At 47.1% G+C, this 57671-nt stretch carries 57 protein-coding genes and 1 other annotated feature (1 of these 58 cut by a window edge); of the genes, 49 read left to right on the forward strand and 8 right to left on the reverse strand.

Features of this window, described 5'->3' with window-relative positions; genetic code table 11:
* Positions 1 to 70 precede the first annotated feature (70 nt).
* From ACUN27_RS12980 to ACUN27_RS12990, 3 genes are all read left to right on the forward strand, one after another.
* Positions 71 to 544, forward strand: a complete 474-nt coding sequence (locus ACUN27_RS12980; RefSeq protein WP_315952338.1) for a DinB family protein — start codon at positions 71 to 73, stop codon at positions 542 to 544.
* Between the two features lie 165 nt (positions 545 to 709).
* Positions 710 to 1894, forward strand: coding sequence for an MFS transporter (locus tag ACUN27_RS12985; RefSeq protein WP_445559019.1), 1185 nt, complete (start codon positions 710 to 712; stop codon positions 1892 to 1894).
* A 139-nt stretch (positions 1895 to 2033) separates the two neighbouring features.
* Positions 2034 to 2360 (forward strand): L-rhamnose mutarotase, encoded by a 327-nt coding sequence (locus tag ACUN27_RS12990; RefSeq protein WP_315952335.1) that lies wholly within the window; start codon positions 2034 to 2036, stop codon positions 2358 to 2360.
* A gap of 308 nt (positions 2361 to 2668) precedes the next feature.
* Here the strand turns inward: ACUN27_RS12990 and ACUN27_RS12995 are convergent, their stop codons facing one another.
* Positions 2669 to 3571: a LysR family transcriptional regulator gene (locus ACUN27_RS12995; protein ID WP_315952333.1), complete on the reverse strand. Its 903-nt coding sequence runs from the start codon at positions 3569 to 3571 to the stop codon at positions 2669 to 2671.
* 202 nt (positions 3572 to 3773) lie between these two features.
* On the opposite strand from ACUN27_RS12995, the gene ACUN27_RS13000 reads away from it, so the two are divergent.
* From ACUN27_RS13000 to ACUN27_RS13050, 11 genes are all read left to right on the forward strand, one after another.
* Complete coding sequence (locus ACUN27_RS13000; protein ID WP_315952332.1) at positions 3774 to 4256, forward strand: DinB family protein; 483 nt, start codon at positions 3774 to 3776, stop codon at positions 4254 to 4256.
* A 188-nt stretch (positions 4257 to 4444) separates the two neighbouring features.
* The gene (locus ACUN27_RS13005; protein WP_315952767.1) at positions 4445 to 6484 is read left to right on the forward strand and encodes a beta-galactosidase; all 2040 of its coding nucleotides are present in this window, start codon (positions 4445 to 4447) and stop codon (positions 6482 to 6484) included.
* A 128-nt stretch (positions 6485 to 6612) separates the two neighbouring features.
* Positions 6613 to 8382: a cache domain-containing sensor histidine kinase gene (locus ACUN27_RS13010; protein ID WP_445559020.1), complete on the forward strand. Its 1770-nt coding sequence runs from the start codon at positions 6613 to 6615 to the stop codon at positions 8380 to 8382.
* A gap of 5 nt (positions 8383 to 8387) precedes the next feature.
* Complete coding sequence (locus ACUN27_RS13015; RefSeq protein ID WP_315952329.1) at positions 8388 to 9941, forward strand: response regulator transcription factor; 1554 nt, start codon at positions 8388 to 8390, stop codon at positions 9939 to 9941.
* Between the two features lie 111 nt (positions 9942 to 10052).
* Complete coding sequence (locus ACUN27_RS13020) at positions 10053 to 11372, forward strand: ABC transporter substrate-binding protein (RefSeq protein WP_315952328.1); 1320 nt, start codon at positions 10053 to 10055, stop codon at positions 11370 to 11372.
* 101 nt (positions 11373 to 11473) lie between these two features.
* On the forward strand, positions 11474 to 12361 hold the full coding sequence (locus ACUN27_RS13025; RefSeq protein WP_127449952.1) for a carbohydrate ABC transporter permease: 888 nt from the start codon (positions 11474 to 11476) through the stop codon (positions 12359 to 12361).
* A 33-nt stretch (positions 12362 to 12394) separates the two neighbouring features.
* Positions 12395 to 13219 (forward strand): carbohydrate ABC transporter permease, encoded by an 825-nt coding sequence (locus ACUN27_RS13030; RefSeq protein WP_379173285.1) that lies wholly within the window; start codon positions 12395 to 12397, stop codon positions 13217 to 13219.
* Positions 13220 to 13272: 53 nt separating this feature from the next.
* Positions 13273 to 14298 carry a glycoside hydrolase family 88/105 protein gene (locus ACUN27_RS13035; RefSeq protein ID WP_157321814.1) on the forward strand — a complete coding sequence of 342 codons (1026 nt, stop codon included), beginning with the start codon at positions 13273 to 13275 and terminating at the stop codon, positions 14296 to 14298.
* A 12-nt stretch (positions 14299 to 14310) separates the two neighbouring features.
* Entirely contained in the window at positions 14311 to 15426 is a 1116-nt protein-coding gene (locus ACUN27_RS13040; RefSeq protein ID WP_445559021.1) for a rhamnogalacturonan acetylesterase, read from the forward strand.
* A gap of 853 nt (positions 15427 to 16279) precedes the next feature.
* Positions 16280 to 17041 carry a C1 family peptidase gene (locus ACUN27_RS13045; RefSeq protein ID WP_315952324.1) on the forward strand — a complete coding sequence of 254 codons (762 nt, stop codon included), beginning with the start codon at positions 16280 to 16282 and terminating at the stop codon, positions 17039 to 17041.
* 27 nt (positions 17042 to 17068) lie between these two features.
* Complete coding sequence (locus ACUN27_RS13050; RefSeq protein ID WP_127449942.1) at positions 17069 to 17209, forward strand: N-acetylmuramoyl-L-alanine amidase; 141 nt, start codon at positions 17069 to 17071, stop codon at positions 17207 to 17209.
* Between the two features lie 186 nt (positions 17210 to 17395).
* Here the strand turns inward: ACUN27_RS13050 and ACUN27_RS13055 are convergent, their stop codons facing one another.
* Positions 17396 to 17602, reverse strand: a complete 207-nt coding sequence (locus ACUN27_RS13055; RefSeq protein WP_127449940.1) for a DUF1657 domain-containing protein — start codon at positions 17600 to 17602, stop codon at positions 17396 to 17398.
* A 198-nt stretch (positions 17603 to 17800) separates the two neighbouring features.
* On the opposite strand from ACUN27_RS13055, the gene ACUN27_RS13060 reads away from it, so the two are divergent.
* The 18 genes from ACUN27_RS13060 (at position 17801) to leuS (ending at position 35389) form a co-directional block, all read left to right on the forward strand.
* Positions 17801 to 18661 carry a DUF421 domain-containing protein gene (locus ACUN27_RS13060; protein ID WP_315952321.1) on the forward strand — a complete coding sequence of 287 codons (861 nt, stop codon included), beginning with the start codon at positions 17801 to 17803 and terminating at the stop codon, positions 18659 to 18661.
* An 18-nt stretch (positions 18662 to 18679) separates the two neighbouring features.
* Positions 18680 to 19153, forward strand: coding sequence for a stage V sporulation protein AC (gene spoVAC, locus ACUN27_RS13065; RefSeq protein ID WP_315952319.1), 474 nt, complete (start codon positions 18680 to 18682; stop codon positions 19151 to 19153).
* 4 nt (positions 19154 to 19157) lie between these two features.
* On the forward strand, positions 19158 to 20177 hold the full coding sequence (gene spoVAD, locus ACUN27_RS13070) for a stage V sporulation protein AD (protein WP_315952317.1): 1020 nt from the start codon (positions 19158 to 19160) through the stop codon (positions 20175 to 20177).
* A complete protein-coding gene (gene spoVAE, locus ACUN27_RS13075) occupies positions 20174 to 20524 on the forward strand; it encodes a stage V sporulation protein AE (protein ID WP_127449933.1) in 351 nt (116 codons plus the stop codon). Before spoVAD ends, spoVAE begins: the two co-directional genes overlap by 4 nt.
* Before the next feature lie 644 nt (positions 20525 to 21168).
* A complete protein-coding gene (locus ACUN27_RS13080; protein ID WP_127449931.1) occupies positions 21169 to 22128 on the forward strand; it encodes an AAA family ATPase in 960 nt (319 codons plus the stop codon).
* 130 nt (positions 22129 to 22258) lie between these two features.
* On the forward strand, positions 22259 to 23419 hold the full coding sequence (locus ACUN27_RS13085; RefSeq protein ID WP_445559022.1) for a DUF58 domain-containing protein: 1161 nt from the start codon (positions 22259 to 22261) through the stop codon (positions 23417 to 23419).
* The gene (locus tag ACUN27_RS13090) at positions 23412 to 25643 is read left to right on the forward strand and encodes a transglutaminase TgpA family protein (RefSeq protein ID WP_315952310.1); all 2232 of its coding nucleotides are present in this window, start codon (positions 23412 to 23414) and stop codon (positions 25641 to 25643) included. The genes ACUN27_RS13085 and ACUN27_RS13090 overlap by 8 nt, the downstream gene beginning before the upstream one ends.
* A 61-nt stretch (positions 25644 to 25704) precedes the next feature.
* Complete coding sequence (locus ACUN27_RS13095) at positions 25705 to 26484, forward strand: alpha/beta hydrolase (RefSeq protein WP_315952308.1); 780 nt, start codon at positions 25705 to 25707, stop codon at positions 26482 to 26484.
* Positions 26485 to 26574: 90 nt separating this feature from the next.
* Entirely contained in the window at positions 26575 to 27069 is a 495-nt protein-coding gene (locus ACUN27_RS13100; RefSeq protein WP_174806720.1) for a YqeG family HAD IIIA-type phosphatase, read from the forward strand.
* An 8-nt stretch (positions 27070 to 27077) separates the two neighbouring features.
* On the forward strand, positions 27078 to 28193 hold the full coding sequence (gene yqeH, locus ACUN27_RS13105) for a ribosome biogenesis GTPase YqeH (RefSeq protein WP_315952305.1): 1116 nt from the start codon (positions 27078 to 27080) through the stop codon (positions 28191 to 28193).
* Positions 28194 to 28210: 17 nt separating this feature from the next.
* Complete coding sequence (aroE, locus tag ACUN27_RS13110; RefSeq protein WP_326060763.1) at positions 28211 to 29071, forward strand: shikimate dehydrogenase; 861 nt, start codon at positions 28211 to 28213, stop codon at positions 29069 to 29071.
* Between the two features lie 20 nt (positions 29072 to 29091).
* The gene (yhbY, locus tag ACUN27_RS13115) at positions 29092 to 29385 is read left to right on the forward strand and encodes a ribosome assembly RNA-binding protein YhbY (RefSeq protein WP_326060762.1); all 294 of its coding nucleotides are present in this window, start codon (positions 29092 to 29094) and stop codon (positions 29383 to 29385) included.
* A gap of 12 nt (positions 29386 to 29397) precedes the next feature.
* On the forward strand, positions 29398 to 29985 hold the full coding sequence (locus ACUN27_RS13120; protein WP_326060761.1) for a nicotinate-nucleotide adenylyltransferase: 588 nt from the start codon (positions 29398 to 29400) through the stop codon (positions 29983 to 29985).
* Complete coding sequence (gene yqeK / locus ACUN27_RS13125) at positions 29975 to 30541, forward strand: bis(5'-nucleosyl)-tetraphosphatase (symmetrical) YqeK (protein WP_326060760.1); 567 nt, start codon at positions 29975 to 29977, stop codon at positions 30539 to 30541. The genes ACUN27_RS13120 and yqeK overlap by 11 nt, the downstream gene beginning before the upstream one ends.
* An 18-nt stretch (positions 30542 to 30559) precedes the next feature.
* Positions 30560 to 30907 carry a ribosome silencing factor gene (rsfS, locus tag ACUN27_RS13130; protein WP_127449916.1) on the forward strand — a complete coding sequence of 116 codons (348 nt, stop codon included), beginning with the start codon at positions 30560 to 30562 and terminating at the stop codon, positions 30905 to 30907.
* Positions 30904 to 31797: a CvfB family protein gene (locus tag ACUN27_RS13135; RefSeq protein ID WP_315952298.1), complete on the forward strand. Its 894-nt coding sequence runs from the start codon at positions 30904 to 30906 to the stop codon at positions 31795 to 31797. The genes rsfS and ACUN27_RS13135 overlap by 4 nt, the downstream gene beginning before the upstream one ends.
* Before the next feature lies 1 nt (position 31798).
* Entirely contained in the window at positions 31799 to 32560 is a 762-nt protein-coding gene (locus ACUN27_RS13140) for a class I SAM-dependent DNA methyltransferase (protein WP_326060758.1), read from the forward strand.
* Positions 32561 to 32628: 68 nt separating this feature from the next.
* Positions 32629 to 32866, forward strand: a binding site (T-box leader).
* 63 nt (positions 32867 to 32929) lie between these two features.
* Complete coding sequence (leuS, locus tag ACUN27_RS13145) at positions 32930 to 35389, forward strand: leucine--tRNA ligase (protein WP_326060757.1); 2460 nt, start codon at positions 32930 to 32932, stop codon at positions 35387 to 35389.
* Between the two features lie 12 nt (positions 35390 to 35401).
* Here the strand turns inward: leuS and comER are convergent, their stop codons facing one another.
* Complete coding sequence (comER, locus tag ACUN27_RS13150) at positions 35402 to 36241, reverse strand: late competence protein ComER (protein ID WP_315952292.1); 840 nt, start codon at positions 36239 to 36241, stop codon at positions 35402 to 35404.
* A gap of 159 nt (positions 36242 to 36400) precedes the next feature.
* Here comER and ACUN27_RS13155 point away from each other — a divergent pair, with 159 nt between their 5' ends.
* From ACUN27_RS13155 to ACUN27_RS13165, 3 genes are all read left to right on the forward strand, one after another.
* A complete protein-coding gene (locus ACUN27_RS13155; protein ID WP_326060756.1) occupies positions 36401 to 36928 on the forward strand; it encodes a ComEA family DNA-binding protein in 528 nt (175 codons plus the stop codon).
* Positions 36929 to 37010: 82 nt separating this feature from the next.
* A complete protein-coding gene (locus tag ACUN27_RS13160) occupies positions 37011 to 37523 on the forward strand; it encodes a deoxycytidylate deaminase (RefSeq protein ID WP_315952288.1) in 513 nt (170 codons plus the stop codon).
* A 108-nt stretch (positions 37524 to 37631) separates the two neighbouring features.
* Positions 37632 to 40160, forward strand: coding sequence for a ComEC/Rec2 family competence protein (locus ACUN27_RS13165; RefSeq protein WP_445559023.1), 2529 nt, complete (start codon positions 37632 to 37634; stop codon positions 40158 to 40160).
* A gap of 25 nt (positions 40161 to 40185) precedes the next feature.
* Here the strand turns inward: ACUN27_RS13165 and ACUN27_RS13170 are convergent, their stop codons facing one another.
* From ACUN27_RS13170 to ACUN27_RS13185, 4 genes are read right to left on the reverse strand one after another with little or no spacing between them, the layout of a single operon-like run.
* Positions 40186 to 40371 carry a hypothetical protein gene (locus ACUN27_RS13170; protein ID WP_315952284.1) on the reverse strand — a complete coding sequence of 62 codons (186 nt, stop codon included), beginning with the start codon at positions 40369 to 40371 and terminating at the stop codon, positions 40186 to 40188.
* 6 nt (positions 40372 to 40377) lie between these two features.
* A complete protein-coding gene (locus tag ACUN27_RS13175; protein ID WP_326063800.1) occupies positions 40378 to 41577 on the reverse strand; it encodes a Ger(x)C family spore germination protein in 1200 nt (399 codons plus the stop codon).
* Positions 41567 to 42676, reverse strand: coding sequence for a GerAB/ArcD/ProY family transporter (locus ACUN27_RS13180; protein ID WP_315952280.1), 1110 nt, complete (start codon positions 42674 to 42676; stop codon positions 41567 to 41569). The genes ACUN27_RS13175 and ACUN27_RS13180 overlap by 11 nt, the downstream gene beginning before the upstream one ends.
* 3 nt (positions 42677 to 42679) lie before the next feature.
* Positions 42680 to 44245 (reverse strand): spore germination protein, encoded by a 1566-nt coding sequence (locus tag ACUN27_RS13185; protein ID WP_315952278.1) that lies wholly within the window; start codon positions 44243 to 44245, stop codon positions 42680 to 42682.
* 337 nt (positions 44246 to 44582) lie between these two features.
* Here ACUN27_RS13185 and ACUN27_RS13190 point away from each other — a divergent pair, with 337 nt between their 5' ends.
* The 3 genes from ACUN27_RS13190 to holA all read left to right on the forward strand — a co-directional run bounded on the left by ACUN27_RS13190 (position 44583) and on the right by holA (position 47582).
* Positions 44583 to 45131: an RNA polymerase sigma factor gene (locus tag ACUN27_RS13190; RefSeq protein ID WP_127449845.1), complete on the forward strand. Its 549-nt coding sequence runs from the start codon at positions 44583 to 44585 to the stop codon at positions 45129 to 45131.
* Complete coding sequence (locus ACUN27_RS13195; RefSeq protein ID WP_326063799.1) at positions 45128 to 46345, forward strand: anti-sigma factor family protein; 1218 nt, start codon at positions 45128 to 45130, stop codon at positions 46343 to 46345. The genes ACUN27_RS13190 and ACUN27_RS13195 overlap by 4 nt, the downstream gene beginning before the upstream one ends.
* Positions 46346 to 46562: 217 nt before the next feature.
* Positions 46563 to 47582: a DNA polymerase III subunit delta gene (gene holA, locus ACUN27_RS13200; protein ID WP_326063798.1), complete on the forward strand. Its 1020-nt coding sequence runs from the start codon at positions 46563 to 46565 to the stop codon at positions 47580 to 47582.
* 71 nt (positions 47583 to 47653) lie between these two features.
* Here holA and rpsT read toward each other — a convergent pair whose 3' ends face one another.
* Positions 47654 to 47905 (reverse strand): 30S ribosomal protein S20, encoded by a 252-nt coding sequence (gene rpsT / locus ACUN27_RS13205; protein ID WP_028557986.1) that lies wholly within the window; start codon positions 47903 to 47905, stop codon positions 47654 to 47656.
* A gap of 196 nt (positions 47906 to 48101) precedes the next feature.
* On the opposite strand from rpsT, the gene gpr reads away from it, so the two are divergent.
* The 11 genes from gpr to ACUN27_RS13260 form a co-directional block, all read left to right on the forward strand.
* Positions 48102 to 49100 (forward strand): GPR endopeptidase, encoded by a 999-nt coding sequence (gpr, locus tag ACUN27_RS13210; protein ID WP_315952270.1) that lies wholly within the window; start codon positions 48102 to 48104, stop codon positions 49098 to 49100.
* 135 nt (positions 49101 to 49235) lie between these two features.
* Complete coding sequence (locus ACUN27_RS13215) at positions 49236 to 49709, forward strand: nucleotide-binding protein (protein ID WP_315952269.1); 474 nt, start codon at positions 49236 to 49238, stop codon at positions 49707 to 49709.
* A complete protein-coding gene (locus ACUN27_RS13220) occupies positions 49706 to 50683 on the forward strand; it encodes a TIR domain-containing protein (RefSeq protein ID WP_326063797.1) in 978 nt (325 codons plus the stop codon). The genes ACUN27_RS13215 and ACUN27_RS13220 overlap by 4 nt, the downstream gene beginning before the upstream one ends.
* Positions 50667 to 50816: a hypothetical protein gene (locus tag ACUN27_RS13225; protein ID WP_315952267.1), complete on the forward strand. Its 150-nt coding sequence runs from the start codon at positions 50667 to 50669 to the stop codon at positions 50814 to 50816. The genes ACUN27_RS13220 and ACUN27_RS13225 overlap by 17 nt, the downstream gene beginning before the upstream one ends.
* Before the next feature lie 202 nt (positions 50817 to 51018).
* Complete coding sequence (spoIIP, locus tag ACUN27_RS13230; protein WP_326063795.1) at positions 51019 to 52245, forward strand: stage II sporulation protein P; 1227 nt, start codon at positions 51019 to 51021, stop codon at positions 52243 to 52245.
* Positions 52246 to 52306: 61 nt separating this feature from the next.
* Positions 52307 to 52720, forward strand: a complete 414-nt coding sequence (locus ACUN27_RS13235; RefSeq protein WP_326063794.1) for a DUF3679 domain-containing protein — start codon at positions 52307 to 52309, stop codon at positions 52718 to 52720.
* 76 nt (positions 52721 to 52796) lie between these two features.
* Positions 52797 to 54611, forward strand: a complete 1815-nt coding sequence (gene lepA, locus ACUN27_RS13240) for a translation elongation factor 4 (RefSeq protein WP_315952263.1) — start codon at positions 52797 to 52799, stop codon at positions 54609 to 54611.
* Between the two features lie 132 nt (positions 54612 to 54743).
* Positions 54744 to 55895, forward strand: a complete 1152-nt coding sequence (gene hemW / locus ACUN27_RS13245; RefSeq protein WP_315952262.1) for a radical SAM family heme chaperone HemW — start codon at positions 54744 to 54746, stop codon at positions 55893 to 55895.
* Positions 55896 to 56054: 159 nt separating this feature from the next.
* Entirely contained in the window at positions 56055 to 56528 is a 474-nt protein-coding gene (locus ACUN27_RS13250) for an N-acetyltransferase (RefSeq protein ID WP_326063793.1), read from the forward strand.
* A 111-nt stretch (positions 56529 to 56639) separates the two neighbouring features.
* On the forward strand, positions 56640 to 57668 hold the full coding sequence (hrcA, locus tag ACUN27_RS13255) for a heat-inducible transcriptional repressor HrcA (RefSeq protein ID WP_127449825.1): 1029 nt from the start codon (positions 56640 to 56642) through the stop codon (positions 57666 to 57668).
* On the forward strand, positions 57665 to 57671 hold the start of the coding sequence (locus ACUN27_RS13260) for a TCP-1/cpn60 chaperonin family protein (RefSeq protein ID WP_326063792.1). 1535 nt of this gene lie beyond the right edge of the window; the window shows 7 of its 1542 coding nt (coding positions 1-7); the start codon lies at positions 57665 to 57667; the stop codon falls past the right edge of the window. The genes hrcA and ACUN27_RS13260 overlap by 4 nt, the downstream gene beginning before the upstream one ends.

Genomic DNA, 57671 nt, shown 5'->3' on the forward strand with positions numbered 1-57671 from the left:
TTTCCATATACTCCCTAATGGGGATGTGTGCTACAATAGGCCAAAAGAGTCGCTAAAGGAGTGAGGATTTTTGGAACATTTCTTATTCAGGCAGTTGGCATTCGTTAGAAATCAAGTCCTTCAAGCAGTTGAAGGGATTTCGGAAGAAACGGCGGACCAGATTCCGAATGGATTCCGCAATTCAATCCGGTGGCAGTTGGGACACATTTATGTCGTCATGGAAAGGTACGCTTTTCAATACATGGGGCTTCCTCAACAACTACCGGAGGGGTTCAAGGAGCAATTTGAATACAAAACTTCCCCATTAACTACGCCGGCAGACATTGTCGTTCCGACCCTCTCAGAGCTGAAAATGCTGCTAAAAAGACAGATTGAGAGAATACAGAGTGAACTGGGAGACCGACTGCAAGACAACGTGACGCCTTATACAACTTCCGCAGGGATGAAGCTCGAATCCTTAGAGCAGTTCCTCAGCTTTAATTTATATCATGAAGGCATGCATTTTAGTGTCATAAAAATTTACAAGGTATTATTATCCCAATAAATGAACCATTGAAATGAGATTTTGACGAATGGAGGAGATCCTCAAGTGATGAGGTTCAACAAGTTCGCAAGGCCTCCCTGCTAAGACGTAACGTTTCGTTGTTCACGAGCACCCCCGATCCGGTTGAGTCTATGTACCCAATCAGATTTCGGAGAGGAGCTCCATATGAGCAACATAAGGAACATACGCATACTGTTTGCGCTTCGCTTTTTTTCAAGTCTCATCCCGGCTTATGTCATCGAGAGATTGTACTGGGAGGAGCGGGGCATGTCCATTCAGATGGTCGTATATACGGAAATTATTTTTGCACTGACCATCGTGCTGCTAGAAGTTCCGACAGGTGTAATAGCGGACAAATGGGGCAGGAAAAAAATGCTCGTTCTAAGCGCCCTGCTGGGCTGTTGCGAGTTTCTGATTCTGGTCGTTGCGACAGAGTTCTGGCATTTCGCGCTCGTCGTTTTCTTGGCAGGCATCTCTCGTTCGGCAAGCAGCGGATCGGAGAATGCTTTGTTGTATGACACGTTAATGCAGCAGGGGAAAGTATCCCATTTCGAAAAGCTGCTAGGACAATTGAACGCCTGTGATTTGCTCTCGGCTATCCTTGCGGCACTCTGCGGTAGCTTGCTCGCTGGTAAATTCGGTCTTGAACTGAACTACTGGTTATCGCTTGTCAGTTCAGGTATTGCCCTGATGCTAGCGTTCCTGTTGATCGAGCCGCTGAGGTGTGCAGACGGCATGGATGCTGAGGAAGCTATTCCTTTTAAAACGTATGTCACGGCATCGTTGCGATTTTTCAGAAAAAATTCCAATGTCTCGCTGGTTATGCTTTCCGGTATGGTCACTGGTGCTTCGATGAGCTATGTTGAGGAATTTTGGCAGTTGTATGCGAGCCGGTTAGGGACGCTTGTCTATTTTTTCGGGGTACTGTCTTCGGTTATCATGCTTTTGCAGCTGCCTGGCAATCTGCTGGCCTATGCGCTTTTGCGGCGAATCAGTTACAAGAGGCTGATTGTCTTTATTACGGCGATCATCACGATCGGATTCCTCTGTGTTTCTATTCGCCATGATGACATCGGATTGGCAGCCATGCTCCTCATCTGCCTGTTCTCTGGCGTCATGCAGCCGCTTGCCTCCGGTTATTTGCATTACCGCATAGATTCGAACATGAGGGCAACCATCGATTCCTTTCAGTCGTTGGGGGAGAATGTGCTGAGCACGTTCGCAGGTCTTGGTTTTGGCTATTTCGCAGCGCGCTATGATGTATTTGGCGGATATGGGTTTATTGCTCTGCTTTGTTTTGCTTCTTTTGTTTGGTTTGTTTGTGCGTCTCGTCGCATAAAACAAATGTAAAAGCGAAAAAACGGAAGTCCTTGTGACTTCTTTTTTTTGTTTATTTTTATTTTGAGGGGGATGAGCATTGACGGGACAGACTTAGCGCTGTAAAGTAAAAGTAATCGGTTATCCAATAAATGGGGAGAGGGTGTAACGCATGACCACTAGCGGGAAGTTCGCATGGACATGGACGATTCGGGAGGAAGATCTGGAGGAATACGTCCGAATGCATTTGGCGCCTTGGCCAGAAATTATGGAAGAACACAGCAAAGCAGGAATCAGGGATTACTCGATCTTCCAAAATGGCAATCAATTCTTCTATTGCTTTTTATGTGATGACTTGGAAGCCGCTTTTGCCTACTTGGCTGAGAGTGAGGCTTGCAATCGATGGAACGCGATTACGAGCAAAATGGTCGTAGGCTCCTTCGACTTCCGTGAAGCCGTACCGATTCAACCGATGCGCGAAGTTTTCTATTTAGAATAGTACATAAATTGCGAAAAGGCTGTCCCAGAAGTCATGAAAATGGCGGAGGGATAGCCTTTTTTACGGACCCAGCAGCCGTTATTTTGCCAAATCCAGCGGATTTGAAGTGCTAACGGACTGAGGCAGCGTTATTGTTTTAGGCAAGTTCACGGCAAATAGCGGCTCTGGAGTCCGTTAGACACTAAAATTCTCTTAAAAGCAGCGAATAGAGTCATCTCAGTCCGTTAGCTGTCAGATACTTCTCGCAAGAGGTAAGCCGGTGGAGGACCGCGCACTCACCTATGCAGCAGGCGTCTTCCCTTATCACACTAAGAAGTTTTCGCTTGTTGAATGGCGGCTTCGACGTAGGCTCTAAGTGTTTTTATAAAAGTACGCATCGCATATCCGACATACCTATCGCTGCGGTAGATGAGACAAATGTCCTGGGAAGGAGTGGGCTGCCGCAGGCTAACAACCTTTATCTCTTTGTTTGGAAGGGTATCGAGCAGCAGGCGTGGCAGCACGCAGGCGCCAATTCCGCTCTGCACCATTTGGAGGAGGGAGGATAACGTTGTAGTCACCATATGCGGCTGCAGAGTAAACCCTTTCTCCATGCAGAAGAGGTCAATTAGCTTACGGCATTGATGGTCGGGAGGAAACATGACCATTTTTAAGTCATTCAGCTTGCTCAGTGGGATGAAATTCTCATCGGCAAGGGGATCATTCCTACTTACAGCCAGCGAAAATTCTTCGTGAAATAGAGGGATGGCGGTGAGCCTCTCATCGCTGACAGGTCCGATTGTGACGCCAACATCGATGCTTCGATCCAGCACTTGTTCCGTAACTCTCGTGGTTTCCAAAAGTGAGAGCGTAATAGTGGGATAGGACTGATGGAAGCTCAGCAACAAGGCATTAAACATGAGGTCCGCATCACCGGGCAAGACACCGATGGATAACGATCCTCCCTGCATTTGCTTCAGATCGGCAATGGCATCGCTCGCTTGCTTCAGATGCCCGAACACGGCTGCACCATGTTCTTGCAGAATGGCTCCTGCTTCTGTGAGGACGATTGTTTTGCCTACTCGATCGAAAAGGAGAACGCCTAGTTCTTCTTCTAATCTTCTAATCTGTTGGCTGATATTGGGAGCGCTCACTCCCATTTTATCGGCGGCTCTCGTGAAATGAAGTTCTTCACAAATCGCCATAAAATACTGCAGCTGCTTTAATTCCATAGCTCACACTCGCTTTCAAATGCATGGCTGATAATTGAAGGCATTTTCAATCTTTATTGTTGCTTCATCTTGTTTTTATGTCAATGCATGATCATTAACTTATACTTAACGTTCCGGTAATTTGCACTGCATTGATGGTACCTTCCATGGAACCTATACTAAAAGCATACCAAATGCTTCTCATCCAAAGGAGGAAATTCAAATGTCAGAAACCATTATCGGCACGGCAAAAACAGTACGTCAGGTGGTACTTCACAAGGTGCAGAGCATCCCGGAGGAACTATTTGATGTTCAAGCAGATTCCTACAATAACACGATACGTTGGAACGTTGGCCACATGATTTATTGGATGGATGCTTATATGAAGATTGGGTTCGCGAAGGATTCGATGATTCCCGAAAGCTATGCCACATACTTCAACTCCGGAACATCGCCGGCAAGCTGGACCCACATTCCACCATCAAAAGAAGAACTCATCGTGCAGTTATCCGCCCAATTAAACCAAATTAGCGAGTTATCCCCAGAGAGTCTGGAGGCAACATTCGAAAGTCCATTGCCATTTGGGCCGCTCACATTTTATAAAGTAGGAGAGCTGCTCAATTTCGGAGTTGTCCATGAAGGGATGCATCTTGCAACCTGCGATTGCTTACTTAAAGTGATTCAAAGTAAAAGCGTGCAAGCATGAACAACATAAGCCGGGGCATGGTTAAGCCATGCTTCGGCTTTTCTAAATGAAAATGAGGTTGCACTAGTAAGCGATGTCATGGATACTTATGGTATGAAATCGACACTTCGATCAACGCCAAAAATATCCAAGAGGTGAACAACTTGCCATACAAATTTCCGCCTGTTAGTCCTAAGCTTCCTGTTTTCATGCATGGCGCCGATTATAATCCCGATCAATGGCAGCATGATCCACAGGTGCTTGAAGAAGATATTCGTCTGATGAAGCTTGCTAAATGCAATGTAATGGCTGTCGGCATTTTTGGTTGGTCTGCACTTGAACCGGAAGAAGGGGTGTTTACCTTCGAATGGTTGGACCGCGTGCTGGATACCTTTGCCGAAAACGGCATCTACGCCTGGTTGGCTACTCCGAGCGGGGCAAGACCGGCATGGATGGCGGAGAAGTATCCGGAAGTGCTGCGCGTCGGCGCTAATCGTGTGCGTAATCTCTTCGGGGCACGCCATAACCATTGCTACACATCCCCCGTCTATCGTGAGAAAGTAACGGAGATGAATCGAAGATTGGCTGAACGCTATTCTCAGCATCCAGCCGTTGTAGGTTGGCATATCTCCAATGAATATAGCGATGACTGTCATTGCCATTATTGCCAAGAGGCATTTCGTGGATGGCTGCAAAGCAAATATGGAACACTTGATGCGCTGAACCAGGCATGGTGGACAAGCTTCTGGAGCCACACGTATACAAGCTGGTCGCAAATCGAATCCCCGGCTCCACACGGCGAGAAACTTGTGCATGCCATGAATCTGGATTGGAAGCGCTTCGTGACAGACCAGACCGTTGACTTCTGCCGTCATGAGATCGCTCCACTGAAAGCCATCAACGCAGAACTTCCGGTGACAGCCAATCTCATGGACGCATACGAAGGATTAAACTACTGGAAGTTCACGGATGTGCTGGACGTGATCTCATGGGATGCCTATCCAACTTGGCATCATGCCAAGGATCAAAGCAGCTTAGCTGCGTGGTTTTCACTCAATCATGACATGTTCCGCTCCCTGCGAGGCGGACAACCGTTTCTGCTGATGGAGAGCACACCGAGCACTACGAATTGGCAGCCCGTTTCCAAGCTGAAGAGGCCGGGCATGCATCTGCTATCCTCTTTGCAGGCTGTCGCACACGGTTCGGATTCAGTTCAATATTTCCAGTGGCGCAAAAGCCGGGGCGCGAGCGAGAAGCTTCATGGCGCCGTTGTCGATCATGTCGGTCATGAACATACGCGAGTATTCCGTGATGTTGCAGAGCTAGGAGGCCATCTTGAGCAGCTGACGGACATTTTGGGTACGACAGTGCCGGCGGAAACAGCCGTCATTTTCGACTGGGAGAACCGTTGGGCGGTGAAAGATTCGCAAGGTCCACGCAACATGGGAATCAACTATGAGCAGACGGTTCTAAGTCATTATCAAGCTTTCTGGGATCAAGGCATCCCGGTTGATGTCATTGATATGACAGGGGATTTTAGCAAATATAAGCTCGTTGTCGCTCCAATGCTTTATATGGTTCGTCCAGGGGTCGGAGAGCGGATTGAGCAATTCGTTGCTGGTGGAGGCACTTTCGTAGCCACCTACTGGTCGGGCATCGTCGATGAGAACGATTTGTGCTTCCTTGGTGGATTCCCGGGGCCGCTTCGTCAAACGCTTGGCATCTGGTCGGAAGAGATCGACGGGCTTTACGATCAGGATGAAAATCAAATCATCTGCACAGAGGGGAACTCGCTTGAACTAACAGGGGCTTTTAAGGTTCGTGAGCTGTGCGAGTTGATCCACTTGGAAGGGGCTCAGGCCCTTGCTGTTTATGGTGAAGATTTCTATGCAGGCAGGCCAGCCCTGACGGTTAATCGGTTTGGACAAGGGAAAGCTTACTACATAGCAGCTCGTGCGGAGCAATCGTTCCAGAATAGTTTCTATAAGCAGATTATAAAAGAGGCCCATATCAAGCCAGCTTTACAAACGGAACTGCCTCACCAGGTGACAGCACAAATCCGTACAGATGGGAAGCATGATTTCATTTTCCTGATGAATTTCAGCGACCAAGATCAGACGGTTTTGCTCGATGAACAAACTTATTCCGATATGTTTAATTCCGATGAGACAACGGGTTCAGGCCCAGTCAATTCAAGCTTAGTGCTTCAACCATACGGGGTGCGAGTTCTGAAGCGAAGCAGGTCGTAGGACGGTAAAAGGGGTGTTGGGAGTTAATTCCAGCATCCTTTTTTTATGAAGTTAAAGGGAATGGCGCTCTCCACCGCGAAGAATCAGTGCTACAAGACCTTACACAGAAAGAAAAGTGGTGACTTTACATGAAAACGGGCTTCCGCCTCTGGTTCGATGAAATTCGGAATATGCGGATTAAAGCGAAGCTGTTTCTGCTTATTACCATTACAATGGCTGTCAGCTCCAGCATTTCACTGGTAGGCTTACAGATCGCTTTTTCGATGTATGATCAGCAAATTTACGAGAAATCGTCGCAAGTTCTGAATCTTTCTTCCACATTGATTGAGAATGAGTTGAACAAAGTGGAGCGGCTGACGTTCAGCATCATGTCGGATGAGCAAATTCAGCAGCACTTGATTGTGATGAATTCGAATGAATCGGATTATATCCGCATCCAATCCCGCGCCAAGCTTGTAGACAGGCTGGTCCAGTACATTAACTCGGAGACGTATATTTCAGCCGCGGATATTACCGACGTGATGGGAAACAGCTACTCCAGCGGAAATTTGACAACGCTTTCTCCCGAGCGGAAAGCTCTGATCCAAGAAACATCGGATCGCGGAGCGGGCAGCTTGGGCTGGGTAAATCCGGATGAGCAGGATTACAGCCTTATTGCAACGAGGCAAATCCGATCCTCCGACAATTTGGAGCTGAAGAAGCTTGGCAGCCTGGTGCTGCATGTCAATTTGGACAAGATGGTGAATCAATATGCGAGAGAAGCTGTGACCCGCGACGGCGAGCTCATTATTGTCTCCAAAGGGACTTTAGTATATCCGAGGTCTGTGAGCATGAAGTCATTGATTAGCGAAAACAGCCCGGTAGGAGCTTCCGCGAGGGGATTTCGCATTATTGAACAGGATGGCGAGAAATATTTTGTGTCGCACATCCATTCCGATTATTTGGGCTGGACCTATTACAATACACTGCCGTTCCAAACCATTTTTTATAATCTGACTCTGATGAAAAATTGGATGATCGCCGCATTCCTTATTTCTTTTTTTCTGCTGGTTGGATTCGGGATGGCGGTTGCGCGAAGCGTCACTCGTCCTATTGAAGGCTTAATAAGCAATATGCGGGGGCTGCAAATCGGCGATCTGGAAAATTCGGAGCTTCCGCCGATTGCCCCGATTTCGCAGCAGATGGATGAAGTGGGACTGCTTCAGCGGACGTACCGCATGATGATTGTGCGGATACAGGAATTGATCAAAGAGAATTACACGAAGCAGCTCATTATCAAAGAGACGGAGTTTCGCTCGTTACAAGCGCAGATCAATCCGCATTTTCTGTATAACACGTTGGAGTCGATCAACTGGATTTCCAAGATGAATGGGCAGCAGCAAGTTTCACGAATGGTGGAATCGCTGGGTTATCTGCTTCGTTCGTCGATTAGTTTAAAGCAGGATATGATTCCGATTGAAGACGAACTGAAGCTTGTGCAGCATTATATTACGATTCAAAAGGTCCGTTTCGAGGAGCGTTTGGATTTCCGGCTCGACGTTCCGGAAGCTTTGCGAGGTCATTGCATTCCGAAATTGACATTGCAGCCTTTGCTCGAAAATGCGATTAAGTATGCAGTCGAGGTCATGCTGGAACCTTGTATCATCCACATTTGGGGGCGGGAGGAAGGCGATTCTGTTTTTCTAATCGTTGAAGATAATGGCCCGGGTATTGATGAGGCTTATTTAGAAAAAATCCTGACAGGGGAGCGCCAATCCAAAGGCACAGGTATCGGCCTGAAAAATATTGACGAACGGATCAAGCTGTCGTTTGGCGAAGAATTCGGTATTCAAGTAGAGAATCGCACGGATGGCGGCGCACGTATTACCATTCGAATTCCGATGACGAAAAGAGGGTAACGACGATGTACAAAGTGTTATTGGTTGATGATGAACGGATGATTCTGGAAGGGATTTCATCCATTGTGGATTGGCAATCGGTCGATACCGAGCTCATAGGAACCGCCCGTAACGGGATTGAAGCTTACGCCTTTGTCTGTGAACACGAGCCGGATATTGTCATCAGTGATATTCGGATGCCTGGCATGGACGGCTTGCAGTTAGTCGCTAAAGTCAAAGAAACACATCCCCATACGCGCTTCATTATGCTTTCGGGTTTTGATGAATTCGAATATGCGCAAATTGCGATGCAGCATGGCGTCAAACACTACTTGTTGAAACCATGCAACGAAAACAGCATTTTGAAAGCGCTTAGTGAAATAGCTGCCGAGTACAAACAGGAGGAGAGCAAAGAAGGCTTCATTCAGTCGATGAAAGCCAATTTGCAGAAAGTACTTCCGCATGTCAAAGAGCAATTCCTGAAGGAATTCGTGACGAATAAATCGTATGGCAGCCGCGACTGGGAATATTATCAGGATTTATTCGGACTGCATGTCAGCGGAAGGAAAGTTCGATTATTGTTATTCCGGCTCGAAGACAAGTTCGAATACGAGCATTTATTTGCCGTGAAAAATATTGCCGAAGATATTCTCGATGAACCGCTTCTAAGCTCTACCATTGCGGAGCAAATTTTGGTCATGATCGAGGATCAGGACGATATGGCGCGGCTGCAGGAGCAAATTGAAGAAATCCGGCGCATTTTCATGCTGTATTACAAAATCGATACTACCGCCGCTTTAAGCGAGTCTGGGGAAATCGGGGAAGCCAGAAAACTTTATCTGCAAGCGATAGATTGCTTGAGCCATCGTTTTTATCTAGCTGAAGGCGGCCTTATCACGATGCGCGACATTTTGGGTTCTGCGCAGCCGAGTAAAGCCCAGTTCGTTTTTGATGAAGATCGCATTCTATTTCCGATCCGCGCAGGAAATTGGGAAGAAGCTGAAGCTAGTATTGAAGCGTTTCAAGAGCTTCTTGTGAACTCCCGATTGGACATTCAGACGACAAAATCGTATGTCATTCAAAGCTTTATTTCCATGACAAGGTTATGTGCAGAACCGCAAATGCACCAGTATATGGGGCTTATTGGCCATATCTCGCAGTTGGAAACACTGCAGGCAAGCATCCAGCTGCTAAAGCAAACCGCTTCAGAAATTACTCACGCCATTTTTGAACAGAACAGAAATAAGCATTCCCAGGTCATTCAGAAAGTGATCGATATTGTGAATGCCGAGCTCTCGAACGCCGAGCTGTCACTCAACTGGGTAGCGCACAAAATGCTGTATATGAACCCCGATTATTTGGGCAAATTGTTCAAAAAAGAGACGGGTGAGCGCTTCTCTAACTACGTTGTCACGGTGAGAATCCGGAAAGCGATGGAAATGATCAAAATGAATGATGATGTCAAAATGTTCGAGTTAGCGGAACAATTGGGCTTCGGCGATAATCCGCAGTATTTTTCACAGGTGTTCAAGAAGATTGCCGGCTGCGCGCCTTCCGAATATAAAAAGCTGACGACGTAGGCCCGTATTCACTGTTTTTTGAACATTTAACGCGGTAAATTAGATTCAACTTTCGCTCCTGCGAGCCCATAATAAGAGATGTGGCGCAGGGTACACAGGAGGACGCTAACAATGATACGCAGACGATTACCGGCCATGCTTCTCATACCATTGATGTTCGCCATCATCGGATGCAGCGCGAAACAGCCATCTGCGGATGGAAATCCGAAGACCATGGAGTCTGACAGAAGCAGTTCCAAACAAGAAGTTAAGCTGCGAATTGCCTGGTGGGGCGGTCAATCCAGACATGACTACACGTTGAAACTGATTGCCATGTACCAGGAGCTGAACCCGAACGTGAAAATTGATACGGAATATGCCGGCTTTGATGATTTTTGGAAAAAGCTGGCACCGCAAGCTGCGGCCAATCAATTGCCCGATATTATCCAGATGGATATCTCGTATCTAACCCAATATGCAACGAAGGAACAATTGGAAGATTTGACTGAACTGACGAGTAACGGAACGATCGATGTGCGATCAGCATCACCCGAGACGATTGATTCCGGACGAGTGGACGGGAAGCTGTACGGCATCCCGTTAGGTGTTAATGCGATGGGCACCACCTATGATGCCGCCATGTTGAAGGAGGCGGGGATCTCTGCCATCCCGAAGAACTGGACATGGTCCGATTTGGAGCAAATCGCCAAGCGAATGAAGGCAAAAGGGAAAGTGCTCGACCATATGCGCTTTGATCAGTTTTTCCCATACTATCTGCGCACGCAAGATCAGCACTATTTTAGCCCGGATGGTACGAGTCTTGGATTTAGCGATCCACGCTATTTTATAGATTACTTCACCATGTACCTAGAGTGGTATGAAGCGGGCTATATGCGCGATTGGGACAAAGAGTCATTGTCCAAACTGACGCCTGAGGAGAATCCGATTGCGCTGGGGGATGGCTTCATGACGATGGCCTGGTCGAATCAATTCACGTCGCTGCAGGAAGCCGCCAAGAAACCTCTCAGCTTAACCGGATTGCCAGGACCGAACGGGAAACAAGGGCTTTACTTAAAGCCAACGATGTTGTTCTCCATCGCCAAAAGCTCCAAACAAAAGACGGAAGCAGCCAAATTCATCTCATGGTTTTTAAATGATTTGGAGGCTAATAAATTGATCAAAGGCGACCGAGGGATTCCCATTTCCTCGAAGGTCAAGGACGGTTTAAAGCCAACGCTCTCTGAAGAAGAATTGAAAGTGTACGATTATGTGACTTGGGTGGAGAAGAACAGCAGCCCCATGGATCCTCCTGATCCGATCGGGTCCGCAGAAGTAAGCAAGCTGCTCCGCGATATGCAAGAGCAAATTTTGTTTCGCAAGCTCACGGTGGTGCAGGCCGCTGCCAAATTCATGAGTGAAGCCAATGCCATTTTAGCGAAAAATAAGAAGTAAGCATGGATGGATACAACGCAGTTTACAGGTATAAAAGGGTGGCTCTAGTCCGGCTGCCCTTCCAAATACACAGAAAATGACAAGCATAAAGGAGTGGAATTATGAAACTACGTGAAAATGATCACATAGTCGGCTATGTGTTTGTCTCACCTTTCATTCTTGGTTTTTTGATCTTCACGCTGTTTCCCATGTTTTCTTCGCTCTATTTCTCATTTACGGAGTATGATTTATTGTCTCCACCGAGATGGGTAGGATTTGCGAATTACGAGAAGATGTTTACTAGTGATGACAAAATCATAGATTCAATTCGCGTGACGCTAATCTACGTTCTTACGTCCGTTCCAATGCGCCTAATCATTGCCTTATTAGTAGCTATGCTGCTTAATCGTGCGGCAAGAGGAATTGGCTTATACCGGGCTACTTATTACTTGCCTTCCTTGATTGGCGGAAGCGTAGCGGTATCTATCATGTGGCGTCAAATTTTCGGTGACAAAGGGTTAATTAATGCGTTCCTCGGCAGCATTGGCATTCACACCACTACTTCTTGGATTGGTTTGCCGGCTACGGCACTTGGCACGTTGGTGCTCTTGTCAGTTTGGCAGTTCGGTTCTTCGATGCTTATCTTTCTAGCTGGACTCAAAAACATCCCAGGCACTTACTACGAGGCGGCAAGCGTGGACGGAGCAGGACCTGTTCGCAAATTTTTTCACATCACACTGCCTTTGTTAAGTCCAATTATTTTGTTTAATCTCATTTTGCAAACGATTTCGGGCTTCTTAACCTTCACGCCGGCCTATATTATTTCGAACGGTGAAGGCGGTCCGCTTAACAATACGCTGCTGTATTCGCTGTATTTATTCCATCGCGCATTTGTCTTCTTTGAAATGGGTTATGCCTCAGCAATGGCTTGGTTCATGCTCATCTTAATCGGGCTCATCACCTTGGTTATTTTCAAAACATCAAAATATTGGGTTCATTACGAGAGCTAGGAGGGATCTGACATGGTTTTTCGAGCAAAACATATGAAAACGGTGCTGTATCATCTGTTCGTCTGCCTCATCGCGCTTACTGCGATTTATCCGATTCTCTGGCTGGTCGCCAGCTCCTTCAAACCAAATGAGGAGATTTACACAACCGCTACCTCTCTGATTCCCAGCCGGCTGGAGTGGAGCAACTATGTATCCGGTTGGAAGGGATTTGCAGGCATTACGTTTGCAACATTCATGAAAAATAGCTTCATTATCGTTATTCTTTCAACGATCGGCGCTGTGGCTTCTTCCGCTGTTGTCGGATATGGCTTCGCTCGCATCAAGTTTGCGGGAAGCAAGTTCTGGTTCGCCATGGTGATGTTGACGTTGCTGCTGCCTCAAGATGTAACCATTATCTCGCAGTATATTTTGTTTGCCAAAATTGGCTGGTTATCGAGCTTTAAACCGATTATTGTGCCGCAGTTTTTCGGAATTCCGTTCTTTATCTTTCTTATTATGCAGTTTATCCGTACGATTCCGCCTGAGCTTGATGAAGCCGCGAAAATGGACGGCTGCAGCAAATACAGCATCTTCTACAAAATTATCATCCCGCTTATCGTCCCGGCTCTCGTGACATCGGCAATTTTCTCCTTCTACTGGAGATGGGACGATTTCTACACGCCGTTGCTCTACTTAAATAATGCCGAGCTGTACCCGGTATCCCTAGCGCTTAAGTTATTCTTGGACAGCGAGTCTTTAAATAACTGGGGCGGTATGTTCGCTATGTCGACGCTGTCGCTGGTTCCGATCTTCGTTGTATTTATGATTTTTCAAAAATATATTGTTGACGGAATTTCGACGAGCGGTTTGAAAGGATAATGAGAATGAATGCTCAGTTCATCAATAACCAGCTACAGGGAGGAAATGAAGAGATGCCAGCTTTACAATTTGATCCGGATGAGATTCGCGAAGTCATTGACCGCGTTGTTCATAGAACGTTCCGCATGGACTTTAATTGGGATTGGCCGGGAGGCGTAGCTTTTTATGGTGTGACGGAAGCCTATGAAGCAACCGGAAATAAAGAGTATCTTCAATTGTTAAAAGAATGGGTCGATGAGAAATTGGAAGACGGGCTGCCCAAGCTGTCCGTCAACGGCATCTCGATCGGTCACTCGTTGTTAACCTTGTATAAGGAAACCGGGGAAGAGCGGTATATGGAAATCGCTACGCAAATGGCGGACTTCCTGAAGCATGAGGCGGAGCGTTTTGGAGACGGCATTTTCCAGCATACTGTGAACTCGGAAACGTATAATTTCCCTGAGCAGGCATGGGTGGACACGATGTTCATGGCGGGTTATTTCCTGGTGCGGATCGGTTCGATGCTGAATCGTGAGGATTATTTCGAGGACGGCTTGAAGCAGTATCATGGCCATGAAAATGTACTGCAGGATGCTGCGACGAACTTGTATTACCACGGCTGGGACAATCTGGCGCAAAATCACATGTCAGGCATTTATTGGGCGCGCGGCAACTCATGGGCTGCCATTACGATGGCACGCGCACTGAGGCTCGTGCATGTGACGCATCCCTCTTTTATGATTATTGAAGGCTCTCTGCGTGATCAATTAAGCGCACTCGTTCGGTTGCAGGATGAAAGTGGGCTATGGCATACCGTTCTGACGGATAAGGATGCGTATTTGGAAACATCCGGTTCCGCAGGTATCGCGGCCGCGCTCATCGGTGCAGGTCCGTTATACAATAAATATACAAACAAGTCGATCAAGGGGATTCTTTCACGTATAACAGATGATGGTACAATCACGGGCGTGTCTGCCGGAACAGCGGTGATGCGGGATATTGACGGCTACAAAGGAGTTCCCTACAAACGGATTCAAGGCTGGGGCCAAGGATTGGGACTGATTTTCTTATCCTCGTTACTAAACCGCAGGGACTGGTAGAGGTACAAAATGATGAGTATCCATTTGAAATTTGATTTTGGCCCGGCACAAAACGCAGCGAAAGAAGGCTTCACGAAAATTAGCCATGATTCTTTCTATGATGAGAGTAATGTGGGCTATGGTTTTAGGGTTGGCTCAGAGGTGTATGTAAGGGATCGCGGGAGACCGGAAGCGCTCCGTCAAGACTTTTGCATTCCCGTGGGCGCTGTGTTTATTGTCGATTTGCCGAATGGCAATTATACGATTCACACACTAATGGGGGATCTGATTACCGCAACAGTTACGGGCTTAAAGGTAGGGCAGGGAAGGCTGCTTCTATCGGAATGCCGCACGGCGGCGGGGGAGTTCGTGGCTAGCAGCTTTAGCGTCCATGTAGCAGATGGACAATTGAGGCTCGCCTTCTCAGGCGCTGCACCGCGCATTAATGCACTCGAGATCATTTCGGCGCCTCAAGCATCTACCTTATATTTGGTTGGCGACTCTACGGTAACCGATCAGCCGCAGGATGGGTATCCATACACCGGCTGGGGGCAAATGTTGCCGCTTTTCATCAAAGCAGATGCCGCTGTAGCAAATCATGCGATGTCTGGCCGCAGCTCCAAGAGCTTCCTGAATGAAGGTCGGTTTACACCGATTCTTGATACGATGAATGCAAATGATTATTTATTGATTCAATTTGGGCATAACGATCAAAAGTTGGATGAGGAGCGGGCGACTTCCCCTTTTACCACTTATAAAGAGCATCTACTGATTTATATTCAGGAGGCTCGGACGCGGGGCGCTGTTCCAATTCTAGTGACGCCAGTGCAGCGGAGATTTTTTGATGAAGCTGGCAAAATCGTCGACACCCACGGCGAGTATATCACAGCTATGAAGCAGCTGGCCGAAGAGGCGGATGTTCCTCTCATTGATTTGGCGGAAGCTAGCAAGCAATTGTTCGAAACGCTCGGTCCTGAGGAAACCAAATCCTTGTTCATGTGGGCCTGGCCCGGGGAGTTTCCTAACTTCCCAAAAGGAGCAGAGGATAATACGCATTTTCAAGAAAAAGGCGGAATCGCTATCGCCGAGCTAGTCGTTGCGTGTATTCGAGAGCAGCAAATACTGCCGCTTTGCCGCTATCTTCGATAAGCGTTGAGGAAGATTCTAATAGAACCAGGTGAACCCGTCTGAAATAGACGTGGTTTGCCTGGTTTTTTCGTTTGGGCGGGACACGTTATTTTCTGGGAAATAACGCATTGTTATTCGTGCTAAGTCATGCGGTGGCTTTTGCACAACAAAAAGCCTGCGTAATCAAGCTACTTTACCTACCTTCCACGATCCAACCGTTCTACTCTCCATTCTGCAACCTTCCACCTCACCAGACACAGAATGACTAGCGGAGAATTCCGCTAGGGCAGTTCATAAGGGAACTGGAGTCCTCTATTTCGAGGATATCGTACAGACTTGCTCGATGAGCGGAACTACAGGGTCTTATCTGACCCAGGTGATAGCTATTTCGGTTGAAATTGGCGGAATAGAGGACCACAGTTCCCATTAAACCGGGAAACATGCCTTTTCCGAGAAATAGCGCCCTGCAGTTCCCCTAACCTATGCAGAGGAGGCTCTTGCGCAATAACAGATGAGCAAATCAAGCTACTTTACCTACCTTCCACGATCTAACTTTTCTACTCAACATTCTGCAACCTTCCAATTCACCAGACACAGAAAGGCTAGCGGAGAATTCCGCAAGGGAAGATCATTAGGGAACTGGCGTCCTCTATTTCGAGGATATCGTACAGATTTCCTCGATGAGCGGAACTACAGGGTCTTATCTGACCGCCGTGACAGCTATTTCGAGCCATCTATCAGAAAGCGATGAAAAAATAATCGAATTTTTGCCGCGCGCATGCCTAGGGGAGGGGGGTGCTTTTTTGCACGCTCCTGCCCATGGGTGAATACACTGGAGTACAATTCCACAAACGGGCAATGGGGAGGAAAACAGATGAGAAGAAAGTTAACGGTAAAAAGGGACCAACGTGACTTTCGTGACTATTTTTACCGAAGTGTCAACTATGTCCGTGAATCTCAGCTGCCCGGCAAAGTCGACCTGCGGAGCAAGCTTTCTCCAATTGTCAATCAAGGGAATTTAGGATCTTGCACGTCGAATGCCATTGTAAGCGGATTACGTGAATATTGGCTGCGTCAAGAAAGCGATTCAGCGCCTCGATTATCCCGGCTTTTTCATTATTGGCATGAGAGGCAAATAGAAGGCACGGTAAATAGGGACTCTGGTGCAACGGTACGCGACGGGATGAAAGTGCTTCAGAAAATCGGTGTTTGCCCAGAAAGCGAATGGCCGTATCAAATTGCCAAATATAAAGAGAAACCGGATAAAGAGGCTGAACAAACGGCAGGCAATTATCGAATTGGCAGCTATCATCGCATTCACGATCTGGCGGGAATCAAAGCGGCTTTGGCTGACGGTCAGCCTGTTGTCTTCGGCATATGGCTATATAGCTCTTTTGAAAGCCTGGCGGTTATCCGAACAGGACGTGTCCCCTATCCAGACCGAAAAAAAGAAATGCTGCTAGGCGGGCACGCCATGCTGGCTGTTGGGTATAGGGACGGCAAGAAGAAAGGCCAAGGTGTAGTGATCGTACGAAACTCTTGGGGCAAAGGTTGGGGGGACCAAGGCTACTGTTATTTGCCTTATTCCTTTTTCAAAAACAATGTGCTGACCTTCGATTATTGGACCGGAAAATAAAGTGGTGCTTCTAGGAGGGAATAAGCTGTGATAAGTGTTGAAGATGCCAATAAAATCATTGCCTTTTTATCTGCGGCATACATGGCAACGGAGGACCCGCAAGCAAGAGATGAGTTTCACCGTTTAGCGAATGAATTGAGGAAAGCTTCCGGCCAACCGACACAATAATAAGGATTTAACGGAAACGATCTGAAACAAGGGGCGGCTCACATGCCAAAAGAAGATCATCTCAAACTGCTTATTTTAGTGCTTTTTGTATTGCTTACGCTAATTCTCCTCATGATGTATTAAAAAGCAAAAACAGCCGGTACACGAGAGCGTTTCTCGTAAATACCGGCTTTTTTTGTGTTCAGACTAGAAACCTTTGTATTGCGGCTCTTCGTTTTCCAATTGCTGCACCCTGGAGGAAACTTGATTCACAATGTCTTGTGCAGCCATCGCGGCAGTTTCATACAGTTGTTTAGCTTCCTGATTCTGCGTTGACAACGCAAAGGTCTCTAGGCTGGCTTGCGCGCTTTTGAGGGAGGCTAGTGTTGTTTTTACTTGAGCAGCTACAGTCATGGTAGACACCTCTTCATTAGAATTTGGGTTGCAACCAAAGAGAGCATAAGGATTTCACTTGTTTGCGCTCATTAATATTCCCTTTCTCTTCGTTCTCATAATTGACAATTAAATACAAAACAATTCAATGATAGCACTCGCTTATTTTGCACATAATGACTTTGTTTGGAGCACTATGAAAGAGAGGGGAACGGGCCCGTGGCAGATTGGGTACATATCGTTATTAGAGCGTTCAGCGCGCTAGTTATTCTGTTTGTACTGACACGAATCCTTGGGAAGAAACAAATATCTCAGTTAACGTTCTTCGAATATGTGATAGGTATTACACTAGGTGACTTGGCCGGTGTCATTTCAACGGATGTAGAAAGCAACTTTATGCATGGGGTTATTGCCATATTGGTATGGTGTCTTGTGCCTTTTATCTTGGAGCTGCTAACACTCAAGAGCAAGACGCTGCGTACGTGGTTTGAAGGGAAAGGCACAGTGCTCATCAAAGATGGGAAAGTGCTTGAGGAAAATTTGAAAAAAGAGCGGTACACAGGGGACGAGCTTCTTGAGCAGTTGCGTACGAAAAGTGTTTTCCGAGTGGCGGATGTGGAGTTTGCGATGCTCGAATCCAGCGGTGATCTGAGTGTTTTGCTCAAAAGCGAGTCGCAGCCTCTGACACCCAAACATCTGGGGATGAAGCTGGGAACAGAAAAGCCTACCCAGACGGTCATTATGGATGGTGTGATCCAAAAAGAGCCGCTGGCTGCAGCAGGGAAAGGAATGGGATGGCTGCAAACGGAACTGGATAAGCTAGGAGTAACGAAAGAAAATGTGTTTCTTGGCCATGTAGATACCAACGGCGAATTAACCGTTGATCTCTATGATGACAAGCTGAAAGTGCCTCAGCCGAGCGAAAGACCTGCGCTTCTTGCAACACTGAAGAAATGTGAAGCGGATCTTGAGCTGTATTCCTTAACAACAAAGCATCCTGATGCGAAAAAAATGTATCAAGATAGTTCCGTGGTGATGACGAAAGTCATTCAGGATCTTCATACCCTGTTAAGATCCTAATCAAGCAGGAGGGAAAGTATGGCCAACAATAAGAAGAAAAATCTAACAATGACCCAACAGGAGTATCAGGAATTAGCGAAAAGGATTGAACCCAAGAGGCCTGTTTTGAAAAATTGCCTTAGAGCTTTTTTAGTTGGCGGCACGATTTGCTTAATTGGCGAGTGCTTTATGCAAATGTTTATCAATTGGTTCGGGTTTACAGAGAAAACAGCGGGCAACCCGACCGTGGCTGTTCTGATTATCATTTCGGTCATTTTAACAAGCTTCGGCATCTACGATAAAATTGCTCAGTGGGCTGGCGCCGGAAGCGCAGTTCCTGTTACAGGGTTCGCAAACTCCCTTTGCTCTGCTGCGATTGAACACCGGGCTGAGGGATTAGTCCTTGGTGTAGGCGGGAACATGTTCAAATTAGCGGGCTCTGTCATCGTTTTTGGCACCGTGGCTGCTTTCGTTGTGGGACTCTTGCATCTAATCATAATGGGTGGGGGCTGATGCTATGCTGAAAGGGCATCAAAGCTGGGTTTTCGAGAATCGTCCGGTCATTCTGTCCACAGGGACTGTAGTTGGACCTGATGAAGGCGAGGGTCCACTGGCGGAAGACTTTGACATCGTGCATGGCGATCTGACGGTAGGTCAGAAGACGTGGGAGAAAGCGGAGAAAGCGCTGCTTGAGGAAGCGGCGCAGCATGCCCTTGATAATGCCGGGCTTACGGGCGGCCAAATTCAGTTCTATATTGGAGGCGATCTTATGAATCAGATCATCTCCAATACGTTCGCGGCACGCACGCTGGGCATGCCGTATCTTGGCATCTTCGGCGCTTGCTCGACCTCGATGGAAGGGCTGGCGCTTGCCGCGCAGTTAATGGATTCAGGCGCCGCCAATTATATAATGGCAGGCACCTGCAGCCACAACTGCACGGTGGAGAAGCAGTTCCGTTATCCGACGGAATACGGATCCCAGAAGCCGCCGACCGCGCAATACACCGTGACCGGCGCTGGAGTGGCCGTGCTCGGGAAGACGGGGGATGGCCCCGTCATCACATCGGCAACCATCGGCAGGGTTGTGGATATGGGGATCACAGACCCTTTCAATATGGGCGCAGCGATGGCTCCGGCTGCCGTGGATACGATCCAGGCTCACTTCCGCGATTTGGGCCGCGAGCCGGGTTATTATGATCTCATTGTAACTGGAGATCTGGCTGCGGTCGGTTCCGAAATTGCGCGTGAACTGTTCGAAAAGCACAAGGTTCCGATTGAACAAACGACTTATGATGATTGCGGCTTATTAATCTATCAGCGGGACAAGCAGAATGTGCAAGCCGGAGGCAGCGGCTGCGGCTGTTCCGCAACCGTTACCTACGGGCATCTCCTCAAACGCATGAAAAAAGGAGAGTTGAACCGCATTCTTGTTGTTGCCACAGGCGCGTTGCTGTCTCCGCTCTCCTTCCAGCAAGGGGAAAGCATCCCGTGTATCGCGCATGCAGTTTCTATTGAGTCTGGAGGGTTGTACGCATGAACTTTTTTTGGGCTTTTGTCATTGGCGGTGCTATCTGTGTCTTCGGGCAGCTTCTAATGGATGTTGGGAAGCTGACGCCTGCGCATACAATGAGTACGCTTGTCGTCCTTGGCGCTATTGCGGATGGTTGCAATTTATATGACCCATTTATCGAATTTGCGGGTGCGGGAGCAACCGTACCGATTACCAGCTTTGGTAACGCCCTCGTACATGGGGCGCTGGAAGAGCTGCACAAGGACGGTTATATCGGGATCATAACCGGGATCTTCAAAGTGACTAGCGCGGGTATTTCGGCAGCGATTATTTTCTCGTTTATTGCCGCTGTATTTGTTAAGCCAAAGGGATAGAGATCGGATGAATAGTCCCTTCTGGCAATGTGGATATCGTTTGATCGGGGAAACGTTCGTCCGTGAACGAATAAAACGATAGGCGTAGGAGCTAAGCGTAATCAAGACGCTTAGCTCCTTTTTCAGCTGCACCAGTCAAAGTGCTTCCGTTGTTTTTCACCGCTAACATGTGGGAAATAAGCCTCAGGTGGAAGTTAACTCACAAAACAAGCTTATGCCGTGAGAGTCTCGCTCGCACCAACGTGCCCCGACGAACCTCACAAACTGCAATAAGTACAGCAAATGATCTCACTTTTGCCGTTTCTAGAGATAAACATGTAAAAAGTACATGTCATTCATGGCTTTATACCCGAAATACGCAGAAAATACGTCTCCCTTGCCTTTCCCAAACTCCGCTTAAACCCTAATAAAGCCGCTAATTTCACATGGGTAATTTTAACAAATAAATTTAGAGGAATTACAAGTATACGGACGAAAAACTTTGCTGTAAACTGGATTTACGCACTTTTTCTCTTCTATTTTAAGAATTACGGTCATTTTGGCGTTTATTTGCCTGGCGGTCGTGACAAGATGAGGTTTTAATACCGTTCAGCATACGCTTACGAAGTAAGTTTTCTTACGAAAACTCTAAGGAGGATTAAGTCATGGAAACTGCCACCCATCATCATGTAGAAGTTTTAACTAGACTGAAAACGAATTTAGAATCCTGCATACTCGGCAAGAGCGCTGAGATTGAATTACTGCTGACTGCTATGCTGGCCGGCGGACATGTGTTGCTCGAAGATGTACCGGGAACTGGCAAGACCGTACTGATCAAAGCCCTCGCCCGTTCCATCGACGGCCAATTCCGTCGCATTCAGTGCAATCCCGATTTATTGCCTTCCGATATTACCGGTGTTTCTATATATCATCCCAAAGAAGAAAAATTCCTGTTTCGCTCAGGACCGATCATGGCGAATATTTTACTTGTCGACGAAATCAATCGCGCAACAACCAAAACCCAATCGGCACTGCTGGAAGCCATGGAAGAGCAGCATATTACGGTAGACGGCGATATCCATGAGCTGCCATCTCCTTTTCTCATGCTGGCCACTCAAAATCCCATTGATTTCGAAGGCACATATATTCTGCCGGAAGCGCAGCTGGATCGCTTTATGATTAAGCTTAGCCTGGGTTATCCGAGCGAAGCTGCCGAGAAACAGATGATTGCTTCGCAAATCAAAGCGCATCCGATGGAAGCGTTGCATGCGGTGATGGATACGTCTGAAGTACTGGCAGCACAAGAGCAAGCGCGCAGGGTACATATGGATGACGCGGTATCGGATTACTTAGTCAATATCACCAGGAAAACGCGTGACCATCACGCTGTATTTCTGGGCGCAAGTCCACGCGCCACGCTTTCGCTTGTACTAGCATCCAAGGCATATGCGTTCTTGAAAGGCAGAGACTACGTCATTCCAGATGACATCAAGTACCTTGCGCCTTTCGTGCTCGGGCATCGAATGATCCTTCATTCCGAAGCACGCATGGATGGAGCTACCGTTAACTCCGTGCTCGGTTCGATTTTCGAGCAGGTTCGAGTGCCGGTTCGATTGGAGAAGTGAGCCTATGACTCGACCGGTATTCAAACGATTCGGGGAACGTCCCCGGTTTCCGGCTCCTTTATGGCTACTGATTTCCTGTTTCACGGCTAGCTTATTCTTCCTGTTATTTCAAGGAGGAAAGCTGGCCTCCATGCTGTTTATTATCATTACCCTTTTGTCGATCTACTTACTCGCAGGCAACTGGAGCGGCATCAGACGTGCTCAAGGGACGCGCAAGCTCTCCATTCAAGGGCAGGATGCACAGCTTGAAGCGGGTCAATCACTGCAAATTGGCATTGGCGTACAGATTCCCGGTTTTTGGCCGATTCCTTATATGATTATCAAAGATCAGTTCATCCGTCAGAGTGGAGAAGAAACCATCTTTGAAGGTTCGCTGATTCCGGATTGGAAGCGCAGAGGGGAACTGCTGTACAGCACGCCTCCGCTGCGAAGGGGATATTACCGGTTTGGTGATACGGAATGTCTGACCGAGGATATCTTTGGCTTCTTCCAGCATAAGGGACGCCTGGAACTCCAGCAATCCGTTACGGTATACCCGCAAACCGTAGCCATCCGGGAATGGGCGCAGTTCCATCAAATGCTCAAAGGCATGCAGCATCATTCCACGACGACAAGAGCCCACCGGGAAACGACGCAGATTAACGGTGTTCGTGAATATATTTACGGGGATCGCTTGTCCCGCATTCACTGGAATGCCACAGCGAAGACAGGGACTTGGAAGTCCAAGGAGTTCGAACGGGAGTCGCTGCCCAAAACGATCATTTTATTGGATCGCACGGCTCGTGCCTATGGTGACGCGGCTGAATTTGAACTAGCTGTTTCTGTGGCGGCATCCTTGTTCCGGTATGGGGCCGGCCGCGACTTAGCGCTTGGTTTGCTGTCAATCGGGAAAGAATCCACCTATTTTGAACCGAAACAAAGTCAGAATCACCACAAGCATATTTTAAAACATTTGGTCGGGGTTGAAGCTGACGGCTTTCATTCTCTGCAGCAAATTTTGAAAGAACATTCACGGGAACTCCCAGCCGGCTGCTTCTTTGTACTTATTTCTCCGCAAAAGGGTTCCGTCATGATGCAGGTGCTGACGCAACTCGAGCATCTTCAAATGAATCCTTGCCATATGTGGATTCATGCCGAACCTTCGCATGCTTTCAAACTGCAGGGGGCGGTTCAGGATAGCGCAAAAGACGATTGGGTTAAGGCGATTCGCTCACAAGGTTATATGGGGTATGAGGTCAGTCAATTAACGGACTTGCCTAACCTGTTGGGAGGGGCGAAACGTTATGCTTAGCTCACTCTGGAAGAGAATTGTTTTTACGGATTGGGAACAGCGCCTTAGTGCGATTCTTACGGGTATTTATCTGTATCAATTTGTGATTTGGATTATGAAGGAAGACGGCTTGTGGCTCCCTGAAACGGTCGTTTTTGTCACAGGAACATTAAGCCTTGTTGCGGTTACGTATCTGATTCCGCATCTTCGACGCGTATGGCGAGTTCTCATTCAATTCGGATTGGTCATCGCTCTTCACGTCATCGGGATGGGTTACCATTTTGTTGCCGTACACGTGACGACGTGGAAGAACGCACTCCGATGGGTCGCCTTAAACGCCGGTCAGTTAGAGCCGTATATTTGGTTTAGCTTAGCTGCTTGGCTGACTTATTTATTTGCCATGTGGTCAGTGAAATCGAGGCTGCGTATTTTCGTTCTCATTGCTGTCAGTATATTGTTTTTTGCCATACGAGATTCCTTCAGCACTATTTTCCTGTGGCCGCAAGTAGCCATGGTCATCTTCTGCGGATTTTCGCTCCTGATGGTTCGCCACTTCGCCAAACTGAAGAAACGGGCCCCTGTTATTTGGGAGACGATTACCGATTATCCCTCTTCGCTCCTGCTTCCAGTGGGGCTGATCGTAGGTGTCATTACGCTTGTTGGGTTTCTGGCTCCTACCGTAGAACCTGTCTTAACCGATCCATATACCGCTTATAAGGTGAGTCGGGGAGAATCCGTACCTCTATTAGGAAAAGGGGTAAGCGTGACGGCGTCTACCGCCGATACTTCATCGGGTTACAGCAGGGATGATAGTCATCTGGGTGGTGGATTTCAATTTGACTACACACCTGTCATGACAGTAGAAACGAGCAAACGCACCTACTTCCGTGGTGAAACGAGAGCTCAGTATAATGGAAAAGGTTGGGAGCTTAGTCCGAATGAGAAAAAGCTTCCGATGAATCGGGTCAATCTCAATACACTGCCTCTTGATCCGAGATTTGATTTCTCACTGTTGAAAACCCAGGAAGTTACCCAAACCATTGTTATGCAGAGAGAGGATGTGTTTCCGGTTCTCTTCGGCGGGTATGCCGTCCAGCGACTGGTGGAAGTGAATCAAGGTGAGAATCCGTTTCAGCGCATTTTATGGTCGCCTCGACAATCCGAGCTGCGGTACACGGGCAGAACGAATTATCCCAAAGAGTATGCCATTATTACTCAAGAGCCTATTTTGGATGTAGCGCAGCTCCGCGAGGTGAAGAGTGACTATGGGAATAAGCCGGAATGGGCGGAGTATTTGCAAATACCGGCGGATCTTCCCGAACGTGTCAAGCAACTTGCGATCGACATCACCAAATCAGCGACTAATCCTTATGATAAGGCCAAGCTGATTGAGGCTTATTTATCAGAGCATTACCCTTATACGAACACACCGGACGAAAGTAAAGGGAAAAGCAAAGATTTTGTAGATCGATTCTTGTTCGAAATCAAACAGGGATACTGTGATTATTATTCCACGTCAATGGCCGTGCTTGCTCGTTCAATCGGACTTCCGACCCGCTGGGTGAAAGGGTACTCATCCGGAACTTCTCCCCAATCTGATCAGATGCGAGAATTTGGTATTTTGAGTCAATTCGGTGAAGATATCGATGCTGACGCTGCCGGCACGTATACAGTCCGGAACTCGGATGCTCATTCGTGGGTTGAAGTGTATTTTGAAGGCTTTGGCTGGATCCCTTTTGAGCCTACTTCCGGGTTTGCGCTTCCGAATGTGTTCCCAGCGGAGACACCTCCGCCTGTTGACCCTACCACGGAGAGCGATCCGGTCACACTGCCTGAAGAAACGAGTCAAGCACCTAGCTTTACTTGGCTATGGTTGACGTTAAGCGGTGTTGGTGCTGCTCTAATGATAGCTGCTGGCGCTGTATTTTTGCTCAAAAGCAACTATTGGCGCACATGGCGTATGCACAGAAAGCAATTGAAAGCCGTTAATTTTAATCAGAAAATCATTGTGGAATTCGAGAAGCTTCTGCGGATGAGCCGACGTAAGGGCTATACCAGATTAGAGCATGAAACGATGAGAGAAGCGACGGCCAGGTGGTCGAGCCAGAGCAAATGGATGAAAAAAGATCTGGAAACGGTGTTAGAGCTGTTTGAACGAGCAAAATACAGCCAAAATGTTTCGACCGAAACCGATTATCAAACCGTGAGTCAATCGATTATGAAATTAAAAGAACAAATGAAATAGGTGAAGAAAGCCACTTTCCCTTGCTGGGGGGTGGTTTTCCCTATGAGAGGAGCATATTCGCATGGCTTTTATCGATTGTCATTTTTACTCCGATTCCCTTGGTGTCTCAGCTTCCATGTATGTGATCTTACCGCAGCATGCACAAAATCAGATCGGGATCGCCTCAGCGAGCTACGGTACTTCAAAACATCCAACACTGTACTTATTGCATGGCCTATCTGACGATCACACCATTTGGATGCGGAGAACATCTATCGAGCGGTATGCGGCCAAGTTGGGGATTGCCGTTGTTATGCCGGCTGTTAACCGCAGCTTTTATACGGATATGGCGGCAGGTCCGAAGTACTGGACGTTTATTAGCGAGGAACTGCCGGCTATTGCTAGATCTTTTTTCCCGTTGGCAGAAGAACGAGAATTGAATTATGCTGCGGGCTTGTCGATGGGCGGATATGGTGCGATGAAGCTGGCTCTCACACATCCAGACCGTTTTGCAGCCGCCGCCAGCTTGTCGGGCGCCGTAGATATTTCGCATCGAGCATTAAACTTTCCGGATGAATTCAAGCTGATTTATGGCGATGTGACGAGTATCAAAGGCAGCAAAAATGATTTATTCTATTTGGCAGAGCAGGTGAAGGCTAGCAAAGGACCGAAGCCGGATTTATATCAGTGCTGCGGTACGGAAGATTTCCTATATGAAGATAACATCCGTTTCCGTAATTATTGCAGGGAATTGGGTCTGGACTTGACCTATGAGGAAGGGCCTGGAGAACATGAGTGGGGTTATTGGGACCGTCAAATCCAAAATGTCCTGAACTGGCTGCCGCTTCCAGCCCGCGGCTAGTGGGAAAATATGTTCTTTTCTTTTTGCAACAAACGGGTCACTATGGTATAGTTTCTCGTATATGTCGAGGAAGCAGTGGAGGGAAATGGTTTGCTGAAAAAGCTCGTACCCAGACAGTCCGTGCATACAATCTATGATATTGATGCCAATCATCTATGGGGATTTGGTGTTCGCGGTATCATTACCGATCTCGATAACACACTCGTAGGCGCGCGCGATCCGCATGCGACTCCAGAGTTAATAGAGTGGTTGAACCGGTTGCAGAAGATGGGCTTCAAGGTCGTCATCGTGTCCAACAACAATCATGGACGCGTATCCGCCTTTGCGGAGCCGTTAGGCATTCCATTCATTCACAGAGCCAAGAAACCATGGAACGTTTCATTTCACAAAGCTATGAAGCTGCTTGGTACGAATGCGAGACAAACAGCGGTCATAGGCGATCAAATGCTGACGGATGTGCTTGGCGGCAATCGAATGGGGCTTTACACGATTCTGGTCAATCCGATTTCTATCAATGACGAAGGTTTTTTCACACGAATTAACCGGCGGATTGAGAAATGGGCGAATGCCAGGATGAAGAATTAGGAGGTTTCATGAGTATAGAAACGATTAATCATTGTGCGGGATGCGGCGTATTGCTGCAAACAGAAGACAAGAGCAAGCTCGGATTTATTCCGGCAGAAGCGCTGCAAAAGGAGCCGGTTATTTGTCAGCGCTGCTACCGGATCAAGCATTATAATGAATCTTCCACTATCACGCTGCAGCAGGACGACTTCCTCAAATTGCTTGGACATGTCGGCCAAACCAAGGCGTTAGTTGTGAAGATTGTGGACATTTTTGACTTTGAAGGCAGTATGCTCAGCAGTCTGGGACGGTTTGTCGGCACGAATCCGGTCCTGCTTGTCGTCAACAAGATTGATTTGCTGCCGAAAGTGACCAATGCCAACAAGATCATCAACTGGGTGCAGCGTAGAGCCAAAGAGGCCAACCTTAAAGTTGTTGACATTGTGCTCTGCAGTGCGAAGAAAAATATCGGCTTTGATCGCGTGATTACGGCTGTACAGGAGCACCGCGGCGACAGAGATGTGTATGTTGTTGGTGCTACTAATGTCGGCAAATCGACGCTTATTAACCGTTTAATCAGCGATTACAGCGATTTGGAAGCGGAGCTTACGACATCTCAATACCCGGGCACGACGCTGGATTTGGTCAAAATCCCGCTCGACGATGGCCGGTTTATCGTAGATACGCCGGGGATTGTGCACTTGCACCGTCTAACCGAGGTTGTGAAGAAACGTGATTTGACACGTATCATGCCGGATAAGCCGCTCAAACCGGTTGTTTTTCAGTTAAATGAACAACAAACGTTGTTTTTTGGCGCGTTAGCTCGCTTTGATTTTATTAAAGGTGAACACCAGTCGTTCACATGCTACACGTCCAACGCGATTCAAATACATCGCACGAAGTTGGAGCGGGCAGATGATCTGTACGCCGATCACAAAGGTGTCATGCTGGCGCCTCCTAATGAAGCGGACTTGGACGAGCTGCCTCCACTTGTGAAGCATGGGCTGAACATTCCAAAGGGGAAACAAATGGATGTGCTCATCTCCGGTTTAGGTTGGATCAAAGTGAACAGCCTGGCTGGTTCACAGCTTGCCGTTCATGCACCGAAGGGGATCAAGGTTATCACACGAGAGTCATTGATATAGGGGGACCAGAGGAGACCATGGAGAAGAGCCGGGCGATAGACAGTCATACGATTCTATATGGGGTATTCGGAGATCCGATTCGGCATTCCCGATCGCCCATTATGTTGAATCGCGCTTTTCAAGAAGCAGATTTTAACGCGGTTTATGCTGCTTTTCATGTGCGTCCTGACGAGCTTGGAGATGCGGTTCGAGGGATTCGGGCACTGGGGTATCGAGGAATTAATGTCACCATTCCACATAAAGTTGAGGTTATGCAGTACCTGGACGAAATTGACGAGGGAGCTCGTATCGTTGGCGCGGTGAATACAATCGTGAACGAAAACGGCAAACTCATCGGCTACAATACGGACGGTATTGGTTATGTTCGTTCTCTCAAGGAAGAAACGGGCATCGATTTGAAGGGGAAAAGCGTTCTTGTTCTTGGCGCCGGCGGAGCTGCAAGAGGGGTTGCGTATGCACTCGCCAAAGAAGGTGCAGGCTGCATTTACATCGCGAATCGGACAAAAGAGCGCGCATTAGAGCTTGCTGATACAATCAGTGCTTACACGAAGACAATCGGTCTTGGTCTTGATGAGATTGCGAATGTCGTGGATGAGGTCGAGTTCGTACTGAATACGACCTCAGCGGGGATGCATCCTAACACGGAAGAGCTGCCGATGCCGGTTGAACTTCTGAAAGAACATCATCTCGTGAGCGATTTAATCTATAATCCGCGCATTACAAGGTTCCTTCGTGAGGCGGAAGCCAAAGGAGCCCGCATTCATGGCGGACTGGGCATGTTTATATATCAAGGTGCTTTTGCTTTTGAATACTGGACTGGTAAACCTGCGCCCGTTGCGGCGATGAGACAGGTGGTAGAACAGTCGTTAGCTGAATAAGAATGAATAGAGGGACATCCATGTTAACAGGCAAACAGAAACGTTATTTGCGCTCATTGGCGCACCATGTAGATCCGATTTTCCAAGTAGGCAAAGGCGGCGTGAACGAACACTTAATCCGTCATATCCAAGAAGCGCTGGAAGTGCGTGAATTGATTAAAATTACAGTGCTGAACAACAGCGGAGAAGATCGGGATGAGGTAGGCACTGAACTGTCCGAGAAATCCGGTGCTGAGCTCGTACAAGTGATCGGTAAAATCGTCGTGTTGTACAAAGAATCGCGTGACAAGAAAAAGATTGAACTGCCGAGCTAAAGAGGTGTAAGCATGCTTGTCGGAATTATGGGTGGTACCTTTGACCCGATCCATACCGGTCATTTAATCGCTGCGGAGCGGGCGAGGGTGGAAGCAGGATTAGACGAAGTATGGCTGATGCCGGCCAACGTGCCGCCGCATAAGTCCAACGCGCCGAAGGCCACAACGCAGCAGCGCTGGGAGATGGTTTGCCTTGCTGCGGAGGGGAATCCTTTTTTTCGTCCGATTGATATCGAAATCAGCAAAGGCGGCGTATCTTATAGTATCGATACGATTGAACTGCTGCGCAAACAATATCCCACAACAGAATTTGCTTATATTATAGGTGCAGATATGGTTCAGTATTTGCCGCAGTGGCATCGCATTGATGACATCGTGCGGCATATTCGTTTTATCGGTTTAGCCAGACCTGGCTACGAACTGGATATGGCGCATATGTCTGCTAACATCCGTGAGCGAGTAACTATTGTCCCCATGCCGCTAGTTGAAATTTCATCCACAGCCATTCGCGAGGAGCGAAGTCAGAAACGATCAGTTCGCTACCTTGTTCCAGAAGTCGTGAACGGTTACATGGAGGTGAACCGATTGTATGAAGCGTGAGAAGCTAATCGCAGCCGTAAAAGAACAAATGCCTGAGAAGCGCTGGCTCCATACACTTGGTGTCATGGAAACGAGCGTCATGCTTGCGAAGCGATTCGGCGGAGATCCTGTCAAAGCTGATCTTTCAGCTATTTTACATGATTATTGCAAGTATTGGCCTGTACAGGAGCAAGCTAAGATTATTCGCGAGAATGGGTTGCCCCAGGATTTATTGGATTTTGATAAGGAGCTTTGGCACTCGCATGCCGGGGCGTTCATTGCCCAGTCGCAATTTGGTATTCAGGACGAGGAGATATTGGATGCGATCCGGTACCATACCTCAGGGCGTGAAGGGATGACGCTGTTAGACAAAATCGTATGTTTAGCGGATTATATGGAGCCAGGCCGGGAATTCCCCGGTGTAGAGCTCATCCGTGAGGAAGCCAAGAGCAGCTTGGAGAAGGCGCTTGTTGTCGGGTTTGATTCTACGATTCGGTTTTTGATTGAAAAAGGAAAACGAATTTATCCGCTTACCATTTTGACACGGAATGATTTGATTCAACAAATAAACAACTAATTCATGGAGGTTGATTGAATGAGTAAAAGCCCAGAAGAGATTTTAGCATTTGTCGTAGAGGCTGCAGAGGATAAAAAAGCGGCGGACGTTGTTACGCTTAATTTGCAAGGTATTTCCTTGATTGCGGATTATTTCGTCATTTGCCACGGAAATTCAGAAACACAAGTGCAAGCGATCGCGAGCGAAGCCAGAAAGAAAGCACATGAGTATGGCGTCACGATCAGAGGTTACGAAGGTATTGATACAGCTAGATGGGTTCTGCTTGATTTAGGGGATGTTGTTCTGCACGTTTTCCACCGCGATGATCGCGAGTACTATAACATCGAAAGACTTTGGTCCGATGCCAAAGTTGTGGAGCGCGTATGAGACTGGAAGCAGGATCCCTCGTTACCCTTGAGGTAGCGAGGGAAGTTCCGCCAAACGGATATTTCCTGAGCGACGGCTATCAGGATGTGCTTTTACCGTATGCGGAGATTGTAGGCAAAATCAAGGCCGGTGAGCACGTGGAAGCCTTTTTATTCCATGATACACAGGACAGGCTCATGGCTACCATGAAACGTCCGTTAATCCAGATGGGCGAAGTCGGGCTGCTCGAAGTTGTCGATATCCATCCGAGATTTGGTTACTTTCTGGAGATGGGGTTAGGTCGTAACTTGCTCCTTCCTTACCGTCATGTGCCGGAATTGGAGGAATTGCGACCTCAAGTAGGGGACAAGGTGTTTGCAACATTAGCACATGACCGTCAAGGCCGCTTAATTGCGAAGCTGGCGCTGGAAGACGATCTGGCTCCACTTTGTGTGCGTGCTCCTTCAAGCTGGAGCAACCGCTGGGTGAAAGCGCGTGTGTACAGACCGCTGCAGATGGGCACTTTCGTTATTTGCGAGGCCGGTGTTCTTGGTTATGGTGTAATAGGACTTATCGCTCCTACGGAGAGAACACGATTACTTCGTGTGGGTGAGTTGGTTGACGTACGAGTCGCCTTCGTTCGCGAAGAAGATGGCCGCGTGAATCTGTCGATGAGACAGCCGAAGGAAAAAGGTCGGGATGAAGACGCGGAGAAAATTCTTAGTGTGCTGGAGACGCGTCCTGGAAATGCAATGCCATTTTCAGATAAAACGTCCGCGGATATCATTAAGGATCGGTTTGGCTTGAGCAAAGCGGCCTTTAAGCGTGCATTAGGCAAGCTGATGAAAGACGGGCTCATCTATCAGGAGGACGATTGGACCTATCTGAAAAAAGAGGAGAATCCTAGTTAAAATGAGCTATGAGAAATTTGCCTACACGTATGACCGTCTGATGAACAGCATGCCATACGAAGATTGGCTTCGTTTCGTCAAAGAAAGTTTTGACCGGTTTGGCGTGAAGCCGGTTTCGATTGTAGATCTCGGCTGCGGTACCGGCAATTTGACGATTCCGCTGGCATTGCAAGGGTATCAAATGACAGGCATTGATTTGTCGGAAGATATGCTGGCTGTAGCGGAACAAAAAGCAGGAGAACAGCCTCAGCTTGTGCGCAGCGGTGCTATTCGTTTGTTTCAGCAGGATTTGCGGGAGTGGGAGCTTGGGGAACCGGTTGATGTCGCTCTATCATTCTGTGATAGTTTGAACTATTTGCTAGAGGAAGAGGACATTGTAGATGCCTTTCGCCAAACTTATGAAGGACTTAAGCCGGGCGGTTTATTCCTGTTCGATGTGCATACGCCCCAGCAGTTGTTTGCTTATGCGGAATCTCAGCCCTTCTTCTTGAATGAAGAGGATGTAGCTTACATTTGGACAAGCGAGTTGGATGAGGAAAGAGTTCAAATTCAACACGATTTGACCATCTTTGTCAAAGAGGGAGGCGGCAAGGAACTGTTCCAGCGCATCGATGAAACGCATGAGCAGCGCGCTTATGCACTGGATTGGCTCGAGCAGATGCTGCGCGAAGCCGGTTTTCGTGAAGTGCATAAGGCTGCTGACTTTACATGGGAACAGCCTACGAAGCTGACAGAGCGGGCTTTCTTTATTGCAAAGAAATAAAGCATAAGGTGCCTCGCCGCTTGACAGTGCGGCATTATTTTACATATAATCAAAGCTAATCAGATGATCACAAAGCTTGGAAGAGGATTAGTAACTTGCACAGCATCTCGCAGAGAGCCGGTTAAAGGGTGGAAGCCGGTAGATGTCAGTCTTGTGAACTCGCCTTGGAGCTAGAGGGTGAATCGCCACGCACGTTGGCGTTAGCCGGATCGTTTCACCCGCGTTAAGGGGCAGAGTGAACACAGGCAAAGCATGCCTGGTGTTAACTAGGGTGGTACCACGGGAATCTAACCTCTCGTCCCTAGCGATATCCGCTAGCGATGAGGGGTTTTTTGGCGCTTATAGCCGTACACAGGGAGGAAATTTCACATGACACAGGAAACGAAAGAAACGAAGGAATTACAGGGTTACAATCCCCAAGCGATTGAGCCCAAATGGCAAGCTTACTGGGATGCTAAGAAAACATTCAAAGTGCTGGAAAACTCGGATAAGCCGAAATTTTATGCACTGGATATGTTTCCATACCCTTCAGGAGCCGGTCTGCATGTAGGACATCCGGAAGGTTATACGGCAACGGATATCGTCTCCCGTTTCAAACGGATGAGAGGTTACAACGTTCTTCACCCAATGGGCTGGGACGCGTTCGGACTTCCGGCTGAGCAGTACGCGCTGGATACGGGGAATGATCCTCGTGATTTTACGAAAAAAAATATTGATACTTTCCGCCGTCAAATTAAATCGCTCGGGTTTTCCTACGATTGGGATCGCGAGATTTCCACGACGGATCCGGAGTATTACAAATGGACGCAATGGATTTTCATCCAACTGTACAACAAAGGTCTTGCTTATGTAGACGAAGTACCTGTTAACTGGTGTCCGGCACTAGGGACGGTTCTTGCGAATGAAGAAGTCATCGACGGCTTGAGTGAACGTGGAGGCCACCCGGTTATCCGTAAACCGATGCGTCAGTGGATTCTGAGAATTACGGAATACGCTGAACGTTTGCTGGAGGATCTGGAGGAGCTTGACTGGTCGGAGAGCATTAAGGATATGCAGCGCAACTGGATCGGTAAATCGACAGGGGCTGAAGTTCAATTTGCGATCGAAGGGCATGAAGAGAAGAGCCTGACCGTCTTTACAACACGTCCAGATACTTTATTCGGAGCGACTTATTGTGTGCTTGCACCTGAGCACGATCTTGTGCAGCAAATTACTACAGACGGGCAAACAGCCGCTGTGAAAGAATATCAAGATAAAGCTTCCCGCAAAAGCGATCTGGAGCGTACAGACCTGGCTAAGGACAAAACAGGCGTATTCACAGGTGCCTATGCGATTAATCCTGTAAACGGCAGGAAAGTGCCGATCTGGATCGCGGATTATGTGCTTGGCGGTTACGGAACTGGCGCCATCATGGCAGTGCCTGGACACGACCAACGTGACTGGGAGTTTGCTAAACAGTTCGATCTGCCAATTATCGAAGTCGTGCAAGGCGGCAATGTGGAGAAAGAAGCTTACGCTGGAGACGGCGCTCATGTGAATTCCGGACCTATTGACGGCATGAACATTGAGCAAGGAATCCGTCACATGATCGCTTGGCTTGAAGAGAACGGCAAAGGTCAAGGTAAGGTCACTTACCGCTTGAGAGACTGGTTGTTCAGCCGTCAAAGATACTGGGGAGAGCCGATTCCGATTCTTCACCTGGAAGATGGCACGATGAAGCCTGTACCGGTTGACCAACTTCCGCTTCTGCTTCCTCAAGTTGACGAAATTAAACCTTCGGGAACCGGGGAATCACCGCTGGCGAACGTATCGGAATGGGTGAATACAATCGATCCGGAAACGGGGATGAAAGCCCGCCGCGAGACGAATACGATGCCGCAATGGGCTGGCAGCTGCTGGTACTACCTGCGTTTCATCGATCCGCGTAATGATAAAGAATTCTGCTCGCATGAGCTTCAACAGCAATGGCTGCCAGTTGATTTGTATATTGGCGGAGCTGAGCATGCGGTACTTCACTTGTTGTATGCCCGTTTCTGGCATAAAGTGCTTTATGATCTTGGATTTGTTCATACGAAAGAGCCGTTCCATAAGCTGGTAAACCAAGGGATGATTCTTGGCGAAAACATGGAGAAAATGAGTAAATCACGCGGTAACGTTGTAAATCCGGATGACATCGTGAGCGATCAAGGCGCGGATACTCTGCGTATGTACGAGATGTTCATGGGTCCGCTTGAGGCGACAAAACCATGGAATACAACGGGTGTAGACGGCATTTACCGTTATTTGAACCGTGTGTGGAGACTGTTTGTGGATGAGAACGGTCAAGTTCAATCCAAAATCAGCGCGGATGAGACGCTTGGAAGCGACACGTTCAAACGCACATGGCATCGTTCCATTAAGAAAATCACCGAGGATTTCGAAGCGCTGCGGTTTAATACGGCGATCAGCCAAATGATGATTTTCGTCAATGAAGCTTACAAAACGGAGCGTTTGCCGCTCGAAGCGATGAAAAACTTCGTTCAGATGTTGTCTCCGCTTGCGCCGCATTTGGCGGAAGAGCTGTGGGAGAAGCTGGGTGGTACCGAGTCAATTACGTATGCACCATGGCCGACTTATGACGAAGCTTGGACCGTCGATAATGAAATTGAGATCGTGGTACAGGTCAACGGCAAAATTGTGGACCGCGTGCTGATTTCAAAAGATACGGACGAAGCTGCGATGGAGAAAATCGCTTTTGATCTTGATAAAGTCAAAGAAGCGACCGCCGGAAAGGCCGTTCGCAAATTGATTGTCGTTAAAGGGAAATTAGTGAACATTGTTGTAGGCTAGTCAGGAAAAAGACTATTGAGAAGACTGCTGCTTTATTGTTAATTGCTGCTCAGTCTTCTCAAGGTCTTCTTGATATTTGTCGTGGGTAGCGTGGATTACTCGCGAGAATACGCCGGAAAGCTCCTCATCCAAAATACGCAATCCTTCGGCTGTTATACCGCCGGGCACGGAGACACGTTTTTGCAAGGTCGTAGGGTTAAAGCCGCCCGTCGTCAACAGCTTGCCTGTTCCAAGTGTCATCTCACTGGCAAGAAGCGTTGCTTCTTCAGGGGAGATACCTGTGACTTCAACTGCTGCATCGATAAAGGATTGAATGAAGTTGGCAAGAAAAGCAGGACCGCAGCTGGATAGATCTGATGAGATGCGTGTATAATTTTCAGACACCCGTATCGGTGATGAGATATGGGCAAATAAATTTTCCAGCCATTCTTTATCCTCGGGCTGCATCCGATTACCATGAATACAAAGTGTAGCGCCACTTAATACATAGTTCGTAATACTTGGAATGATTTTACTTATTTTCGACGGTAAAAGACTTTCCAAATGCTTAATCAGCACAGGACTTGTGATGGATACGATGAACTGGGAGGGAAGCACGTCCTCTTTAATTTCATCAATAACCTTTTTAAATTCAGAAGGCTTCACACAGAGGAAAATAATATCGCTCTCCAGCACGACTTCTCTATTCGATTGGGCTACCAGAAGCCCAGGATATGTCTCCGCAAGAAGCTCAACTTTACGAATCGTTCGATTTCCTGCAATAATTTGCTCCGGATTGAAAGCCCCAGAATGAATGAACGCTTCAATCAGAATACTTCCCATACTCCCAGTACCGATGAACCCTGCTTTCATCTAGTAATCCCTCCCGAAAAAATCAGTCACTTTCGTTAATATTTATAGAACGGGGTCAGTTTTGGATGCCATTCGGATGCTTTTTCATGTATATGCATGCTTCTCTGCCATTATGAAAGATTAGCTTGTATTTTTATTTAAACTGTAAGGAGGGAGTTCGTGGCCGTATTTCGATATCGAAAATTTTTATATGTTGCTATCATGGTTTGTTTTGTCGTTTTTGTCGTATGGCCTTTTGTAACAGGGGGACGGTCATCGATGATACAAACGGAGTTTGAGCCAGTGAATGCGCAAATTGAAGCTCTCATAGTGAACGGAGAGGAGACAGCTCTGGAATCCATAGCAACACCTGGAGCCACTTTTGAAACCACCGAGACCACCGAGACCTCTACACCGAACGCGTCTCCGGCTGCCCCGCTAACAAGCATTACTTCAGAATCACCTTCACCTAAGCTAAAAGGAAGTCAAAGCCCATCACCTTCAACGGGTCTATTGGATTTGAATACCGCAACGCTTAAGCAATTAAATGATTTGCCTGGGATAGGCGACAGCAAAGCGAAAGCCATTTTGGAATACCGTTTGAAAAAAGGTAGATTTAGCAGAGTTGAAGAGTTAACCGAGGTGAAGGGGATTGGGGATAAAATGCTTGAGAAGCTGAAGCCGTTTGTTTACGTAACTTCAACATAGCCCATTCTTTCATTTTGAGATGAAGTATGAGAGAATACTAGAAATGAAAATAGGAATTAAAGGACAGGAGAGGGGAGCTACGATGAGTAACCGCAAGGACTGGGACACTTACTTTCTTGATATTGCCTATATGGCTTCCACACGATCCAGATGTAATCGAAGGCATGTTGGAGCTGTGCTCGTTCAAGGGAAAAAGCTGCTCGGAACAGCTTATAACGGCGCTCCGATGGGGGTGCCTGATTGCACGGAAGCCGGGTGCATGCTTGTTGAAGAAATTGAACTGAAAGTGGTGGAGGATGTTGAGGAGGTAGTGCGCAAGCAGCGCTGTATCCGCACCATCCACGCCGAGCAAAATCTTTTACTCTTTACAGATCGTGAGGATCGGGAGGGCTCTACGGTCTATGTTACCGATCAGCCCTGCTGGACTTGCGCAAATATGCTTGCCAATAGCGGTGTGACGGAGATTGTTTTCCATCGCGGCTATCCGAAGGATAATGAGAAAGTCAGCCAGTTAATGGCGGCCAGAGGCATCACCTTCCGCTCCATGGAAGGGTACGAACCTCCGCCTGGCACCGTATCTGACGTTGTGAATTAGATCAATTTAATCGGCATTGGGGAAGAACCTCATTTCAGCAGCAGCCTATGAATAGGGCTCATCTGAGATGAGGTTTTTTGTTTTGCCGGAAGGGAGGAGTAAGCTTAAATGAAACGACCAGTTGTTATAGGATGCTCTCTGTGGATAACTGGCTATGTGCTTGCGCTATACAGCCATCTTCCATGGCTGTCATTGACGACGAGCGCGCTAATGCTTGCCGCGATCGTCGTCATCCACCTGCTGCGGCTGCCCGGCGGACAGCCGCTGTGCGCGCTTTTGCTGGTCGGAGCAGCCTACGGCTACTTCCAATGGACCGACCAGCGCAACGTCACGGCCCTGCTGCCCCTCACGCAGCAGGAAAACCCGGACGGCCGCGAAGTCACGCTGCTCGGCCGATTCAGTTCCCCTGTCACCGTTGACGGCGACAGGGCCAGCTTTACCGTGGAAGCGGAGTCCGTCCGCTTCCAGGACCGCGCTTTCCCGCTCGGCGGGGAAAGCGTGCAGGTCTCGCTGCGCTTGCTGGCGCAGCCGCAGCAGGAGGTGGCGTCGGCGTGGCGCCGAGGCGACGCCCTGACGCTCACGGGGACGCTGCGCAGCCCGTCCCCGGCACGCAACTTCGGCGGCTTTGACTACCGCCGATATTTGCGCCTTCACTACACCCATTGGCAGCTCATAGCCAAAGGGGTGGATCAGGCGCAGGTGCAGCCTGCGGCTGCGAGCATCAGCAGCACCCAGCTGCTGCGCTGGAACGACATGTTGCGGGAGTACCTCAGCCGCCGCATGGACCTGATTTTCCCCGCGCCGCAGGCGGGGTTTATGAAGAGCATGCTGATCGGATTAACGGACGATCTGGATCCCGAACGCTTCCAGCAATTTTCGGAGCTGGGACTGACTCATATTTTAGCCATATCAGGCTTGAATGTTGCCGTATTTCTAGGCGTCTGCTTCTGGGGCATGCGCCGCTTAAAGCTGACCAAAGAAACGTATTTGCGCATATGCTTTTGGCTGCTGCCCTTCTACATCCTGCTGACGGGTGCATCTCCTTCCATTGTAAGAGCGGGGTTGATGGCCATGGTGGCGCTGTACGCGGCAAGAAAAGGAGTAACGAAGGATGTGCTGCACAGCATGGCGATCGTGGCTTGGGTCATGCTGGTGTGGAATCCTTATTTCTTGCTGGATGTCAGTTTTCAGCTCTCTTTTCTGGTTACTCTAGGACTTATTCTTGGGGTACAGCGTGTAAATGATTTGCTTGAAGGATGGCTAACCTCCTCCGTTTTAAGAAACACAGCCTCAATAACCCTTGTTTCGCAACTCATTTCCTTACCTGTTTCGATCTATTATTTCAATCAATTTTCCTTGCTTTCCTGGCTGGCTAACGCCGTTCTGGTTCCCGTTATCAGCTTAGTTGTATTTCCTGCTGGTATTATAGCAGTCGTTGCGGGACTTATGTATTTGCCGGCTGGACAAGGAATGGGGGGGCTCATTTCGTGGTTGAATGATGCGATTTTTTGGGCGACAGACAAGCTGCAGCAGCTGTACCTTTTCAAACAGATTTGGCCCACCCCAAGCTTGCCATGGATTGCTTTTTATTATCTGCTGTTGATTGGAATTTATGGGCTTTGGAAGCGTTGGAGCCTCGGTAACATGGATGAGCCCCCGATTAGGTTAGAGAGCATACAAGACAGAGGAGGAGCGAAACATGCGATAGGGTTATGGCTTACCGTAGGAGGTTTCCTTGTCCTGTTGTGGATTGGCTATTCTCCTGACCGGCTAGAGAGAACCGGACTTGTTCAATTTATAGATGTGGGCCAAGGGGATGCCATATTTATTCGAACACCGTATGGGCGAAATCTTCTGATAGATGGCGGAGGCACAATTACGTTCAGCAAGGCTGGCGAAGGTTGGAAAGCACGAAAAGATCCTTATGAAGTAGGGAAAAAACTGTTGGTTCCTTTACTTAAAAAACGTGGTGTACATCAATTGGATATGCTGGTACTGTCTCACGAAGATGCCGACCACAGCGGAGGGCTTCAGGCTGTTATCGAACAAATTCCTGTTAAGCAATTTGTGTTCAACGGTACCTACAATCCGAATAAAGGCATAGAGAAATTATTCCAAACTGCTTTAGACCGGAAATTCCCGATGCTTGCCGGGGAACAAAGCGGATGGATCCAGATCGATCCTGTGACCCGACTGCGGGTTCTGTATCCTTTTTCAGAAACAGTAGAACAAGCCGAGTTTGTGAAGGAACAAAATGAGTATTCTGTCGTGCTCATGCTGGAAATGATGGGAACGAAGTGGCTTTTTACAGGAGACATGGGAAAAGAATCAGAGCTGGCGCTTCTGGGTCGTTTGAAAGAGAACAAAGAGGAGCCGGACCGTCTCGATGTTATGAAAATAGCGCACCACGGCAGCAAATACTCTACTTCGCAGGAATGGCTGGATTATTGGCAGCCCCGAACGGCTGTAATTTCAGTAGGAGCAGGAAATCTATACGGTCATCCTGCACCCGATGTCATGGAGCGGTTAAGAAATAGGGGCACGCATGTACTTCGAACGGACCTGATGGGTGAAGTGCAGTTGGAAGTGCGCAAAGATGGGTTATTTGCGCGTACGAAAATCAAGGAAGCAGACTGACAAGATCTCGTCTTTCCTTAACGATTTATGATTTGGCTTCCGGGGGCTTCGATTGCTGCTGAGCCGTTTCGTTTTGCTGCTTCCATGGCGGATCTCCGTTTTTGTGAAGGAGTTGATTAATCAGATAAGTGCCGAGTGGTACAACAAACGAAAGGATTGTACAGATCAACACCAATCCGGAAGGCATTAAGCCTAAAAAAGTTGACCACATGGCTGATTACTCCTTTGTTGATTCGAAAATATTGCCAATACGGCGGATAATCACTTTGGTCTGCACGTCGACCTCTGCTTGAGCAAACAAATTCTCTCCGGTATCCCAATTTTCCGCAATCGGCTTCCACATTTTATAATGATCCTGGAATAAATAAGGGCCGAGGCCTAAAGCGTCTTTTTTGTAGGTATGCTGCAATTTTTTGATCGTCTTATTGGTTGTGGAGGTCAATTTGTCTTCCAAGCTTTTCTCAAGCGCTTCTACGGTTTTTCCATCAGAAGGATCGATGTTGGTGATGGATTTGTCCAAAGTGCCCTCGGCAATGATTTTAATCGTAAATTTCATATGTCCCGGACTCGTTTGTTGGACGTAAAACTTCCTGTTTGAGCGTTCCACTTTAAAGGCTACGACTTGATCATCGATGTTGGATTCAACGATTCCGCCCTTCACTCGCTTCGTAATAAAGTTTAATCCTTGCGTTTCTTCACCCGTAAGGAAGCCGAGCAACTGCTTGGTTGTTCCATCGAATAAGGCGCTTCCATTCAGGGTCACACCTCCGTCTTCCTTTTTAATGGTTTGTAGAACAAAGCTTTCATTTTTGATTAAAAATTCATGCACATCGCCAATCCTTGATTCAGGAAGCATGAAATTCGTTTTTTGATAGTTTTTGGCGATAGAGGAGATATAATCAATTGGCGTTGATTCATTGTTTGGGTATATGCCGAGGATATCCGAGGCTTTCCCTTCCGCGATTAAAATTTGAACGCCGCGCCGCATTTCGCTATTTCGCAGAAAAAAATCAAGCACATTGGGGAGGTTGGCTTTGTTTTTCGCCACATCACTAGAAATGATGATGATTCTCAAGTGTTCAAAATAAGGAGATCGGCTTGTTTTTCCTGATATTCTGGCGGCTACAGCCGGCATCGAGTTTTCTGTTGTCGAGATATTGAAATAAGCCTGTCCGGCATGGGGATTCATGCTGTTGCCTTGTCCGGTAGTACTTCCGCTGCTTTGTTTTAGTCCGCCAGGCACTATCATTTGGTAGGTACCTTTGTATAGATTTTTTCCGTTATCCCCCTCCGGTTTGTCGATGGCGACTCCAACAACGAAGCCGCGTTGATTAATTTCCACACGGTCCCAGCATCCTGTCAGCAGCGACAATGAGCAGCCGAGATATAGTGTGGCGAGTATCTTTCTAGGAAGCATCGCTCTTCACTCCTCGAAGCTTGGCAACTACATGTATGAGAATTGGAAACAGAATACTCACCACAATTCCTTCGTAACTGATGAAGGAGCTCATTTTACTAAAATCAGATAAATTTTTCGGATACATACACATTAAATAGATGATCGGGCTAAGAACGAATACCCATGTCTTGTGTTTTGGTTTGGGGAACAAAGAGCGAAGTCCATAAATCGTACAATCATAGGCCATGACAGTAGTCGTAAAGACAGCCATGATCCAAATCGTAAAAAAGATGGATTCGAACCGTTCAAAGAATTCGCCAGGGATCTGCATTTCCTTAGCAAGCTCTACAGCTGGATAAGTGATTTCCGGCAGTGCGAGCTGTGAAAAAACACCTACGCAGACAAGATAGATGGCCGTATATAACACGAGAGGGATAAGTACACCGATGGCTACAGCTTTTGGGGCATCTTTCGGTCGGTTCATTATCGTAATATAGAACAGGACGACTTCAAAACCCAAAAGCGAAAAAGCGGTCGTTTTCGTTGCAGCGGCTAACGATTTCCAGTTCGTCGTATAAAAAGGTTTCAGTTCTTTTATATCGACCATACCCAGGCTAAAGAGAAGAACGAGCACTGTGACCAATAGTACGATCGGTATAAATAAGATATTTAAACGAATGAGTCCTACGCGGCTGCCGCTAACGGCATACACGTTTACCATTAAGAAAGCAAAGGCAATGACCTCTACAGGCGTTGTTTCAAATAAGTATTGTTTAGCAATATTGGCGATAGCCCTGACTTCATAAGCGCAAAAGGAAAGAAAATAAAGCGATAGCAATAAAACGGCAGCGAAGGCAAGGGGCTTTGTGATCGCAGCAGAAGCATAGACGTAGTAGCCTTGGCTGCTGAAATGTGTCGCTATTTTGGCGAGTATCCAAGCGACCCCGATGGCAAGCATGCCTGCTGCGAACATAGATATCCAACCGTCCGAGCCATTGACTGTTTTTGCTAACTCACGTGGGAGCATCAGAATGCCAACCCCGATAATCATCGAAGTCACGGTAATGGAAATATCTAATGAACTGATCTCTTTATCCCCGTATTCAAAAGACTTCATTCTTTATTTCTCCTTGGTTTTCATTCTGTCATCATTGTTGGTTTGAAGCATTTGAGGCCGCTTCTTCATGAAGTGAAGAGGAGCACGCAAGACGAGATCTTTCCAGTCGCGAATGAACATAGGTGCAAACGGTGTGGAGTACGGGATTCCAAAGCTTTTGAGATTAACGATATGGATGTTGATCATGATATAAGCCAGAATGACACCATACAATCCAAGGAATGCCGCGAACAGCATGATGCCGAACCGCATGACGCGCAAGGAAATGGCAAATGAGTAGGATGGTAAAGAGAAAGAGGAAATGGCTGTGACAGCAACGACGATAACCATAACTGGACTTACCATACCGGCAGCTACCGCGGATTCTCCAATAACTAGACCTCCTACGATCCCAATCGTTTGTCCAATGGGTTTAGGAAGACGCAGTCCTGCTTCTCGAAGAAGCTCCAATGTGAATTCCATAACGAATGCTTCAATAACAGCTGGAAATGGCACACCTTCCCGCGCTCCCGCGATAGAAAAGGCAAGCTTGGACGGAATCATCCCGTGATGAAACTCAAGTAATGCAATATAGAGCGAAGGCAGGAAGGTAGCAATAAAGGCTGATATCAGCCGCAGTATCCGAGTCAACGTGGAGATCAGCCAGTTTTGATAGTAATCCTCAGGTGATTGTAAGCTGGAGGAAAACGTAATCGGCAAAATGAGGGCGAATGGATCACCGTCAACTAGAATGGCTACGCGACCTTGGAGGAGAGCGCCGGATACTTTATCAGGCCGTTCTGTATTCAAAATGACAGGAAAAGGGCTCAGAAAGCTATCTGTGATCCATTGCTCCAAATAACCGGAACCTTCAATATCATCCATATCAATACTATTGATGCGCCGCACAACTTCCTTTACCAGATCCGGATGGACGATATCGGCAATATACGTGACGATAACTTTTCTTCTAGCTCTTCGGCCGATTTGAAAAGTGTCAAAAACAAGATTGGTTTCTTTTATACGTCTTCTAAGGAGCGCGGTATTTGTTCGTAAATCTTCGGTGAAACCGATCCGCGGTCCGCGAATGATGGATTCCGTCTGCGGTTCCTCAATGCCTCGGGATTTCCAGCCGCTGCTCGTGACAATAATGTATTGAGACAGATTATCCAGTAAAATCAATGTGTTTCCGGAAAGGATCTCTAAGAGTGCCTCGTCTAGAAGCTCACCGGTTTCGATTTCGAAGCTAGTTAAAACCTGCTGCGTTAAGATGTTCAAAAGTTCCAGGGCTGAGCCTACAGGTTGTAAGGCGGAATGAAGCATCGGATTAATGAGCTGCTCGTTAACGAGTGTTGTATCTACAAGGCCATCAATACAGACAATTGCGCAAGGATACTCTTCCTGGCCAACCGTAAACTGTCTGATAATGAGGTCGCTAGGCTGATGAAGCAGCGTTCTGATTGTATTTAAGTTATCTTGCAGGGTTGGTAGCATGACTTTGGTTTGGTCTGATGAGGATGGTTTTACTGCTTGTGAGTACATTATGCTGCTGTGAGACATGCGTCTTCTTCCGAATAATTGTTTGAACACGGCAAGCCCTCCGCTTATAAGTAGCTTCTCAGTAATATTTACCACTTTAGTCAGAAATAAACGGTTTTTTGTAAGGTACTACGCAAACATAGTACTTTCCGAATGATGGAAAAGGTTTAGAATGAATAGTAATTTGACCGAAATCAGAAAGGGGAATGAACAAATTCATCCAAATGGATTAAACTAACACGCTTCTATTACGTCTAAGTTGTGTATTTATTCACGAAAGTTTGTTATTCTGGAAGTTGCAAACAGCCTTTATATTTTTTATTCTAAAAATACTGCAACATTATGAGACGTTGCCGCGTCTGTAAGATTGCAAGAGGGAGGGATCCCAGTGGTAGCACCCGAACTGGTTAAAAGAGCTCAGGCCGGTGATCGTGATGCACTCATTACCCTATTGCGAGAAATTGAGTCTCACGTCTATCGAACCGCTTATTATATTTTGAATAATGAACAAGATGCCCTTGATGCTTCACAGGAGGCGCTCCTTCGGATTTATACCAAAATCAACTCATACGAAGAAAAAGCGTTGTTTAAGACGTGGGTGCAGCGGATTGTAACGAACATCTGCATCGATAAATTTCGCAAGGCGAAACCTACGGTTTCTATTGATGAGCATGATATGACGTTTACTGCAGAGCAAAATGTTGAATATGAAATTATGTCTGGCTATTTAGCCAAAGATATTCGAGAAGCAATCGATAAGCTTCCCGAGCACCATCGGTCTGTTGTTGTTCTCCGTTATTTGCAGGACTTTTCGTATCATGAAATTGCCGAATCGTTAAATTTACCGCTAAATACGGTGAAGTCTTACTTATTTCGAGCTAGACAACAGTTACAATTGTTGCTCCAAGATTATCAGAAAGGAGGTGTTCGGGGATGAATTGTCAAGAGGTGATGGAACTTATGCAAAGGCAGCTGGATGGAGATTTGAACTCGCAAGAGGAAGATGAGCTCCATGCTCATTTAGCCTATTGTCTAGACTGTGTACAAGTGTTTGAACGTTTACAAAGATTGTCGGGTGAACTCGCCCAATTACCGAAGGTAGTCCCTCCATACAGCTTGGTCGATGCCATTCTGCCGCAGCTAGATGAGATTGATAAAGGTGCCGCGGCGTCCATTACCGACAAGGCAGCTGTCTTTAACGCAGAAGTTAGCCATATCGAACAAGGACAGCGCAAGAAACTCCCTTGGACACGCCGATTAGGATCGCAGTTCTCTTGGAAATTTGCAAGTGGCGTCGTTGCCGCGGGTCTCATTATTGGATTCTTTGCTTTTAACATGAAGCATCCTGTGATGGATAATGCTGATGGTTTGCTGCCAATGGCAGCATCCAATCAAGAGGCTGGTCATCAGGAAGCTGCTGCCCCAGACCTGAAGATGAATCGAGAAGTTCAGAATCAGATGAAAGGTACAGGTAGTCCTGGCGCTACCGAGTCACCTGCGCCAAGCGATGCTGTTTCTGGTTCTGCACCGGCAGCGGGGCAGGAGTCTCCATCTGCGGGGTCTAATGTAGCGGAACCGCAGGCTACAACGAATGCACCACTTGAAAAACCGGGAACGATTAGTACGTCGACATCGGTGGACTCCAAAGATACGACTCCCACGGTTCCTTCAACTTCGGAGCCTGCACGAATGAAAGATTCAGGTTCAACTGGCGGAAATGAGCAGAAATCTGCAAACCAGAATCAAGTGAGTCCGAATCCGGCGCCAGTTGCTCCCACTAAAGCTGATAATGATCAGAAGGCAGCAACAATACAGCCATCACCAACTCCTTCACCTACCCCATCTGCAAAAAAAGGGATTGAGAGAGATTCGGGGGCAGGTATGTTTGCGATGACTGTACCAGTCACAGATAATTTTATGAAGTCAGCGACAGGGGCGTTAACGGCGGCAGTTGAAGATCATCACGTCGTGATCCGTAATAGTGAAACTTTGGAGATTATTTTCGAGTCCAAGCAAGTGTGGAAGCCAGAGGATCAGATCACATTGGTCGAGTGGTCCAAGGATGACAAATTCTTTTATCAAGTGCAAAGCGGGGGCACCCTTCATACCATTCGCGTTGATGTGAAGCTCAAAACGGAAGTATCTCCGTAAAAAGCTTTAAAATGAGCGCACCATTAGAGGGGCTCTTGCGTATGTTATACAAAAGGGAAGCGAAAGTATGCTAGGGGGTTCGCCCACACGGTCTAAGGTTTCTAGAGCCTTTAACCGGTGTTTAAATAGACAGACAAAGGGATTACTTCAAGGTCGGAGGACTTTGACGTAATCCCTTTGTTGTTGGTAAAATGAAGGCGAGGAGTGAACGCCAGCTATGGACGCAAAGAGAGCATTGAAAGATATACAAGCAGGGCGGCAAGCACCCGTGTATTTGTGCTACGGTCCTGAGAAATATAAAATGAGAGAGTTTATTCAGGTGTTAACAGATTCGCTTATTGAGCCGGAACATAAGGAATTTGCTGTGAGTAAATTCGATTTAAGCGAAATATCGCTTTCATCCGTACTTGAAGATGCGGAGACGCTTCCATTCATGGTACCTAAAAAGCTAGTCATCGCCAAAAACGCGCTGTTTTTTACAGGGGCCAAGGAAAGCAACAAAATTGAGCATCAATTAGACCGTCTAACCGATTATTTAAAATCGCCTGCTGAGCACACTGTCGTGGTGTTTACTGTAGACGCGGATAAATTAGACGAGCGCAAAAAAATCGTTAAAGCGCTCAAAGACATGGAGGCGGCTGTTCCCTTCTTGTCCCTAAGCCCAGAAGAGCTGCAGCAATGGGTGGCTGCTAGAGCGCGTCAGCGGGGGTTCTCGTTTACCGGGGAAGCTACGGACCAACTGATTCTATACACAGGCGGTAATTTGCAATCACTATCCGCAGAAATCGAGAAGATCTCCTTATATGTGGGGGCTGGGAGCGAGGCAACCACAGATGTTATTGATCAGCTTGTCGCTCGAAGCACGGAGCAGAACGTTTTTATACTAATTGAAGACATTGTGAACGTAAGGCTGGATCGTGCCTTTGTTATTTTAGAAGAACTGCTGAAACAACGGGAAGAGCCTATTAAAATAGCCGCGCTTATTGCAAGGCAGTTTCGCATTATGCTGCAGGTGAAAGAGCTTAGCAAGCAAGGTTACTCCCAGCAGCAAATGGCTTCTCAGATCGGACTGCATCCCTTCGCGGTGAAGGTGGCTGAAGGTCAAGCGCGGAAATACAATATTGAGAAACTGAGCGATATCATGTCCCAGCTGGCTGATCTTGATTTCCAGATGAAGACCGGGAAAATTGATAAAGTGCTAGGGTTAGAAATGTTCCTTCTTAGGTTAGCCGCCTAAGAAGGTTTTTTGTTAAACGGAAAAAAGCCCAATTCTCGGAAGAGAACTGAGCTTTTGCTTTATGTCCTGTATTACGCTTGGGCCGTAAGAGCGTTCAGCTTTTTAGCCAGACGGGACTTCTTGCGGTTAGCGGCATTTTTATGAATTAAACCTTTAGAAGCTGCTTTATCTAACTTCTTGGAAGCGTTAATTAGAGCTTCTGGGCTTACAGCTGTTTCGAAAGCTTTCACAGCAGTACGCAGAGCGGACTTTTGGGAAGCGTTACGAAGACGACGCTTTTCGCTAACTTTTACTCGTTTAATAGCGGATTTAATGTTTGGCATGAAATTCACCTCCTACTTACAAAACACGGTTCAACGTTACATTTGTATGTTTGCTGACAACTTTAAGTATTCTACCATGCAACTATTGAAAATGCAAGACCTGTCAATAGGTTTTCAGTGGCTTTTCCATTTGCATAACGGCCTCAAATTCGTCACACACTAAGAGATGCAAAGCACCTCAGAAAGGGGAACTTCTATGGACTTAAGCTCTTTTACAACCCATACGGATCTTGCGCTGGATGCAAGGGATATGGTTCATGCAGCGAATCAAGGGCAGCCGATACCTGGTATTGAACAGGAGTCGACTCGTGAAAATGGGATACGCGTTACCAAAATTAATGTCAAAAATGAAGAAGGCTCCAAAGCCCTTGGCAAACTCCTAGGTCATTATATAACAATAGAAGTTCCTGCACTTCGCGAAAAAGACAGCCAATTGCAGGACCGTGTAGCTACGAAGCTGGCCCAAGAATTCGAGCAGTTTTTGCGGGACATAGGAATTCCTCAGAATGCCAAAGCGCTTATTATTGGGCTCGGCAACTCCAACGTCACTCCTGATGCGCTCGGCCCACTTGTAGTTGACAATATCATGGTTACACGTCACTACTTTGAACTGATGCCGGAAGATGTGAGTCCAGGTTATCGCCCTGTCAGTGCGGTAGCTCCTGGGGTGCTTGGGACAACGGGGATTGAAAGCAGTGATATCGTGCTCGGGATTGTTGAAAAATCCAAACCTGATTTCATCATTGCGATCGATGCATTGGCTTCCAGATCACTCGATCGTGTCAATACGACCATCCAAATTGCTGATACAGGCATTCATCCGGGCTCCGGTATCGGCAATAAGCGCAAAGGGTTAACAAAGGAGAATCTTGGCATACCTGTAGTGGCCATTGGCGTACCAACGGTTGTGTATGCTTCGACCATTGTCAATAACGCCTTCGACCTCATGCAAAAGCATTTTAGCGAACAGACGTCCAATACAGGACAAATACTTGGGCTGCTGGACAATATTCACGAGGAGGAGCGCCTTCAGCTCGTCAAAGAAGTGCTAAACCCTGTCGGCCACGATTTGTTAGTTACTCCGAAGGAAATTGACCAGTTTATTGAGGACATCGCCAATATTATCGCCAGCGGTTTGAATGCGGCACTGCATGATGCAGTTGGCGTTGAGAATGTAGCGGCTTATACGCACTGAACATACCAGAACTGTCTCTGCGATATTCTTCGTAGAACAGTTCTTTCTTTTGCCCATTGTTAGCTTGATCTGGAAGGAAAAAGATGGCAGGTGTCGAAGTAACAGACAATCACCTTAAAATAAGGAAGTGATACTGTGAGCAGCACACAGCTGGCAAAGCTATTCATTGGGTCGTCTGCTGAAAGCATTGAAGTAGCAGAGGCTTTGCAGTCAAATCTCCATTTTTCCTGTGATGTCACGGTTTGGAGTCAGTTGCTATTCCCGCCTTCACATACAACGTTAGCCCCGCTAATTAAGCAGGCTCAAGCAAGTGATTTCGCTATCTTTGTTTTTCAACCAAATGATTTAACGCTTTTGAGAGATTCGGTTGTCAGCACCGTCCGCGATAACGTTATCCTGGAGCTGGGATTATTCATCGGGCAAATCGGCTTAGAAAGAACCTATTTTCTCATCCCGGAAAAAGAAGACTTACATATTGCCACAGACCTCTTGGGATTGACACCGCTTACCTATAAAGCAAATCATCCATCCGGCTTGATGGCGGGACTTGGACCGGCGACATACACCGTGAAACGAATGCTGAAAGAGTTAGGATTGAGAATAAAATGAAACCTAAAATGTTTATAGGTTGTTCGCCTGTAAGTCTACTTTGGGCGGAATTCTATCAATCGCAGCTAGCTTCGGCGGCTGATGTCACCGTTATTAACCAAGGTGTACTGACGGCATCGCAGCATAAATTAAAGATGCTCAAAAAGCATATTGAAGAAACGGATTTTGCACTGCTGATTCTGACGCGCGAGGACATGCAGCATAAGGTGACTTATGCCAATCTCTTGGTACTCATCGGTCTATGTATTGGTGAGCTAGGGCACAGCAGAACATTTATTGTGATGTCGAGCGACGGTGAACTGCCGGAATACCTCGAAGGCTATAACCCGCTGCGGGTCGATGACACGCAAATCAATCGAGAGATCGGGGAGTTGGCAGGCCCTCATCTTTATCCAATGAAAAGCAGCATTGCTGCACATAAGAAACGTATGAAACCATCGGATATGAAAAAAAATGATGCCATTCGCAGTTTCCTCTTTGATGCACTGGACTCGCTGAGCGTCTCAAACGTGGATTATGACCGCGTTCTAGACAAATTCCATAAGACATTTGATACCAATTGTGGTATAATTGAGCTTCAAGAAGTGACGGCTGCAACGTTGTTTGAGCTTCTTGATGACGGAGTTACTTTACAGCAGTTTGGCCGTGCGGGACAGGTCAGCAACAATCACAGCTTTCATGTGAATGACCCTACCAGCTATCTAGCGGAATGTTACCGCGGCAAAGATACGAACATCTACCTCGGGCGAGCCAAGGACAAAGAAGATGGCGAGTTTGAATATATATATTGCGTAAAGCTGCATCCAACCATCGTTTCTTCCATACATTTCAAAACAAGAGCGGATATTCCGCAGCGCAATCATCATCAAGTTATGATGGAGTTATCGGAAAAAAACGCGAAGCTCGTGTCTTCACTCAAATCCATTGTGAAAGGAAGGATTCTCTATGCTGAAGCACATGAAGAAAGTTCGTAACCGACTAACCGCCAAACATGCACACAAAGCTACCGATAAAACCAAATTATATAACGGCCCCACTGTTCTTAACAAACCAAGCGGAATAACCATCGTAGCCAAAGGATCGTTCGATTTCGAATCCCTGGCTTAACTTTATATGAAACATCCAAGAACCCCTGATGGGGTTCTTTTTATATTATTTGAGCGTTCACTCCATGAAATTTGATGCTATTGCTTGAGCGAATTCTCCCCAACCTTTTATCTCCTTCTATCAAAAAAATCTATCGTTTAGAGTTCTATCGACGGGGCTCGTTTCATAGATTGAATTAAGATAGTTTAGGAGGAATCAGACTATGAAATGGACTTCAGCCACTCTCAATCTCAGCCACGTCCGAAAAACCTTTCAAAGCGCCAGTTCCGTCGGAAAAACGTTCTTTATTCTAAGCGCAGCAACATTAGCCATTTTTGTTTTAGTTGGCGTAGGGGGCTATCTGCAGAATAAAGTCATAACGACCTCGCCGGTCTCGTCGATGAAAAGTTTAGCCGCATCTGTCACGAATCAGTTTTTTATCGATATGCTTGGCATGGAAGTGCCTCATCTAAATAAAGACCAGAAGAAATTTACGTTCTCTCAGCATAATGTCTTCCATTTTGCTTTCCAGTTCCTGACGGACATTAATCCAAGCGATCCGAAAAGTTTGGTGGCCAGCGAAGTTCCAGGTATGGATGCCAACAAGTCAACCGTCCTGGTCAAAGGAAGCGAAGCGAACCCGAGCGATCCTGTCGATTACAATCCCGTCTCCACGGATCTGGAAGCAGAGGCCAAGAATCCTCCGAGCCCAACGCCCGAACCCATACCAACAGGTACTACAACGCCAATTGTGAGTCAAACAGGTCAGCCGCCCAAATCAGCAGGTGACAATGTAGCTTTCATTTACCAAACACATAGCAATGAATCTTTCCTGCCTGAACTCAAGGGAGTTACGGATCCGGACAAAGCTTATAGCGATAAAGTCAATATTATTTCCGTCGGCCAACGCCTGGCGCAGAATCTGGAAAAAGACGGAATCGGAGCTGTTCATTCACAAACCATTTATCCAAGCACGGTTAAAAATTTCGAATATCCATACTCTTATAAATATTCCTTGAAAACATTGCAGGAAGCAGCCGCCCAGCATCCGGATTTACAGTATTATTTCGATCTCCATCGCGATTCCGCGGCACGCAATAAAACAACCGTTACGATTGACGGCAAGGATTACGCACAGGTGTATTTCATCATCGGCGGAAAGAATCCAAACTGGAAAAAGAATGAGGAGTTCGCCAATAAGATTCATCAAGTTTTGGAAGCCAAACATCCTGGGATCTCCAAAGGGATCCATGCGAAGGAAGCTAGTGAAGGCAATGGATTGTATAATCAGAACTTTTCGCCAAACAACATATTGATTGAGGTAGGCGGTCCCTACAATTCATTGGAGGAGTGCTACCGAACAACAGATTGGCTGGCCGATGCCATTTCAGAAGTGATTTTGAATGCGAAGAAAGTTGACGCCCCGGCTGCAAGTCCCAAGCAATCTTAAATAATTTGAGGGAATGAAGAAGCTTAGAGGCAACATTATGAAAATTAAAGGAGGCTTTATCATGAAGCTGAGGCACTTTTATATCAAGGTGAGCTTGTTCGGATTGCTGCTGCTGTTCTGCATTTTATTCGGTGTCAGCTTAGCGTCCAGCGGGATGGAACGAATTCAAGGTCCTCAGCCTTCTGCGAAAACCGCCGCTCAAGAGCCCGTGAAGCCAGCAGGGAATGGGACAGTTGCTGCTGCAAGTGCCGGTAAGGCAAACCCGTCTCCAACCCCCAATGGTGATGCTAGAGCTAAAGCAAATGCAGGTTCGAACGCAAAACCTGAAACCGAAAAGAAACCGGATCCCGTAGCCGACCACGACAACTCTCTGAATCATGTGGGAAATAAACTCGGAGACCTGCTGCAAATCGCATCGCATCATGGAATTAAGTTGTTCGTGTCGATATTTGACGCCATATTGGGCAAAGGATAAGGGTGTACATTGCTGCAACTTCCCACAACTGCTATAATGAAAATTATTTGCATGTTGTGGGGGTTATTACGTTAGCATGACTGACATTCGCGAAAGACAATCAAGAATTCGAAACTTTTCTATCATCGCTCATATCGATCACGGCAAATCAACACTTGCTGACCGAATTTTGGAATATACAGGTGCTCTGTCGACCCGTGAGATGCAGGAGCAAGTACTTGACCAAATGGATCTGGAGCGGGAACGCGGGATTACAATCAAGCTGCAAGCGGTAAGACTGAATTATCGGGCAGATGACGGCATTGATTATATCCTTAATCTGATTGATACACCAGGACACGTCGACTTTACTTATGAAGTATCCCGAAGCCTTGCGGCTTGCGAAGGAGCTTTGCTGGTTGTAGACGCTGCACAGGGAATTGAAGCTCAAACGCTGGCTAACGTATATCTGGCGCTTGAAAATAACTTGGAAATTTTACCCGTTATTAATAAAATCGATTTGCCAAGCGCTGATCCCGATAAAGTGAAGCAGGAAATCGAGGACGTGATCGGGCTTGATGCTAGTGAAGCAGTACACGCATCTGCGAAAGCAGGCATTGGCATTAAGGAAATCATCGAGCAAGTTTGTCAGAAGGTGCCGGCACCACAGGGCAATCCAGACAATCCGCTCAAAGCGTTGATTTTCGACTCTCACTATGACGCATACAAAGGTGTTATTGTTTATGTGCGTGTTGTAGACGGTTCGATCAAGGCAGGCTCCAAAATCAAGATGATGGCGACCAACAAAACGTTCGAAGTCATCGAGGTTGGCGCGTTCAAGCCAAGAATGTCCTCAGTTCCATCGCTGGAAGTCGGAGATGTTGGATTTATCGTTGCCGGTATCAAAAATGTCGGAGACACGCGCGTCGGGGACACGGTAACCGAAGCGGATCGCCAAGCGCCAGAGCCGCTGCCAGGCTACCGACGCATTAACCCGATGGTTTTCTGTGGATTGTATCCAATCGAAACAACGGATTACAATGATTTGCGTGAAGCTCTGCAGAAATTGGAACTCAATGACGCATCACTCCGTTTCGAACCTGAAACATCGACAGCGTTAGGATTTGGCTTCCGCTGCGGTTTCTTGGGACTGCTGCACATGGAAATCATTCAGGAACGTATTGAACGTGAGTTCAATATTCCGCTGATCACGACGGCGCCAAGCGTTATCTACCGCATCACATTAACGAACGGCGATGTGATGGACATTGATAACCCATCGAACTATCCGGATCCACAGCGTATCGATTTCGTTGAAGAGCCGTATGTCAAAGCTTCCGTCATTGTGCCGAATGATTATGTAGGCACGATCATGGAGCTATGCCAAGGCAAACGCGGCGAATACTTGAACATGGAGTACTTGGATTCGAATCGCGTCACATTGACTTACGACATCCCATTGTCCGAGATCGTTTATGACTTCTTTGATATGTTGAAATCCAGAACCAAAGGCTACGCGTCCTTTGATTATGAATTGTCCGGATACAAGAAGTCGAATCTCGTGAAAATGGACATTTTGCTCAATTCTGAGCAGGTCGATGCGCTTTCTTTCATTGTTCACCGTGATACCGCATATAACCGCGGCAAAATCATTTGCGACAAATTGAAGGATTTGATTCCTCGTCAAATGTTCGAGGTGCCGATTCAAGCGGCAATCGGACAAAAGATCGTAGCTCGTGAAACCGTTAAAGCAATGCGGAAAAACGTCCTTGCCAAGTGTTACGGCGGTGACATTTCGCGTAAACGGAAATTGCTCGACAAGCAAAAAGAAGGTAAAAAGCGCATGAAGCAGGTCGGCAGCGTGGAAGTGCCGCAAGAGGCGTTCATGGCTGTACTCAAAATAGACGAATAGTTTGCAGTGAATAAGAAGCTGGGGTGGCAGAGTACTCTGCCCCTTGGCTTCTTATCAGTTGATAACCTAGACAAACGCGCTCGTCCATCAGGACGGCGATTCGGATGTCCAGGATAGAAAGGAAATACCCCTATGTTAGTTACTTATGCAGCTCCAACCGCTGTGTACATTCATATCCCGTTTTGCACAAATAAATGCCATTATTGCGATTTTAACTCCTACGTGCTCAAAGGCCAGCCTGTGATGGAGTATTTAGATGCGCTGGAACGTGAAATGGAGCTTACTGTAAAAAATAACCCGCCGGCCAAAGTAGAAACAATCTTCGTAGGTGGAGGAACACCGACGGTTTTGCTTCCTGATCAAATGGAACGATTCTTGCGGATGGTCCGGACTTATTTTCCGGCTGACGCGGCAGAAGTCGAATTCTCGATGGAAGCGAATCCGGGAACAACGGATGAAGATAAGCTTGCGGTTATGAAAGAAGGCGGCGTCAACCGGATAAGCTTCGGCGTGCAGTCATTTAACAATGATCTGCTTGCGGCGATTGGCCGTATTCATAATACAGATGATGTGCATAGAAGCATTGAGAATGCCAAAAAGCTTGGGTTTAACAATTTGTCTATCGATTTAATGTTTGGTTTGCCGAAACAAACCGTCGAGATCATGCAAGCGACCTTGGATGAAGCTTTATCGCTCGATCTACAGCATTACTCCATCTACAGTTTAAAAGTGGAAGAAAATACGTTGTTCCATACGTTGTTCAACAAAAATCAGCTGCCGCTGCCAAGTGAAGATGAAGAGGTCGATATGTATGAGCTCATCATGAAGCGTTTGGAAGCAGCAGGTTACAAGCAATATGAGATTAGCAACTTTGCGAAGCCAGGGCGAGAAAGCAGGCACAATACGATGTATTGGCGTAATCGCTCTTACTATGGGCTTGGCGCAGGCGCGCATGGTTATATGAATAGGCAGCGTCATGTTAATGTGAAAGGAATTCAGCCATACATTGATGCCACTAAAGTCGGGTTGCCAATCATGGAACAATTTGAAGTTACGCGGCAAGAAGCGATGGAGGATTTCATGATGGTTGGCTTGCGTTTATTGGAAGGCGTTCGGAATGTCGACTTCCAAGATCAGTTTGGAGATACGATTGAAGCGCATTTCGGAGAAACAATTAAAGGCTGGGAACAGAAAAAATTGCTGGAGCGAACGCCAGACGGGTATCGATTATCCAAACACGGCATATTGCTGGGCAATGAAGTGTTTGCTTCCTTCTTAACTTAGGCACTTCTTGGACTTAACCCGGCGTCGGGCAAAAAATCCCTTGTGCAAATATACGGTATGTTGTATATTTATACATGAATCCACAAGCGTTACAGCAGTTTGGCTGTGAGGACGCTAGCGTGGGTTTTGTGCATTTTTGTTGCGATTGGTGGGATGACAGTGAATTCATCAACTACAGTGTCCGTTAGGAAAGCATCGATCATCGATATCGAGAAGCTTTATGAAATTATACAAGGCTATGCGAAGCAGGGCATTATGCTGCCGCGTACCAAGGAAATGCTGGAGGAGCAAATTGACTCTTTCGTCGTTGCCGAGCATGATGGTACGTTAATAGGCTGCGGCTCCCTTACAAGGCTTGGACCAGATCTTGTCGAGATTCGCTCGCTAGGTATGACGCCAGGCTTCAAAGGGCAAGGAATTGGCGGCAAGCTTGTTGATTTCTTGGTTGAAGAAGCAAGAAGCCAAGGTATTGTGAAAGTAATGGCGCTAACGTATGAAGTTGCTTTTTTTCAAAAAAATGGTTTTACCCTTGTACCAAAAGAGATTTTTCCGGAGAAGGTTTGGAAAGATTGTATGCATTGCAAAAAACAGTATTGCTGCGATGAAATCGCCGTACTCAAACGATTGGATTGACTTGACAACAGACCTTAGGGTCTGTTATTTTTGTATTAGGATTTAGCACTCACTAAATACGAGTGCTAACGAAAGTGATCATAGAACGATTGTGAAGAGGAGGGGTACTTGATGTTGACGGATCGGCAACGCATGATTTTAAGTGCTATCATAGATGATTATGTTCGTTCAGCAGAGCCAATTGGTTCAAGAAGTATTTCGAAACGAGGCAATGTCGGATTTAGCCCGGCAACGATTCGTAACGAAATGTCCGATCTCGAAGAGATGGGTTACTTGGAGCAGCCCCATACGTCCGCAGGCCGTATACCCTCGCACAAAGGTTATCGTTACTATGTCGATCATCTGCTCCAGCATGGGACTTTGCATGAGAATGATTTGAATTCAATGAAGGGCACTTTTGCTCAGCGCATTCAAGAGATGGAAGGCGTTATCCAGCATGTCGCCGGTGTACTGTCCTCCTTGACGAATTATACATCGATTGTGCTCGGGCCTGAGGTATTCAGTACGACGCTGAAGCATTTGCAGATCATCCCACTAACTGAGACGACTGCTGTTGCCATCATCGTTATGAATACAGGGCATGTGGAGAACAAAACGATTACGATTCCTGATGGTATTCGCATGTCCGACATCGAGAAGGTTGTCAATATTCTGAATGCCAAATTGCAGAATGTGCCGCTGATCCAGTTTAAATCCCGACTTTATAATGAAGTTGCGAGCGAGCTGGGCAAATATGTGAATGGTTACCAGGAGCTTCTTTCGGTTGTGGAAAGTGTGCTGCAAAGTGATGAGAAGGATCGCGTGTTTCTTAGCGGTATGACCAACATGTTGACACAGCCTGAATTTAAAGATGTTGACAAGGTTAAAAGCATTTTTGATCTATTGGAAGAAGCACCTACACTTATCAAATTGTTTACTCCGACAAATGAAGGCATGGAGATCAAAATCGGTGCTGAAAATAGTATTGAAGCTATAAATAATTGCAGTTTGATTACGGCCTCCTATTCGATTGGCGGTCAGCCTCTGGGTACTATAGGCATCTTGGGGCCAACGCGAATGGAGTACGGCAGGGTCATTAGTTTAATGAATCATTTATCGAAGCAAATGGAAGACGTGCTGGGACGTTGGTACGGCAAATGAGCG

The sequence above is a fragment of the Paenibacillus sp. WC2504 genome (genome assembly GCF_052682475.1).

Bases quoted from the DNA above. Each gene is read 5' to 3' on its own strand.
- hrcA (WP_127449825.1), top strand. From the start codon at position 56,640: ATGTTGACGGATCGGCAACGCATGATTTTAAGTGCTATCATAGATGAT.
- ACUN27_RS13035 (WP_157321814.1), top strand. From the start codon at position 13,273: ATGCCAGCTTTACAATTTGATCCGGATGAGATTCGCGAAGTCATTGAC.
- ACUN27_RS12995 (WP_315952333.1), bottom strand. From the start codon at position 3,571: ATGGAATTAAAGCAGCTGCAGTATTTTATGGCGATTTGTGAAGAACTT.
- spoIIP (WP_326063795.1), top strand. From the start codon at position 51,019: ATGAAATGGACTTCAGCCACTCTCAATCTCAGCCACGTCCGAAAAACC.
- ACUN27_RS13180 (WP_315952280.1), bottom strand. From the start codon at position 42,676: ATGAAGTCTTTTGAATACGGGGATAAAGAGATCAGTTCATTAGATATT.
- ACUN27_RS13015 (WP_315952329.1), top strand. From the start codon at position 8,388: ATGTACAAAGTGTTATTGGTTGATGATGAACGGATGATTCTGGAAGGG.
- ACUN27_RS13025 (WP_127449952.1), top strand. From the start codon at position 11,474: ATGAAACTACGTGAAAATGATCACATAGTCGGCTATGTGTTTGTCTCA.
- comER (WP_315952292.1), bottom strand. From the start codon at position 36,241: ATGAAAGCAGGGTTCATCGGTACTGGGAGTATGGGAAGTATTCTGATT.
- spoVAD (WP_315952317.1), top strand. From the start codon at position 19,158: ATGCTGAAAGGGCATCAAAGCTGGGTTTTCGAGAATCGTCCGGTCATT.
- yqeK (WP_326060760.1), top strand. From the start codon at position 29,975: ATGAAGCGTGAGAAGCTAATCGCAGCCGTAAAAGAACAAATGCCTGAG.
- yqeH (WP_315952305.1), top strand. From the start codon at position 27,078: ATGAGTATAGAAACGATTAATCATTGTGCGGGATGCGGCGTATTGCTG.
- ACUN27_RS12985 (WP_445559019.1), top strand. From the start codon at position 710: ATGAGCAACATAAGGAACATACGCATACTGTTTGCGCTTCGCTTTTTT.
- gpr (WP_315952270.1), top strand. From the start codon at position 48,102: ATGGACTTAAGCTCTTTTACAACCCATACGGATCTTGCGCTGGATGCA.
- ACUN27_RS13165 (WP_445559023.1), top strand. From the start codon at position 37,632: ATGAAACGACCAGTTGTTATAGGATGCTCTCTGTGGATAACTGGCTAT.
- ACUN27_RS13220 (WP_326063797.1), top strand. From the start codon at position 49,706: ATGAAACCTAAAATGTTTATAGGTTGTTCGCCTGTAAGTCTACTTTGG.
- ACUN27_RS13030 (WP_379173285.1), top strand. From the start codon at position 12,395: ATGAAAACGGTGCTGTATCATCTGTTCGTCTGCCTCATCGCGCTTACT.
- ACUN27_RS13005 (WP_315952767.1), top strand. From the start codon at position 4,445: ATGCATGGCGCCGATTATAATCCCGATCAATGGCAGCATGATCCACAG.
- ACUN27_RS13160 (WP_315952288.1), top strand. From the start codon at position 37,011: ATGAGTAACCGCAAGGACTGGGACACTTACTTTCTTGATATTGCCTAT.
- ACUN27_RS13135 (WP_315952298.1), top strand. From the start codon at position 30,904: ATGAGACTGGAAGCAGGATCCCTCGTTACCCTTGAGGTAGCGAGGGAA.
- ACUN27_RS13225 (WP_315952267.1), top strand. From the start codon at position 50,667: ATGAAGAAAGTTCGTAACCGACTAACCGCCAAACATGCACACAAAGCT.
- ACUN27_RS13045 (WP_315952324.1), top strand. From the start codon at position 16,280: ATGAGAAGAAAGTTAACGGTAAAAAGGGACCAACGTGACTTTCGTGAC.
- ACUN27_RS13095 (WP_315952308.1), top strand. From the start codon at position 25,705: ATGGCTTTTATCGATTGTCATTTTTACTCCGATTCCCTTGGTGTCTCA.
- ACUN27_RS13175 (WP_326063800.1), bottom strand. From the start codon at position 41,577: ATGCTTCCTAGAAAGATACTCGCCACACTATATCTCGGCTGCTCATTG.
- ACUN27_RS13235 (WP_326063794.1), top strand. From the start codon at position 52,307: ATGAAGCTGAGGCACTTTTATATCAAGGTGAGCTTGTTCGGATTGCTG.
- lepA (WP_315952263.1), top strand. From the start codon at position 52,797: ATGACTGACATTCGCGAAAGACAATCAAGAATTCGAAACTTTTCTATC.
- ACUN27_RS13085 (WP_445559022.1), top strand. From the start codon at position 22,259: ATGCTGTTTATTATCATTACCCTTTTGTCGATCTACTTACTCGCAGGC.
- rpsT (WP_028557986.1), bottom strand. From the start codon at position 47,905: ATGCCAAACATTAAATCCGCTATTAAACGAGTAAAAGTTAGCGAAAAG.
- aroE (WP_326060763.1), top strand. From the start codon at position 28,211: ATGGAGAAGAGCCGGGCGATAGACAGTCATACGATTCTATATGGGGTA.
- ACUN27_RS13170 (WP_315952284.1), bottom strand. From the start codon at position 40,371: ATGTGGTCAACTTTTTTAGGCTTAATGCCTTCCGGATTGGTGTTGATC.
- spoVAC (WP_315952319.1), top strand. From the start codon at position 18,680: ATGGCCAACAATAAGAAGAAAAATCTAACAATGACCCAACAGGAGTAT.
- leuS (WP_326060757.1), top strand. From the start codon at position 32,930: ATGACACAGGAAACGAAAGAAACGAAGGAATTACAGGGTTACAATCCC.
- ACUN27_RS13020 (WP_315952328.1), top strand. From the start codon at position 10,053: ATGATACGCAGACGATTACCGGCCATGCTTCTCATACCATTGATGTTC.
- holA (WP_326063798.1), top strand. From the start codon at position 46,563: ATGGACGCAAAGAGAGCATTGAAAGATATACAAGCAGGGCGGCAAGCA.
- yhbY (WP_326060762.1), top strand. From the start codon at position 29,092: ATGTTAACAGGCAAACAGAAACGTTATTTGCGCTCATTGGCGCACCAT.
- ACUN27_RS13080 (WP_127449931.1), top strand. From the start codon at position 21,169: ATGGAAACTGCCACCCATCATCATGTAGAAGTTTTAACTAGACTGAAA.
- rsfS (WP_127449916.1), top strand. From the start codon at position 30,560: ATGAGTAAAAGCCCAGAAGAGATTTTAGCATTTGTCGTAGAGGCTGCA.
- ACUN27_RS13195 (WP_326063799.1), top strand. From the start codon at position 45,128: ATGAATTGTCAAGAGGTGATGGAACTTATGCAAAGGCAGCTGGATGGA.
- ACUN27_RS13140 (WP_326060758.1), top strand. From the start codon at position 31,799: ATGAGCTATGAGAAATTTGCCTACACGTATGACCGTCTGATGAACAGC.
- ACUN27_RS13120 (WP_326060761.1), top strand. From the start codon at position 29,398: ATGCTTGTCGGAATTATGGGTGGTACCTTTGACCCGATCCATACCGGT.
- ACUN27_RS13040 (WP_445559021.1), top strand. From the start codon at position 14,311: ATGAGTATCCATTTGAAATTTGATTTTGGCCCGGCACAAAACGCAGCG.
- hemW (WP_315952262.1), top strand. From the start codon at position 54,744: ATGTTAGTTACTTATGCAGCTCCAACCGCTGTGTACATTCATATCCCG.
- ACUN27_RS13055 (WP_127449940.1), bottom strand. From the start codon at position 17,602: ATGACTGTAGCTGCTCAAGTAAAAACAACACTAGCCTCCCTCAAAAGC.
- ACUN27_RS13090 (WP_315952310.1), top strand. From the start codon at position 23,412: ATGCTTAGCTCACTCTGGAAGAGAATTGTTTTTACGGATTGGGAACAG.
- ACUN27_RS12990 (WP_315952335.1), top strand. From the start codon at position 2,034: ATGACCACTAGCGGGAAGTTCGCATGGACATGGACGATTCGGGAGGAA.
- spoVAE (WP_127449933.1), top strand. From the start codon at position 20,174: ATGAACTTTTTTTGGGCTTTTGTCATTGGCGGTGCTATCTGTGTCTTC.
- ACUN27_RS13010 (WP_445559020.1), top strand. From the start codon at position 6,613: ATGAAAACGGGCTTCCGCCTCTGGTTCGATGAAATTCGGAATATGCGG.
- ACUN27_RS13000 (WP_315952332.1), top strand. From the start codon at position 3,774: ATGTCAGAAACCATTATCGGCACGGCAAAAACAGTACGTCAGGTGGTA.